Origin of the sequence: Georgenia sp. Z1491 (assembly GCF_049856175.1) — a bacterium.
GTDB lineage: Bacteria > Actinomycetota > Actinomycetes > Actinomycetales > Actinomycetaceae > JB111.
Map to the genome: position 1 here is coordinate 177,600 of NZ_JBNDNA010000003.1, position 56,446 is coordinate 234,045.

Genomic DNA, 56,446 nt, shown 5'->3' on the forward strand with positions numbered 1-56,446 from the left:
GGCGCCACCCGCATCGTCCACGACGGTCTCGCCGACCTGACGAGCCTGGTCGAGCCGGACGAGCGGCACGCGACCACGGAGGTCCCGCCCTACACCGAGGCCGACTACGTGGGCGACCTGGAGAAGGTGACCGCCGGGCGCAACGACCCCGAGCTGAGCCGGGTGCTGGCCGCCGAGTCGCGCGAGGTCCTCCAGTGGCTCAAGGACTCCCACGGCGCGCGCTACCGCCTGATGTACGAGCGTCAGGCCTACGAGCGCGACGGCGGCGGCTACCTCTTCTGGGGCGGCCTCCACGTGGGCAACGTCGGCGGCGGGGTCGGACTGATCCGCGACCACCAGGCCGCCGCGGAGCGCGCGGGTATCGACGTCCGGTACGGCCACCGCGTGACCGAGCTCGTCAGCGGCGACGGTGCCGTTCGGGGCGTGGTCGCCGAGACCGCCGACGGCGGGCGCGTCGAGATCACCGCCGAGTCCGTCGTCATCGCGTCCGGCGGCTTCGAGGCGAACCCGGAGATGCGCGAGAAGCACCTCGGGCAGGGATGGGGCGGCGCGAAGCTGCGCGGCACCCCGCACAACACGGGCACCATGCTCGAGCGCGCCCTGGACCTCGGCGCAGGCACGAACGGTGACTGGGGCTCGTGCCACGCGGTCGCGTGGGACGCATGGGCCGAGGACAACGAGTCCAACCGCGAGCTCACCAACCGGCTCACCCGCGGCGGATACCCGCTGGGCATCGTCGTCAACATCGAGGGGCGCCGGTTCGTCGACGAGGGCGCGGACTTCCGCAACTACACCTACGCCAAGTACGGCGCGGAGATCCTCCGCCAGCCCGGCGCGATCGCCTTCCAGGTCTTCGACTCGACCCAGCGCCCGCTCCTGCGCACCGAGGAGTACGACATGCCGGGCGTCGGCGTCGTCGTCGCGGACACGCTCGAGGAGCTGGGCGAGGGGATGGGGGTCGACGTCGACGCGTTCGCCGCGACGGTGCGCGAGTTCAACGCGAGCATCGACCGCTCGATCCCGGCGGACCCGACCGTCAAGGACGGACGGCGGGCCGCGGTCGAGCCCCCGAAGAGCAACTGGGCGCTGCCGATCGAGGAGGGCCCGTTCTACGCCTTCCCGGTCACGTGCGGCATCACCTTCACGTTCGGCGGGCTCGCCACCGACACCCACGGCCGGGTGCTCGACGGTGCCGGCGAGCACATCGCAGGCCTGTACGCGTGCGGAGAGGCGCTCGGCGGTCTGTTCGCCGGGAACTACCCGGGCGGGTCGGGCCTGGCCGCGGGGGCGGTCTTCGGCCGTCGGGCAGGCACCCTGGCCTGAGCACGGTGGGCGAAGCGGACCAGGAGGTGCCGGTGGGCGAGCCGGGTGCGCGGTACGCACCGGGCGAGCTGGAGCGCGTGGCCGCCGGGATCCTCCGTGCGCTCGGCGTCCCCGGGGTCGACGCCGACCTCGTCGCGGACTCCCTCGTCCAGGCCGAGGTGTGGGGGCACAGCTCGCACGGGCTGCTGCGCCTGCCCTGGTACGTGGCCAGGCTGCGCAGCGGTGCCGTGCGTGCCGACGCCGCAGAGACCGTCCTGGTCGACACCGGGCCGCTGGTGCTCCTCGACGCCGCCGACGGCATCGGTCAGGTGATGGTCGAGCGGGCCCAACGGCTCGCGGTGGACCGGGCGCGCCGGTTCGGCATCGCCGGCGTCGGTGTGCGGCGTTCCAACCACTTCGGCACGGCCATGTACTTCACGCGCCGGGCAGCCGAGCGGGGCTGCGTGACCATCCTGTCGACCAACTCCTCGCCGGCCATGGCGCCGTGGGGCGGGAAGGAGAAGCGCGTCGGGTCGAACCCCTGGTCCGTCGCGGCGCCCTGGCGCGACGGCGTGATCTCGCTCGACGTCTCGAACACCGCCGTTGCGCGCGGCAAGCTCTACCTCGCGAAGCAGCGGGGGCACGACATCCCCCCGGACTGGGCGATCGCGGCCGACGGCTCGCCCACCACCGACCCGGGCGAGGGGATCGCGGGGACGATCCTGCCGATGGCCGGGCACAAGGGCTACGCCATCAGCTTCATGATGGATCTGCTCTCGGGCGCCCTGACCGGCAGCTCGGTGGGTACGTCCGTCGTCGGTCCCTACGTCCCCGACGGCGCCGGCGGAGTGGGGCACCTCGTCCTCGCGATCGACGTCGCGGCCATGGGGCCGGTGGAGGACTACGACGCCCGCGTGCAGCAGATGGTCGACGAGGTGCGCTCATCGCCGCTCGCGGCCGGGCACGCGCGGATCCACTACCCCGGCGAGATCGAGGACCTCGCGGCCGAGGCCGTGCGGGAGGCCGGCGGGCTCACCCTGCCGGCGCGGACCGTCGAGGAGCTGACCGGCCTCGCCGCGGAGCTCGGGGTGGCGGCCCCGAGGGCGACGGACGCGCCCGGCGCGGACTGACGCGGGATCCGTCCGGCGCGGAGGCCCGAGGAGTGTCGGCGGTGGGGTGGCGCCCGACGTGCCCGGGAGGCACGGGCACGTCCGGCCGCGAAGGACGGTCCGGGATCAGGCGAGTCGCTGCGTGTCCCGGTCGTCGCCGTCGCCCTCCTCGCCCTCCTCGGCGAGGGTCTCGAGCGATGCGAGCCCGCGCATGACGATGCTCCGGGACAGGGCGCGCGCCGTCGGCACGTCGTCCTCCTCGTAGGCGAGGATCAGCCGGCCGTGGTCGAAGTGCGACCGGCCGAGCCGGTCCGCGGTGAGGCCCCGTCGCCGCAGGATCATGGCGCGCAGCGCGATGACGTCGTGGAGCTCCTTGAGGAGCGCGTTGTCCGCGCCGTCCAGCTCGGTCTCACGGAACGCGACGTTGAGCCAGAGCGTCGTGGTCAGATCGCCCCGCTCGGCCGCCTCAGCCATGCGCGCGTGGATGCGGTGCATGGTCTCGACGTGCTCGGGCCGGGCGCGGTCGACGAAGTGCTGCGCGGCCGAGCCGTAGAGCAGCGCGCGCATCTCGTAGATCTCGCGGATCTCCTCGATGCTGCTGGTGCGGACCGTCGGCCGACGCCGAGGCGGGACCACGACGAGCCCGCTGCGCTCGAGCGCTCCGAGCGCGTCGCGCACCGGTGAGCGGCTCGTGCCGAACCGTTCGGCGATTCCGACGGAGTTCAGGTCCGTCGACGGCGGCAGGTCGCCCTCGATGATCTGGCGGGCGATGGTGACGGCGATGTCCTGCGCGGACGGGGAGGCCGAGACCTGCAGGCTGCGCGACAGGATGAAGGTCGAGAGCTGGGCGAGCGTGAGCTCGGTGCCGCCGAGCCGCACGACGAGGTCGTCGTCGGCCGCTCCCGTCCTCCCTGACATGCGCCCAGCATAGCGCAGTCATCACAGTCGCTGCCCCAAACTGTCGACAGAAGATGCCGAGGGTGTTGACAGACTGCCGGCCGATCCGTAACTTCCTTGCCACCCACCCGGCTAAGTGTCGACACAATGGCGTGACGTTGTCGCGGACCGTCGCCATGGGACCGGGTCCACCCCGTTCGACGACGAAAGAGGGAACGTGCGCGAGCACCTGGTCCACATCGACGGCGAGAGGCGTCCGTCCGCGAGCGGACGGACGCTCGAGGCCACCGACCCCTACACCGGAGAGGTCCTGGGGACGATCCCCGACTGCGACGCCGCCGACGTCGCCGACGCGATCGCCGCGGCCCGTGCCGCCTTCGACGGCGGTTGGCGCACGACGCCGGGCATCGAGCGGGCGCGGCTCCTGCACGTCCTGGCGGACGCGATCGACGCGCACGCCGAGGAGATCGGTGCGATCGAGACCCGGGACAACGGCAAGCTGCTCACCGAGACCGTCGGCCAGGCGCGTTTCGCCGCCCGGAACTACCGATTCTTCGCCGGCTACGCCGACAAGCTCTACGGCCGGACGATCCCGCTCGACCGCCCCGGGATGCTCGACTACACGCTCCGCGAGCCCGTCGGCGTGGCCGCCCTCATCACGGCCTGGAACTCGCCGATGCAGCTTCTCGCCAACAAGCTGGCTCCCGCGCTCGCCGCCGGGTGCACGGTGGTCGTCAAGCCCTCGGAGCACGCGAGCCTGTCGACCCTCCGGCTCGCCGAGCTCGTCGATGAGGTCGGCTTCCCGCCCGGGGTCGTCAACGTCGTCACCGGCGCGGCCGAGTGCGGACGGGCCCTGTCGGGCTCGACCGCGGTCGACACGGTGAGCTTCACCGGCTCGGTCGGCACCGGTGCCGCCATCGCGCAGACCTGCGCGGCCAACCACGTGCCCGTCACGCTCGAGCTCGGCGGCAAGTCGCCGAACATCGTCTTCGAGGACGCGGACGTCGACCGGGCGCTCGCGGGCGCGCTCGCCGGGATCTTCTCGGCCGGTGGGCAGACCTGCATCGCCGGCTCCCGGATCCTCGTCCAGGACTCCGTCCACGACGAGCTCGTCGAGCGCCTTGCCCGGCGCGCGTCCCGGATCCGCCTCGGCGACCCGCGCGACCCGGGCACCCAGATGGGCCCGGTCGCGAACGAGCCGCAGCGCGACCGCATCCTCGGCGCGATCGAGGCGGGCCGATCCTCGGGGGCCCGCGACCTCTCGGCCGAGCAGCCTGCCGCGGACCTGCCGGACAAGGGCCTGTTCGTCCGGCCCACGGTCTTCGCCGACGTCGACAACAGCTCGCCCCTCGCCAGGGAGGAGATCTTCGGGCCCGTCGCGTCGGTCATCCGGTTCCGGGACGAGGCCGAGGCGATCGCGCTGGCCAACGACTCCGAGTTCGGGCTCGCCTCGGGTATCTGGACCACCGACCTCTCCCGGGCGCACCGGGTCGCCGCGCGGCTCGTCGCGGGAACGGTCTGGGTCAACACCTACCGCGCGAGCGCCGCGCAGGCGCCGTTCGGCGGCGTGCGCCGCTCCGGCCACGGCCGCGAACGGGGCGAGGAGGCCCTCGACGAGTACCTGCGCGTGAAGAACGTCATGGTCGACCTGTCCGCCGACTACCACGACAGCTTCGAGGAGACGGGAGCGGGCGATGAGTGATCCGCGGATCGGGGTCGTCGGCCTCGGGAACATGGGCCTGGAGATCGCAACCCGCCTCGCAGGGAGCTGCGACGTCGTCGGGTACGACACGGACCCCGCGGCGCGGGACCGGGCCGCCGCCGCCGGCGTAGTCCCGGTGGACGACCTCTCGGGCCTCGCGGGCTGCGGGAGCGTCGTCCTCTCCCTGCCGCGGCCCGAGGTCACCCTCGAGGTGCTCGACCGGCTGGCCGGACACCTCGCCGATGGCGCCACGATCATCGAGACGTCGACGGTCAACGCCACCGACATGCACGCGGTCGGCCGGCTCTGTGCCTCGGCAGGACTGCGCTGCATCGACGCGGCCGTGCTCTCGGGAGTCGGCGCCATGCGATCCGGCGACTCCACGCTGCTCGTCGGCGGGGAACCCGAGGACGTCGACCGCGTCCGCCCCGTCCTCGAGGCTTTCAGCGGACGGATCCTCACGTTCGGCGAGCTCGGAGCAGGCATGGCGGCGAAGGTCGTCAACAACGCGGTCGCGCACGCGGTGATGGTCGTGCTCGTCGAGGCCGTCGCCCTGGCACGGTCGGCAGGTATCGCGCTCCAGGACATCGCCGACCTGCTCGCCGATAGCGAGGGCGGCGTGCTGCGGCCCCTGACCCACCGCATCCAGGAGCGAGTGGCCCGCGGCGAGTACGAGCCCGGCATGCCCACCGACGCCGCGCGGAAGGACTCGGTGCTCGCCCTGCAGTACGCCCACAGCCAGGGCGTGCCGCTGTTCGCGATCCAGGGTGCGCACTCGGTCTACGAGATCGCAGTCGCCGAGGGCCTGGGGCGGCTCGACTACGCCGCCGTCGCCACCCTCTGGGACCGCTGGCAGAGCGAGGACACCACGGCGGCGACCGCCGCTCCCGGTACGACGAAGGAGTAAGTCCGATGGACGTACGGATGACCGACCTCCAGCTGCACTACGGCGACTTCCACGCCGTCAAGGACGTCACGCTGTCCGTCGACGACGGCAGCGCGCTGGTCCTCCTGGGCCCGTCGGGGTGCGGGAAGACCTCGACCATGCGGACGATCGCCGGCCTGGAGACCCCGAGCGGCGGACGCATCACCATCGGTGGGCAGCCGATGTTCGACGCCTCGACGAGGACCAACGTCGCTCCGAACAAGCGCAACGTCGGCATGGTCTTCCAGTCCTACGCGGTCTGGCCGCACAGGACCGTGCGCGAGAACGTCGAGTTCCCCCTCCGGGTCCGCAGGACGGAGACCGCCGCGCGGAGGAGGAGGGGCGACGAGATCCTCGCCCTGACCGGACTGACCGAGTACGCGGACCGAGGCGCCAGCCGACTCTCTGGCGGGCAGATGCAGCGCGTGGCACTCGCTCGCAGCCTGGCCATGAACCCGTCGGTGCTGCTGCTCGACGAGCCCCTGTCCAACCTCGACGCACTCCTTCGCGAGAACCTGCGCAACGAGCTCCGACGCATCCAGCAGGAGGCGGGCATCACGTCGGTGTACGTCACGCACGACCAGGCCGAGGCGCTCGCCCTGGCCGACCGGATCGCCATGATGCGCGCCGGCCGGGTCGTCCAGACAGGTACGCCGGCGGAGCTCTTCGAGAACCCCGTCGACAAGGACGCTGCGCGATTCATGGGGTTCGAGAACATCCTCGAGATCGCCACCGGCGAGACCCCGGTCCGACTGGCCGGACGCTACGTCGTGCCGCACTCCGACCAGGTGGCCGACGCGGTGACCGACCACGAGACCGACGGCGAGGGCACGCCCGCGCAGGGCCGCGAGTACCTCTGCGTCCGGGCGGAGAACGTGACGCTCACGGCCGCTGACGACGGCGGGACCGGTGACACGGAGGCCGAGATCTCGGTCGTCACCTACCAGGGCCGCAGCGTCGAGTACGACTGCGTGATCGACGGCGATACCACGATCCGCGTGAAGGTCGGCGGGAGCGCCGCGAGGTTCTCGCGGGGTGACCGCGTGCGCCTGGCCGTCGATGTCGAGGCGGCCCGGATCCTCGGTGGTGGTGACGGTGCTTAGGCGGGCCGCGCGCCGGCAGTCGAGCGGCATGAGGATCGCGTTCGGCGTCACGGTCGCCGTCGTCGTCGTGCTGGTCGGAATCCCGATCCTGTTCGTCGTGTTCGCGGCTCTCTCGGACGTCATGCCGCGGCCGGGCAACATCTCGATGGGCAACCTCAGCATCGAGACGATCCGCCAGATCGTCAACGGGCAGACGTTGGACGCCGCGACGAACTCGCTGCTGCTCGCGTTCGGCGCCTCGCTGGTCGCGCTCGTGACCGGCACCGTCCTCGCGGTCCTGCTCGCCAGGACGAACATCCCCGGCCGGCGTTTCCTGCGCGTGGCCGGCATCGCCCCGATGTTCATCCCGGCATTCGTCGCGGCGCTGTCCTGGTCGATCCTCGCCAGCCCCCAGTCGGGCCTCATCAACGTCCTCCTGCGCGACCTCGGCATCGACCTGACGATCGACGCCTACTCGATGGGCGGGCTCGTCTTCGTCCTCGGCGTCTACTACGCGCCCTACGTCTTCCTCTTCGTCTCCAGCGCGCTCGCCCTGATGAACCCCGACCTGGAGGAGGCGGCTCTCGTCCACGGCGACTCGATGTTCGGCACCCTCAGGCGCGTCACGCTCAGCCTCATGACGCCGGCGATCGTCGGGTCGACGTTCCTGGTGTTCATCCTCGCGCTGGAGAACTTCCCCGTCGCCCAGTTCCTCGCGACGCCCGGTCGGATCGACACCCTGCCCACCTTCATCTACCGGTACATGAGCGAGTCCCCGCCGCGCGGCAACGAGGCGGCCGCGATCGCCGTCGTTCTCATCGTCATCGTGCTGGGCCTGACCTGGCTCCAACGGGTGATCGTCGGCGGCCGTGACTACACCACCGTCGCCGGCAAGGGCATGCGCGCCAGGGTCCTCGACCTCGGCCCGTTGCGGTGGGTCGCCGCCGTCGCCGTGGCGCTCTACTTCTTCGTCACCGTGGTCCTGCCCGTCGGGGCGCTCGTGGTCGTCTCGGCCTACTCCTCGCCGTACATAGCCTCGGTGACGAACATGCTCGACCGCGGCAGCTTCACCGGCGAGCGGCTGCTGGCGCCGCTCAGCGACTCCATGGTTCTCGACGCGATGGGCAACTCCGCGATCGTCTCCGTGGTCACCGCGGTGGCAGCGACGGCTCTCGCGTTCATCGTGGCCTACCTGGTGTACCGCACCCACCTCAGGGGGCGCGGGGTGCTCGAGGGCCTGTCCATGGCCCCGGTGGCGATCCCGGCGATCGTCATGGGCATGGGTCTGCTCTGGACGTGGCTCATCCTCCCGATCCCGATCTACGGGACGCTCGCGATCCTCGTCGTCGCCTTCGTGGCCGTCCAGCTCCCACAGGCGTTCCGCGGGATGTCGAGCTCCATGCTCCAGGTCAACAAGGAGCTCGAGGAGTCGGCGATGGTCCACGGGGCGAGCCGGTTCCGGTCGATCGTCACGGTGACCGCGCCCCTCATGCGCTCGGGCATCGGCTCGACCTTCGTCCTCATGCTCATGCTCTCCATGCGTGAGATGACCGTCCCGCTCTTCCTCTACAACACCAACACCCGGCTGCTGTCGATCGTCATCTTCGACCAGTACGAGAACGGCGCGATGCAGAACGCCGCTGCCCTGGGGGTCTGGTACGTGCTCATCATCGGTGCGCTCGCGGTGATCGCCGGTCGCCTCGGTGTCAAGAGCATCGCCTGACCCCGCCACACGTCCACGCACGACCCATGCACCACAGGAGGATCAGATGAAGAAGTCTCAGCGTCGAGGCACCCTCGCAGCGGCAACCGTCGTCGCACTCACGCTCGCCGCGTGCGGCGGGGGAGACGGAGGGGAGTCGGAGGCGGACGTCAACGAGGACGGCGACCTCGTGGTCGAGGGCCAGGTCATCGCCACGGCGGACCAGCTCGAGGAGGCGTCCGGTGAGAACGGGCTCGTCCTGTACACCGGCTCGGGCGAGACCGGCGAGCGCCAGCTACTCGAGCAGTTCACCGAGGACACGGGCCTGCCGGCCGACCTCGTCCGGCTCGTGCCCAACCGGCTGACCGAGCGCGTGCTGTCCGAGCACGCCTCCGGCCAGCTGGGCAGCGACGTCATCCGGATCGACGGCTGGGACCTCGTCGAGCAGCTCGTCGACGCCGAGGTCTTCGTCCCGCACACCCCGCCGGAGTCGATCGAGCTCCCCGAGGAGGCGATCCACGAGGACGGTGCCTACTTCATGTCCTACAACCGCCCGTACGTGTTCGCCTACAACAACCAGGTCGCGGAGAGCGAGCCGACGTCGTGGGCCGACCTCTCACCGGAGAGCTTCGACCCCGGGCAGATCGGGGTCACCCAGGTCAACGTCGCCGGCTCGACGCACCTGCTCCAGCGCTTCCATCTCGACGTCATGGGAGAGGAGTGGCTCGGCGGGCTCGCTGCGACCGAGCCACGGATCTTCGACTCCGCCTCCCCGCTCACCGACTCCCTGGCCCGCGGCGAGATCCACGCCGGCGCCGTGCCGCTGACGGTGGGGCAGGTCGCCTACAACGACGGGGCACCCATCACGCTCGTCGTGCCGGAGGAGGGGTTCCCCGTCAACGAGTACATCGTCGGCCTGTCCGACGGTGGCTCGAGCCCGGTGACCGCGGAGATCTTCCTCAACTGGACCCTCTCGACGGCTGGGCAGTCCGCAGCCACGGAGATCGGTGACTACCCGATCAACCCGGAGGTCGGTGCGCCCACGATCGGTGACAGTGAGATGCCGCCGCTCGACGACGAGGGTGTCTATCGCGTGACGATGGACGAGTACCTCGAGAACGTCGATGCCGACACCGAGATCTGGCTCTCGCTCTTCGAGTACACGAGCTGACCTCGGCTTCGCTCCGACGGTCCTCGGGCCCCGGCCGGCGCCGGGGCCCGAGGTGTGCCGTCGGTGGGGTGGCGCCAGCCGTGCCCGGGAGGCGCGGCGAGGAACCTGCGCGCTCCCACCGTCGGTGCACGCTCCGCGACGGCGGGGCGCACCCGCCCGGCCCCGGCGCGCGGGCGAATGACACCGGTGTCGTTCTGCCCCTACCATGGCGGCCGAGAAGTATCCCCGGCCGTCGACCGGCCGGGGCGACGAGGGACGGACGAGGAGCGTGACATGTCGGCAGCGACGCCCGAGGCGGGCGCGGCGCGGACCGGGGCGACCGGTGCGGCGGACGGCCTCACCGACGTCGAGGCGGGCGTGCTGGACGTCGAGCGGCGCTGGTGGCGCTACTCCGGTGTCAAGGAGACGGCCATCCGGGAACGCCTCGGCATGAGCGGCACCCGGTACTACCAGATCCTCAACCAGCTCCTGGACTCCGAGGCAGCGCTCGCCCAGGACCCCATGCTCGTCAAGCGGCTGCGCCGCCTGCGGTCCGAGCGGCACCGCGAGCGCAGCGTCCGTCGCCTCCAGCTCCCCTGAGGCCGGGCCCGTGTCCCCTGAGCGAGGGTCCGAGCACGGGCCGCGACGCCGGGTAGCGTGACCCGCGTGAGCGCTCCCGACCAGTACCCCGAGGACGAGTTCGACGAGGCCGCGCGCAGCCGCGCGGCCCACGGCTCGCACCGCGAGCGCGCGCGTCGCGCCTCGCTGCTCCCGCTCATCGCGGTCCTGGCCGCCCTCGTGGTGGTCGTCTGGGTGGCGGCGCTGCTGGTCGGCGGCGGCGGGGACGACGACGAGACCGCCACCGAGGGCCCCACGCCCACCGACGGTCCGGTGGAGTCGCCCACCGGCGAGGAGACGCCGTCCGGCGAGGCCGGGGAAGAGAGCCCGACCGACGGCTCGGCCGACGAGGAGTCGCCGAGCGAGGACGTCCCCGCCGGCGACGTCGACCTGGCGACCGACGTCGAGGTGCTCAACGGCGCACGGGTCGCCGGCATCGCGGGCCGCACGGCGGAGACGCTGGGCGCGGCCGGGTTCACGACCGTGACCACGGGCAACATCGGCGAGGGACCGCCAGAGGTGTCGACCGTGTACTACGCGGACCCCACGCTGGCGGCGACGGCGCAGGAGGTCGCCGACGCGCTGGGCATCGACGCCGTCGAGGAGGACGCGGAGCAGGCCGCGACGTCGTCGGTCGTCGTGGTGCTGCGCCCGGACTTCCAGGAGTAGCGCCCGCCTCCCCGGCGATCCGGCCCGGCCGGACGTCGGCGCACGCCGCGAATTGGCTGGCGGCGGGCGGGCGCCTGCCCCAGGATGGGGCGATCCGGTGCCGAGAGCCGGACCGGCGAGGTACGAAGGAGGCGCCATGTCGGACCAGGACTCCCAGCCGACCACCGAGGACGTCAAGGCGAAGATGCGCGAGGCCCTCGAGCGGAAGAAGGCCAGGGGCGGTGCCTCGCACGGCGACGGCGGGCACGGCGAGGGCAAGGCGCACGACGTCGCCGCACCCGACCTCAAGCGGACCTTCCGCCGCAAGTCGGGCTGACAGCCGGGCCGGACCCCGGCCCGCACCCACGCGCACCGCGTGCCCGCCCACGCCGGTGCATCATCGGACGGTCGGGGGTCGTCAGTCGGACGACGGCGACCCCTGGCCGGACGGGATCTGAGCGGGCAGCTGCCCGGACTCCTCGAGGGCGAGGACCGTGAGCACGACGTTGGCCGCGGACCACGCGAGCGGTGCGACCGCCGCCGGCGAGCCGTCCGCGAGCACCTTCTCGGGGATGGCCCCGGACTCCGTGCGGTGGGACTCGATCCAGGCGAGGCGGCGCACGGCATCGTCGGGCCGGCCGTTCTCCGCGGCCACCCACGCGTACAGCGAGGTCTGCGGCGTCCAGGAGATGCCGTCCCGCCGCCAGCTGCTCCCGGGCGCCAGCCCACCCGCGGGCCGGGACATCTCCCCGGACGACACGAGCCAGGCCGTCTCGGCGCCGGTCGGGCCGGCGTCGGTGAACGGCGGCAGGAGGAAGGCCGTGGAGGCGTCGCGGCCCGACACGCCCCGGACGGCCGCCGTGGGGTCCCAGGACGCGTACCGCGTCCAGCCGTGCACCCCGAAGGTGGCCTCGAGGGCCGCGCGGACCTCCTCCGAGCGCTCCCGGGCCAGGTCGGCGAGCTCGTCCTCGCCGAGCGCCTCGAGCAGGGCGGGCGCGGCGGCGAGGCCCGCCCACTGGGGCGCGACCGCACCGAGCGGCAACCGGTCCTCGGGGATCTCCCAGTAGTCCGACGTGGGCGCCGGCAGGCGGCTCGGCGTGTCCGTGGCCTGGAGCACGGCGTCCACCGATCGCACGACGACGGGGGCGAGATCGGCGAGCACGGCGTCGCAGTCCTCGGCGGGCCCGCGCGGCGGCGCGCCGGTGTCCGCGGCCGGTGCGGGGTCGACGGCCGGGTGGCCCGCCTGCTCGCGGCAGGCGGCGACCGTCTCGCCCGCACCCCACAGGATCCAGCCCGGGCCGTCGCCCTGGGGTGGCCGGTCGTCCGGCGTCCCGGACAGGTCGGGCAGGTGCCGGGGGGCGAGCAGGCCGTCCTCCGAACGGGCCTCGCCGACGGCGACGAGGGCGTCCGCCGCGTCGCGGACATGGCCGGTGCGGGCGAGCGCGACCGCGACGAACGCGGTGTCGCGCGGCCAGACGTACTGCCACCGGGGGTGCCACGCGGCGAGCACCGCGCGCGGGTCCGTGTCCGCGACGGGTCCCGACGTGCCCCGACCCCCCTGGAGGGCGTGCAGGTCGAGCAGGGCACCCGCGGTCATCTCCTCCCACTGCGTGCCGGCGCCCGGCACGACGCCGCTCGCGAGCCAGGCCCGCTCACGGCTCGCCTGCAGGCGGGCGGCGGGCAGGTCCGTGGCGCGCGTCGGCACGACGACCCGCGACCCGGCGAGGTAGTCGGCGTCCCGACCGGCGGGCAGCGAGCGGACGAGCCCGTCGGCCCCGGTCCCGAGCCCGTCCTGGTAGAGCGCGATGTGGGTCGAGGTCCCACCCCGCTGTCCCTGGACGACGTTGGCGCCGGTGACCAGGGCCAGCGAGGCGAAGGTGACAAGGAGCGCGACCGTGAGGCGCAACCTGCTCGGACGGCCGATGCCGGCGCGCCGCCGGCTCGACGCGGACGGGCGTTCGGCGGACACCGGGGCACCCTACGTGCGGGCGGCCCGTGGCCGCTGCCGGCCCGCCCCGGTCTCCTTGCACTCGACCACCGAGAGTGCCAGACTCGGGTTAGCACTCTCGACCCGAGAGTGACAATCCACCGGCCTCGGTGAGGCCGCCCGCCGACGCGGGACATGAACGCGTCGTGCGGCGGTCGTCCGTCGCGGGCACCTCGGCCGGAACGCCACCACACCGTGGAGGAACACACCAGCATGGCCAAGAGCATCGCTTTCGACGAGGAGGCCCGGCGCGGCATGGAGCGCGGGCTCAACGTCCTCGCCGACACCGTCAAGGTCACCCTCGGCCCCAAGGGCCGCAACGTCGTCCTCGAGAAGAAGTGGGGCGCCCCCACGATCACGAACGACGGCGTCTCGATCGCCAAGGAGATCGAGCTCGAGGAGCCGTACGAGAAGATCGGCGCCGAGCTCGTCAAGGAGGTCGCCAAGAAGACCGATGACGTCGCGGGTGACGGCACCACCACCGCCACCGTCCTGGCCCAGGCGCTCGTGCGCGAGGGCCTGCGCAACGTCGCCGCCGGCGCCAACCCGATCGCGCTGCGCCGCGGCATCGAGCAGGCCGTCGAGGTCGTCGTCGAGCGCCTGTTCGCCGACGCCAAGGAGATCGAGACCAAGGAGCAGATCGCCGCGACCGCCGCGATCTCGGCCGGCGACCCGGCCATCGGCGAGCTCATCGCCGAGGCCCTGGACAAGGTCGGCAAGGAGGGTGTCGTCACGGTCGAGGAGTCGAACACCTTCGGCCTCGAGCTCGAGCTCACCGAGGGCATGCGCTTCGACAAGGGCTTCCTCTCGCCGTACTTCGTCACCGACGCGGACCGCCAGGAGGTCGTCCTGGAGGACGCCTACGTGCTCCTCGTCGAGTCGAAGGTCTCCAACGTCAAGGACCTGCTCCCGCTGCTGGAGAAGGTCATCCAGTCGGGCAAGCCGCTGGCGATCATCGCCGAGGACGTCGAGGGCGAGGCGCTCACCACGCTCGTGCTCAACAAGATCCGCGGCACCTTCAAGTCCGCCGCCGTCAAGGCCCCGGGCTTCGGCGACCGCCGCAAGGCGATGCTGCAGGACATGGCCATCCTCACGGGCGGCCAGGTCATCTCCGAGACCGTCGGCCTCACGCTGGAGAACGCGGACCTCGACGTCCTCGGCCGCGCCCGCAAGGTCGTCATGACCAAGGACGAGACCACGATCGTCGAGGGCGCCGGCGAGGCGGACCTCATCGAGGGGCGCGTCCAGCAGATCCGTGGCGAGATCGACAACTCGGACTCGGACTACGACCGCGAGAAGCTCCAGGAGCGCCTCGCCAAGCTCGCCGGCGGCGTGGCCGTCATCAAGGCGGGAGCGGCCACCGAGGTCGAGCTCAAGGAGCGCAAGCACCGCATCGAGGACGCCGTCCGCAACGCGAAGGCCGCCGTCGAGGAGGGCATCGTCGCCGGTGGTGGCGTCGCGCTCATCCAGGCCGCCGTGGCGGCGTTCGAGAACCTCTCGCTCGAGGGCGACGAGGCGACCGGTGCGGCGATCGTCCGCACCGCTGTCGACGCCCCGCTCAAGCAGATCGCGATCAACGCCGGCCTCGAGGGCGGCGTCGTGGCGGAGAAGGTCCGCTCGCTGCCCGCCGGTCACGGCCTCAACGCCGCGACCGGTGCGTACGAGGACCTCCTCGCCGCGGGCGTCAACGACCCGGTGAAGGTCACGCGCTCGGCGCTGCAGAACGCCGCGTCGATCGCCGGTCTGTTCCTCACCACCGAGGCGATCGTCGCCGACAAGCCGGAGAAGGTGGCCCCGGCCGCCGGCGGCGGCGACGACATGGGTGGCATGGGCGGCTTCTGATCCGCTGACGTCCACCCCCGGACCACGACGGCGGGCCGTCTCCCACGCGGGAGGCGGCCCGCCGTCGTCGGTCCGTGGTGGTGGGCCGGCGGTCCGGCGACCTGGCGGCCCGGCGGTCCAGGGGTCAGGTGGCCCCCGGGAGCGCCTGCGCGGGCAGGACCTGCGCCGTGCTCGAGCAGAGCACGGTGATCGGCTCGGGCCGGTCCGTGATGGAGCCCAGCGTCTCGACGTCGAGCAGGACGAGCGGGAAGGAGCCCGAGCCGTCGTGGCTCGGCGCCGTGCCCAGGTCCCGGCCGCGTCCCGACGTCGTCGCTCCGCCGTGAGCCGCCGTGCCGTGCTCGATGCACACGCCCCACGACGACGGCGTGCGCGCGCCGTCGGCGAGCTCGAGAGGGAGCGGGGCGAACGCCCGGCTGACGTAGGTCTCGCCCGGCGCGAGCACGATGCCGCGCGCATTGAGGGGGATGACGGTCGCCGGCGCGGACCGGCTCGTCAGCCACGCCACGCCGCCGTCGACCTCGACGGCCGATTGGATCGAGGCCGGGTCGGCGGCCAGCTCCTCCGCGCCCGGGGCGGTGGCCCCGATGCCGCGCACGAGCAGCCGGTCCGTGTCGCCGGTGTTCGTCACCTCGTAGATCGCCTCGAGGGTGGTCTGCGCCGGGTCGGCGGCCGCACCCGTCGTGTCGAGCCGGACCGTCATGCTCAGGCCCTCCGCGGAGGTCGTGCGGGCGACCGCGTCGCCGTCGTCGGAGTCCGGGCGCTCCACGGGCACCTCGTCGCCCGGCGCCCCCGTCGGGCCGGCCGGCGCGTCGTCGGCGCAGGCGCCGAGCAGGAGCGCGAGCAGGCCCGCGGTGACGGCGGCGACGGGGCGGAGGCGCGGGTGCATGGCGCAAGGATGCCAACGATCCGTGGCCCGTGGACCGGTTCCGGGAGTCCCTGCGAGCGCGGGCCCGCGCCGGAACGCGCGCACCTGCTCGGACGTCCGTGCCGGTCTCAGCCCGCGGCGTCGCCCGCGAGTGCCGTCCGGGCGCGATCGGCCACGGCGACGACGGCCGTGGCGAGTCGCGCGGTGAGCTCGGGCGTGGCGCGCACGCTCGGCATCGACATGGTGAGGGCGACGTGCTGACCGGCGACCCGGCCGATCGAGGCGCCGATCGCCGTCACACCGGACTCGGACTCGTTCTCGTTGAGGCCGTAGCGCCGGTGGCGGATCCGGGCGACCTCCTGCTCGAGGTCCGCCACCCGTACCCGCGACCGCGGTCCGGCCCCGCCGTCAGGGCCGAGGAGGGCGCGGACGTCCTCGATATCCAGCTCGGCGAGCATCGCCTTGCCGCCCGACGTGGTCCAGGCCGGCATCGTCATCCCGGTGCGGGAGGTCACGCGCAGCCCCTGCGCTGACTCGACGCCGTCGACGAACGTCACCTCCGCGCCGCTGCGCACCAGCACGTGACAGGTCTCCCCGCACGTCTCGAGCAGCTGGTCGAGGAACGGCCGCACCACCTCGGCCACCGTGCCGCCGCGGCGGCTGATGCCGGGGGCGAGCAGCGCCGGTCCGGCGTCGTAGCGGCGGTCGGCGAGCTGGACCACGTAGTCGCGCGCGGCGAGCGTGGCGAGCAGCCGGTGGGTGGTCGACGGGGCGACCCCGATCCCCCGGGCGAGCTCGACCACGCCGAGCGGACCGTTCGTGCCCAGGGTGCCGAGCAGCCTGAGGGCACGGTCGACCGACTCGACGACGGCCGGCGCAGCCGACGCGTTGTTCCGTTCCATGGAATCACCCTAGACGGGTCTTGCGACTAATGGAATACGCGGTCTATGGTCCCCGTAGGCTGACGTTCGTCGGCGCAGATGTAGCGCGCACCCGTGCGTGCGACACGGCTTCAACGAGGAGGCGCGCATGAGCGACCACCGCAGTTCCGAGAACCCGCCCCGCACACGGGTCGTCGTCGTCGGGGGCGGGATCGGCGGCATGGCCACGGCACTCATGCTCGGCCGCGCCGGGGTGAGCGTGACGGTGCTCGAGCAGGCCCCGGAGTTCGGGGAGGTCGGCGCCGGGATCCAGCTCGCCCCCAACATCACGCGCATGCTCGACGAGGTCGGCGTGCTCGAGCACATCCTGCCCCTCGCCGTCGTGCCGAACCGGCTCGTCTTCCGCAACGCGGTCTCCGGCGCCGAGCTCACGCACCTCGACCTCGCCGACGCCCGCGCCCGGTACGGCGGGCCCTACATCGTCCTGCACCGCAGCGACCTGCACTTCGCGCTGGTGGACGCGGCACGTGCGCTCGACACCGTCGCCCTGCACACGAGCGCCGCGGTCGACCACGTCGAGCACGACGAGCACGGTGCGACGGCGGTGACGACCGACGGGCGCCGGTTCACCGGCGACGTGCTCGTGGGCGCCGACGGCGTGCGCTCTGTGGTGCGCGGTCTGCTCAGCGACGACGAGCCCGTCCCGTCGGGCTACGTCGCCTACCGCGGCGCCGTGCCCCTCGACGACGCCCCCGCGCACCTCGCGCTCGACGACGTCAACGTCTGGCTGGGCCCGGGGTGCCACCTCGTGCAGTACCCCGTGCGTGCCGGCGAGCTCTACAACCAGGTCGCGGTCTTCCGCAGCCAGGAGTACCTCGACGGCAAGGAGGACTGGGGGACGCCCGAGGAGCTCGACGCGACCTATGCCGACCTCGCGGAGCCCGTGAGCGGCGCGATCCCCTCGCTCGGCCGGGTCAACCGGTGGCCGATGTCGGACCGCGAGCCGTTACGACGGTGGACGACCGGACGCGTGACCCTCCTGGGCGACGCCGCCCACGCGATGCTGCAGTACCTCGCGCAGGGAGCCGGGCAGTCGCTCCTCGACGGCGCCTCGCTCACGCGTCACCTCGCCGCGATCGAGGGGGAGTGGACGGGCGACGCCGTGGCCGCCGCGCTCGCCGCCTACGAGTCCGACCGGGTCGCCGCTGCGGGGGCGACCCAGACGGTCGGCCGAGTGTGGGGCGACATCTGGCACGTCGAGGACCCGGTCGCCGTGCTCCTGCGCGACCACGCCTTCAGCAACCGCGAGATCACCGACTACTCGCTCGTCGACTGGCTGTACGGCCCCGTCGTCGGCGAGGACGACGTGCCGCCGCCGCCCCTGCCCGCCGCCTACCCGGACAGCGACACCGCGCCGACGGGCGCCTGAGAGACCGACCAGCGAAGGAGACCTGTCATGACCATCGAGCAGCAGGACCACGCCTCGACCGAGAACGCCATGGCCCCGGAGGACACGCCGGAGCTGCGTCAGCTGTACGCGGACTTCGAGAAGGAGAACCTCATCCCGCTGTGGACGCAGCTGGACGAGCTCATGCCGATGCACCCGGCCCCGAAGGCCGTGCCGCACGTGTGGCGGTGGAGCAACCTGCTCCCGCTCGCGCAGCGCTCGGGCGACCTCGTGCCCGTGGGGCGCGGCGGCGAGCGGCGCGCGATCGCCCTGTCCAACCCCGGCCTGCCGGGCAACGCCTACATCTCGCCGACCCTGTGGGCGGCGATCCAGTACCTCGGCCCCAAGGAGACGGCGCCCGAGCACCGGCACTCCCAGAACGCGTTCCGGTTCGTCGTCGAGGGCGAGGGGGTGTGGACCGTCGTCAACGGTGATCCCGTGCGCATGTCGCGCGGGGACTTCCTGCTCACCCCGGGCTGGAACTTCCACGGGCACCACAACGAGACCGACCAGCCGATGGCCTGGATCGACGGACTGGACATCCCGTTCTCGCACTACACCGACGTCGGCTTCTTCGAGTTCGGCTCCGAGCGGGTCACGGACTACGCGACGCCGAACTTCTCGCGCGGCGAGCGCCTGTGGACCCACCCGGGCCTGCGCCCGCTGTCGGGCCTGCAGGACACCGTGTCCTCCCCGATCGGCGCCTACCGCTGGGAGCACACCGACCGGGCGCTCACCGAGCAGCTCCTGCTGGAGTCCGAGGGGCAGCCGGCCACGGTCGAGCAGGGCCACGCGGCGATCCGCTACGTCAACCCGACCACCGGCGGCGACGTCATGCCGACCATCCGCGCCGAGTTCCACCGCCTCCGCGCGGGCGCGGTCACCCAGGGCCGCCGAGAGGTCGGCTCGACGGTGTTCCAGGTGTTCGAGGGCACCGGCCAGGTCGTGCTCGACGGCACGGAGCACTCCCTGGCCACGGGGGACATGTTCGTCGTCCCGTCCTGGGTGGAGTGGTCGCTGCAGGCGGAGTCGCGGTTCGACCTCTTCCGGTTCTCGGACGCGCCGATCATGGAGCGCCTGCACTTCGCCCGCACCAAGCTCGAGGGGGGTGCCCGATGAGGCTCGCCACGCTGCGCCGCGGGGGCGGGACGTTCGTCGCCCGGGTCGAGGGCGACGTCGGCATCGAGGTTCCCGGCTACGGGGACGTCGCCCACCTCCTGCGCGGGGGCGGGCTCGCCGAGGCCGCCACCGCCGACGGGGAGCGCCACGACCTCACCGGCGCCGACCTCGCCGCGGTCGTCACCACGCCGGGCAAGGTCGTGTGCGTCGGGCTGAACTACCGCAACCACATCCTCGAGATGGGTCGCGACCTCCCGGAGTACCCGACCCTGTTCACGAAGTACGCCGACGCGCTGATCGGCCCCTACGACGACATCGTCCTGCCGACCGAGTCGCCGGCGGTGGACTGGGAGGGCGAGCTCGCCGTCGTCGTCGGCACGCCCGTGCGGCGGGTCGACGAGGAGGAGGCGGCCGCGGCCATCGCCGGCTACACGGTGGCCAACGACATCACGATGCGCGACTGGCAGTACCGCACCACCCAGTGGTTCCAGGGCAAGGCCTGGGAGGCCTCGACGCCGGTGGGCCCGCACCTCGTCACGCCCGACGAGCTCACCGCGGGAGCCGAGCTGGTCACCCGCCTCGACGGCCGCGAGATGCAGCGCACCCCGGTCGACGACCTCGTGTTCGGCCCCGCCGCGCTGATCTCCTACATCTCGACGATCTTCACGCTGAACCCGGGCGACCTCGTCCTCACCGGCACCCCCGGCGGCGTCGGCCACGCCCGCAAGCCCGGTGTGTACATCGAGGCCGGCCAGCGGGTCACCGTGACGATCGACGGCGTCGGCGAGGTCGCCAACCAGGCGGTGCGTGCATGACCACCCCCTACGACGAGGCCGCCCTCCAGGAGCTCAGGGAGCGCCAGGGCTCCGGCGCCCGCTACGACGCCGAGGAGGCCCCGAAGCAGGAGCTGGGCTGGGCCAGGTCCGGCACCGCGTACTTCCTGCGCAAGCTGCGCGAGCTGACCGACGACGAGCTGGACGGCCCGAGCCTGCTCGGCTGGACCCGGCGCGAGCTGATCGCGCACGTGGGCTACAACGCGCGCGCCCTCACCCGGTTGACGGAGTGGGCCCGCACCGGCGTCGAGACGCCGATGTACGCCCCGGGGCAGCGCGACGCCGAGATCGAGCTCGGCGCCACCCTGCCGCCGGTCGCGCTGCGCCACCTCATCGACCACTCCGCCGTGCACCTGAACGTGGAGTGGCGCGACCTCACGGACGAGCAGTGGGACCACGAGGTCGTCACCGCCCAGGGCCGGACGGTCCCGGTGCGGGAGACCGCCTGGATGCGTACGCGCGAGGTCTGGATCCACGCCGTCGATCTCGACAACCACGGGTCCTACCGCGACTTCCCGCCGGAGCTGCTCGACCGCCTCTCCGGGGACGTCCTCGCGGTGTGGGATCGCAAGGGGACCACCCCCGACGTCGTGCTGGACCCGACCGACCGGCCCGGGCAGACCGTGGTCGGCGCGGGCGGCCGCCGGGTCGCCGGCGCCCAGGCCGACCTCGTGCGGTGGGTGACCGGACGCGGCGCGCTGCGCCTGGACGCCGAGGGCGACCAGGTCCCGGAGCTGCCCCCGTGGCTGTAGTGCACACGGCGCGTTCGTATGATGTGACGAGCCTCGGCGAAGTCGCCGGGCACAGGCCCCAGCGAGAGGAGTCCGCCCATGTCGATCGTCGTGGGATACGTACCGACCCCGGAGGGGCGCTCCGCCCTGCGACGTGCGGCTGCCGAGGCGAAGCTGCGTCAGTCCAAGCTCATCGTCGTCAACTCCCAGCACGGCGGGCGAACGTGGGACCCGGAGGAGTCCGTCCGGTTCGAGGACGACCTCGCCCGGGTGCGCACGGAGCTCGAGGCGGAGGGTGTGGACCACGAGCTGCGCACGCTCATCAGGGGACAGGACCCGGCCGACGACCTCGTCGAGGTCGCGAGCCAGGAGAACGCCGACTTCATCGTCATCGGCCTGCGCCGACGTTCGCAGGTGGGCAAGCTCCTGCTCGGGTCCAACGCCCAGCAGATCCTCATGAAGGCCGACGTCCCCGTGCTCGCGGTCAAGGGCGCGCCCACGGACTGACGCCCCCGGGCGGCCGGCGCGAGGGGGCGTACGACGGCATCCGGTCGGCGGGCGGGCGTGCGTGCCCGAACCGCTACAGTCGGCCGGGCCGATCACGCTCGGCAGTTCCACGAACGAAGGAGTTCATTCGCATGCGTGCCATCCCCTCGCGGAACGCCGGGGCCCTGACCGGCCCCGTGCGGCCCGTACGTCCCCCCGGTGGAAGGGGTGATCGATCATGACGGTCGTCGTCCCCGCCTCCGTGAAGCCGGCCCGACGACGCAAGGCGCGCGCGGCGCGCGAGAAGCGGATGCTCGGTGTTGCCGGGATCCTGCTGGTCATCGCCCTGGCCGAGCTCCTCCCGCGCACCGGGGTGGTCAACCCCCGGTTCCTGCCGCCGTTCTCGGAGTGGATCTCCTCGTTGGCCGAGCGCGTCCAGGGCGGCGAGTTCTGGTTCGCGCTGGGCGACACCCTGGTGACCTGGTTCCTCGGGCTGGCGATCGCGATGGTCGCGGGCACGGTGCTGGGGATGGTCATCGGCTCGATGCAGATCGTCAAGGACCTCACGCAGTCCACGATCGAGTTCCTCCGGCCGATCCCGTCCGTGGCGCTGATCCCGCTGGTCGTGCTCACGCTCGGCACGGACCGGCCCTCGACGCTGCTCCTGGTGGTCTACGCGTCGTTCTGGCAGGTGCTCCTGCAGGTGATGTACGGGGCCCAGGACGTCGACCCGGTCGCCCGTGACACGGCGCGGTCGTACAGGTTCCGGTGGTGGGTCCAGGCCTACCAGGTCGTGTGGCCCACCGCGCTGCCCTACGTCGTCACCGGATTCCGGCTGGCCGCGTCCGTGGCGCTGATCCTCACGATCACCGGTGAGCTGATCATCGGCACGCCGGGCCTGGGCAAGCTCATCTCGGTCGCGCAGCAGTCCGGGGCGGTGGCGTCGATGTACGGGCTGATCCTGGTCACCGGGCTCCTCGGGGTCTGCGTCAACCTGCTGGCCCGGGCGGTCGAGAAGCGGCTGCTCTTCTGGCACACCTCGGTCCGACGGGAGGCGAACGGCTGATGACCACGACACCTGACGTGAGCACCGGCGCCCCGATGGGGGCCTCGGCACCGACCCCGCCGGCCAGGCGGCGGAAGAAGAAGGGTCGGCCGCTGTGGCTGAAGATCGTCATCGCGCTCGCGCTGCCGATCGCTCTCATCGCCGCCTGGTGGTTCCTCTCCGCGGGCTCCACGAACCCGTTCTTCCCGTCCCTGGAACGCATCATCAGCGAGTTCCGGCCGACGTGGCTCGACGAGCGCGGCACCGGTCGGCGCATCTTCACCGACGTGATCCCCTCGGTCGAGCGACTGCTCATCGGCTACGGGTTCGCCGTCGTCGTGGGCATCCTGCTGGGCATGATGATCGGGTCCTCGCCGAGGCTGCGGGCGTTCCTCGAGCCCACGCTGGAGTTCTTCCGGGCTATCCCGCCGCCGGTGCTGGTCCCGGTCCTCATGCTGTTCCTGGGCATCCGGGACCCGATGAAGATCTTCGTCATCGCGATGGGCTGCATGTGGCCGATCCTGCTCAACACCATCGAGGGCGTGCGCGGCGTGGACGAGCTGCTGCGTGACACCTCCCGCGTCTACCGGCTGCGGCCGCAGACGCGGATCGCCACGCTGCTCCTGCGCGGTGCGAGCCCGCAGATCATGGCCGGGGCACGGCAGGCGCTGTCGATCGGGATCATCCTCATGGTGATCTCGGAGATGTTCGCCGCGAACAACGGCCTCGGCTTCACCATCGTGCAGTTCCAGCGGAGCTTCGCGATCCCCCAGATGTGGACCGGCATCATCCTGCTCGGAGTCGTCGGCGTCATCCTGTCCCTGATCTTCCGTGTCGTCGAGCACTTCGTGCTGTCCTGGTACACCGGCCTGCGCCGGGCCCAGCGAGGAGGTAACTGATGTCCACCCACCGCGCCGAACGCGGCACCGAGATCCTCACGGTGACCAACCTCAACAAGGTCTACGGCTCCGGCCCCGACGCCAACGAGGCGATCCGTGACATCTCCTTCTCGCTCAAGGCCGGCGAGATGGTCTGCATCGTCGGCCCGTCGGGCGCCGGCAAGACCACGCTCCTGCGGTCGATCGCAGGACTCCTGCCGCCCACCAGCGGGAACCTGGTCATGGAGGGCGACACGATCAACGCCCCGCCCAAGGGCATGGCGGTCGTCTTCCAGGAGTACGCGCGCTCGCTGTTCCCGTGGCTGACGGTCTACAAGAACGTCGAGCTGCCGCTCAAGGAGCGGGGGATGCCCAAGGCGGAGCGCAAGGAGAAGGTCACCGCGGCCCTGGAGGCGGTCGGCCTGTCCGACGTGCCCCACTCCTACCCGTGGCAGCTCTCCGGCGGCATGCAGCAGCGCGTCGCCATCGCGCGCGCCGTGGCCTACGAGCCGCACGTGCTGCTGATGGACGAGCCGTTCGCGGCCGTGGACGCGCAGACCCGCGCCGACCTGGAGGACCTGGTCCGCGAGCTGTGGAGCAGGCTGGGCATGTCGCTGCTGTTCGTCACGCACGACATCGACGAGTCGATCTACCTCGGCCAGCGTGTCCTGGTGCTCTCCCACCGGCCCACGATCATCCTCGAGGACGTCGTGGTCGACCTGCCCGACGAGCGTTCCCAGCTGGTCACCCGCAACGACCCGCGCTTCGCCGAGCTGCGCACGCACGTGCACACGCTCGTCCAGAAGGCCAAGAACGGGTACCGGGGCGAGGGGCAGGAGTACATCTACGCCGAGGGCCGCACCGCGGACCAGCAGGCCGCTGCCGACGCCGAGGCGCACGGGCACGGCACGACAGGGGGTCGTGGGGGCGCCCCGGCGAGCGTCCTCCCCGACGGTCCGGGCGCCACAGGGTTCTGACGGTATGGAACCCGCCACCGTGAACGTCGCCGGGTGAAGCCCCGGGACCGCTCCAGCCGCAGGCCCGCCCCCTCCGGGGCGGGCCTCGGTCTGTTCGTCGCCGCGGTCCTCGTCATCGGGCTCAACCAGCGCCCGGCGATCACGTCGATCCCGCCGGTCCAGGACCGGGTGGCGGCCGACCTCGGCATGGGACCTGCGCTCACCGGCGCCCTGACGTCCGTCCCGCTGGTGTGCTTCGCCCTTGTCGGGCTCGTCGTCCCGGCCCTCGTCCGCCGGTTCGGCACCGACCGGACGATGCTCGGCGGGCTGGTACTTCTCGCGGTCGCGGCTGCCGTCCGACCGTGGAGCGGCGTCGTGCTGCTGTTCGCCGGCACCGTCGCGGTCGGAGCCGCGATCACCGTGGCCAACGTGCTGCAGCCGGTGGTGGTCCGTCGCGACGCGTCCGCCCGGGTCGGCACGCTCATGCCGCTCTCGACCGCCTCGCTGTCGCTGGGCGCGGCACTCTCCTCGCTCGTGGCCGTCGACGCCGAGCAGCTGCTCGGGTGGCGGACCACGCTGGCCGTGGTGGCGGTGCCGGCGCTGCTGGCCACGGTGCTGTGGCTGCTGCGCATGCGTGCCGCACGGGCGGACCGCGGGGGAGGCGCGGACAGCGCGGGGGCAGCGCTCGACGTGCTGCCGCGTGCGGTGCCGGCGGCCGGCGCCCGGCGGCGAACGCCCTGGGCCGAGGGCTCCGCCTGGTGGCTCGCGGCGTACTTCGGGGCCCAGTCCGCGCTCTTCTACGTGGCGGCCGCGTGGCTGCCCGCGATCCTCGCCGACCGGGCGGGGGCCACCCGGGCCGAGGGCGGGGTCGCGCTCAGCATCTTCTTCCTGGTCGGGATCGTCGGGTCGCTCACCAGCCCGCTGATCGCCCGGGCGCTCGGGAGCTACCGGCGGGTCTCGCCCCTCCCGGGGGCGATGTGGATCCTCGCCTCGCTGGGGCTGCTGCTCGCGCCCCAGCTCTGGCCGCTGTGGGTGGTGATCGCCGGAACCGGCCAGGGGGTCGGCATCAGCACCGCGCTCACCCTCGTCGCGGTACGGCCGGTCGACGCCGACCACGGCCGGAGCGTGTCCGCCATGGTCCAGTCCGTCGCCTACGCGCTCGCTGCCCTCGGCCCGATCGCCCTGGGCGCGATCTTCGGACTCTCCGGCGACTGGCTCCCCGGCAGCCTGGTCATCCTCGGGATCGCCGTCGCCCTCGTGGCCATGGGCCTGCCGGCGGCCGCGCCGCACCCGTTGGGTCTGCCCCGCGGGCACCGGACGGACGACTCGGGTACCTAGGAGCGGCTACCTAGGTGCCGGGTCGCCGGCCGAGCCGGTCCAGCTCGGCGGCGACGTTGTGCCTGGCGCGCTCCTCCCACCGCGCACGTCCTTCCGGGGTCGCGAAGATCGTCCCGCGTCCGGTCAGCGCGGTGAGGACCGCCGACCGGCCGGAGGCGAACGCCTCGTCGGGGACGTGCGCGTACTCGGCGCGCACGTCGCGCGCGTACCGCTCGTAGCGCACGGGTGACGACGCGAGGATCGCCAGGTCCGCGTCGCCGAGCAGGGCGGCGTCGCGGTCGGTCCCGTCGTGCTCCGCCGTCGTGAGGACGAGGCGGGCGACCTCGTCGGCGAGGTCGCCCGAGCCGGTCGGGTCGATCGCGGGCGAGGCGAGCGCGGCCCGGGCGAGCTCGGCGGACGCGCGCTCGTCGTCGGGGGTGCGGCCCTCGTGCACGGCGTCGTGGAACCACGCGGCCAGCTCGACGGCCACGGTGATCTCGGCCCCGTCCGCGGCGAGCTCGTCGAGGTCGAGGAGGACGGCCTCCAGGTGCCGGAGGTCGTGATAGCGGCGGTGCGGCTCCTGCCAGCGCTCGAGGAGGTCGCTGCCGAGATCCCGCCACGCCGCGTCGGTGCCGGCGGCCGTCGATGAACCGTCGGTGGGCGCGGCGTCCTCGTCCTCGGTGGCCGACCGCCGCGCCAGGGCCGAGCCGAGCCGAGCCCACCGCGTGGCGAGCTCCTCGGCGCGCCGGGCGTGCCGCTCGTCCTCCCGGCGCACCCGGCGGACCCGCAGTCCGGACCGAGCGAGCCTCGTGACCAGTGTGCGACGGTCGACGTGCTTCGCCCCGGCGGCCACGAGCCGATCCAGCGCGCTCGCCGGCACGTCGTAGTGGTCGAGGTCGAAGGAGCGCGGCGGAAGGCCCTGGTTGCGTGCGAACTCGTGCAGCTCCTCGAGCGAGGTGTCCGAGACGAGGTGCGCCCAGGTCATCCCATGGGCGGGCCACAACGGGTCGTCCACGAGCAGCGCCATGGCCCGATGCTAGGTGCCCACGCCCGTCGGGCGGACTGGTGGGCCCGGCCGCCGGCCGGGCCCTGGCGCTGCGGCCGTGCTCTGCCGCGTCGGTCAGGGCGCGCGGGCCCTGACGCGCCGCGTCACACGGCGAACATGCCGTGAGCCGCCGACTCCGCCTCGTCGTATCCCCGGGCCGCCGAGTCGAGCGCGAGCGAGATCTGGTCGAGATTGGCCTCGACCTGCGACTGCACGGTGCGCCACTGGTCGGCGCACGTGCCGAACGCGACGGACGCCCCGCCGGTCCACGTGCTCTGCAGCGCCACCAGGTGCGCCATCATCGCCGCGACCTCTCCGCGCACCGAGCTCGCCGTCGTCCGTACCTGCGCGGCCGCCGTGGCGACCTCGCCGCTGTCGACCTGGAACCGTGCCATGACTACCCCCGTCCCGGCCCCGCCCGCTGCGGGACCACGCGGGCGACGCTACGAGCGCCGCGCGACGGCCGTGCCGGTCGGGCCGCGACCTGTGGGCAACGAGGGGCCGGACAGGCCTGTGGGGACGGCGCCGGGTCAGCGCCTGCGACGACCGGGGGCATCGTCGGGGCCGCGTTCCATCCCCGAGCGCGCGGCGAGGTCGTTCTCGTCCTCGTCCTCGTGCACACGGCGCGGGCCGGTCCCCGGCCCGGGACCGCCGCGGGTCCGGGGCCGGGCGAGGATCTCGTCCGGCCCCATCTCGAGGGTCGACGTCGGCGTCGGTCCGGTCGCATGCACCGGACCGGGCGGGGGCGTCGGTCCGGTCGCGTGCGCCGGGTCGGGTCCGGGCGCCGGCCCTGGCGTGGGCACCAGCTCGGGTCCGGACGCGGGACCGGCAGCGACCACGGGCGCAGAGCCCGGCGGGGGGACCGGAGCGTGATGGAACGTGCCCGGACGGTGCCGGACCGGGGGCACCGGCCCGGGGCCGCCTGCGGCGGCCTCCGCCGTGGACAGGTCTCCCTCGGGGCCCGAGCCGCCGAGTCCGTCGAGCTCGGCGCGCAGGATCGCGCGCTCGGAGGAGAGGTTCTCCCGTGCCGCGTCCTCCCAGTCGGCCGCCAGCGGGCTGCCGAAGATGCGGCGCCGGTCGAGCAGGGTCTCGACGATCGCCAGGCGTGCCTGGAGGTAGTGCCGGGCGGGGATGTGCGCGTACTCGGCCCGCACCGTCTGCCGGTAGGCCTTGTACTCCTGCGGCCGTTTCGCCAGCACCGCCAGGTGGGCGTCGGCCAGGGCGAGCTGGTCGATGTCCCGCCGGTCGACCTCGTGCCCGCGCAGGTGAGCCACGAGCTCGGCGACCCGGTCCGCCAGGTCGCGCGGCACGCCGAGGCGCACCAGCTCGGTCCGGGCCACCTCGGCGGACGCGACCTCGTCCTCGCCGGCCGCCCGTCGGTACGCGTGCTCCTCCGCGACCGAGAACACCACCCCGTGGTACCAGGCGGCGAGCCGCACGACGTCGGGGTGGTGCGTCTCCTCGGCGAGCTCGTCGACCATCTTGAGCACGAACGTGAGGTGGCGCAGGCCGTGGTGGTGTCGTCCGGGGGCCGCCCACCGCTGAAGCAGGTCCCGGGCGTGGGCCTCGAGGTCGGCGGGCCCGGCGGTCGCTCCCACGGCGGTGGCGCTGCGCACGAACGCGGCCGGGAGCCACTGGGGAGCGTCGGTGACGCCCATGGGTGCAGCCTTCTCTCCGGTCGGGTACCTCGTGCACGGACGGTGCGGTCCGCGCGGACGATGCTAGTCACGCCCGCACCCGGTGCGGGCCCGCGTTCGCTCCAGGTCGTGCGGACGGCGCGTCGGGCTGCCGCCTCGCGACGTCCGGGCGGCGCCGGGCGACGAGAGCCACCCGACGTCCCCTCGGCCCGACGGCACCGCCGGCGGCCAGTAGAGTGCCAGCGTGACTGAACCGTTGGACGGGGCCCACGTCCTCATCACCGGCGCGACCGGATTCGTCGGCCAGGCCGTGCTCGAGAGACTCCTCTCGGGGTACCCGACCACGCGTATGACGCTGCTCGTGCGCGCGCGCGGAGAGATCAGCGGGGCCGAGCGCATCCGCCGGCTCACCCGCAAGCCGGTGTTCGCCTCCTGGCGGGAGAGCGTGGGGGCCGAGGGCGTGGAGCAGGCGCTCGCCGAGCGGGTCGCCGTCGTCGAGGGTGACCTCGGCAGCGTCCCGGACCTGCCGGGCGACCTCGACGTCGTCGTGCACTCCGCCTCGACCGTCTCGTTCGACCTGCCGATCGACGAGGCGTTCGCCTCGAACGTCGCCGGCCCGGTCGCGCTCTACGACGCGATCGCCGCATCGGGCTCCGACCCGCACGTCGTGCACGTCTCCACCTCCTACGTCGCCGGCCTGCGCAAGGGGGTCTCGGAGGAGACGTCCCTCGAGCACGACGTCGACTGGCGGGCCGAGCTGGACGCCTCCCGCGTGGCCCGCACGCGCGCCGACCACGCCTCGCGCGACGCCGACCGGCTCGCCGAGGTCCTCAAGCGGGCGACCAGGGAGCACGGACGGGCCGGCGCGCAGGCGGTCTCGGCCGCCGCCGAGGAGGCGCGCGAGGACTCCGTGCGTGACGAGCTCGTCGCCGCGGGCCGGAACCGCGCCCTGACGCTCGGATGGCCGGACGTCTACACGTTCACCAAGGCGCTCGGGGAGCGGGTGGCCGAGACCCGGTGGGGCGCGGAGCACCGCCTGTCCGTCGTGCGCCCCACCATCATCGAGTCCGCCTTCCGGCACCCCTACCCGGGCTGGATCGACGGCTTCAAGGTCGCCGACCCGCTCATCGCCGCCTACGGGCGCGGGCTGCTGCCGGAGTTCCCGGCGCTCGCCGACACCGTCCTCGACGTCATCCCGGTGGACTTCGTCGTCGGGGCCATCCTCGCGGCGGCTGCGGCGCCCCCGGAGCGGGGCGCGCCCGCGTACTACCAGGTGGGCTCCGGCCTGACGAACCCCCTGCGGTTCGGCCGCCTGTACAGCCTGGTGCGCGAGTACTTCCAGGACCACCCGCTCTCCGACGCCGAGGGTGAGCAGGTCACGGTCCCCACCTGGTCGTTCCCGCACGGACGGGCCGTCGAGCGCGGCCTCGGCCGCCGCGAGCGCCTCGTCCAGCTCGCCGACCGCGCGGTCTCCGCGCTGCCCGGCTCCCCGCGGTCGCGCAGCTGGTCCTCGACCCTGTACAAGGCCGGCCGCGACCTGCGCACGTTGCGCAAGTTCACCGAGCTCTACCAGCCCTACACGCAGACCGAGGTGATCTTCGACGACCGCCGCACGCGCGAGCTGCACCACTCGCTGCCCGAGGAGCGGCGGGCCGAGCACGGGTTCGACGTCGCCGCGATCGACTGGCAGGTGTACCTCCAGGAGGTGCACATCCCGAACGTGCCCGGCCTCATGCGCGAGCGCCGCGCGGCGTCGCAGGGCGTGCGCCCGACCGCCGGTGCGGACCTCGCCCGGCGTGAGGACGTCGTCGCCGTGTTCGACCTGCAGCGGACGATCGCCCGCTCGACGCCGGTCGAGCACCTCCTGTGGGCCGAGCTCACCGCGAAGTCCCCGGGCTCCTGGCCCCGCTCGGTCCTCGAGGTGGTCTCGAAGGCCCCGGGCTTCCTCACCGCCGACCGGCACGACCGCGGCGAGTTCATCCGCTCGGTGATGCGCCGCTACGAGGGCGTGCCCGACGCGCGGATGCGGGCGCTCGTCCAGGAGCGACTCGCCCCGTCGCTGCGCGCCAACCTGCACTCCGAGGCGCTCGCCCGCATCGCCGAGCACCGCGCCGCGGGCCACCGCACCGTGCTGGTCACCGGCGAGATCGACGTGTTCGTCGAGCCCCTGCACGACCTGTTCGACCACATCGTCGCCGGTCGCATGGAGGTCGACGACGACGGACGCTGGACCGGGCACCTCGAGGTCTCTCCGCTCGTGGGCGAGACACGGGCCGCCTGGCTCCACCGCACGGCGCGCGAGCACGGCTGGGACCTGTCGGGCTCCTTCGCGTACGGCGACGCCTACGCCGACCGCCCGTGGCTCGAGGTCGTGGGCAACCCCACCGCGGTCAACCCCGACGCCGCGCTGTACGCGTTCGCGCGGGCCCGGCGCTGGCCGGTGGTCAGCTGGACCGGCACCGCCGAGTCCCGGCTCGCGCCGGTGTGGCGCGCCGTGCGGGGGACGCGGTCGTGACGGCCCGGCTCCGCGGGCGCGCGCTCGTCACCGGCGGAACGTCCGGCATCGGGCTCGCCTTCGCCCGCCGGCTCGCGCTGCGCGGCCTGGACCTCGTCCTCGTCGCCCGCGACGAGGGCCGCCTCGGGACCATCGCGGCGGAGCTCGGGGCGCTCGGCGTCGACGTCGAGACGATGGTCGCCGACCTGTCCACCCGCGAGGGCTCCGACGCCGTGTGCGGCCGCCTCGCCGACGAGGACCGACCGGTCGAGGTCTACGTCGCCAACGCCGGCCACGGCCTGTACACGCCGCTCGCGGCCGAGGACACGGCACCGCACCACGCCGCGATCGACCTCATGGTCCGGGCCGTCCTGGACACCGGTGCCGCCGCCGCACGCGCCATGACCGCGCGTGGCCACGGCGTGATCATCCCCATCGGCTCGATCTCCGGCATGATCGCCACCGGCCACTACTCCGCCATCAAGGCGTGGACCAACAGCTGGGCCGAGTCGCTGGCCACCGAGCTCGAGGGCACCGGCGTCACCGTCACGTGCGTGCTGCCCGGGTGGGTGCGCACCGAGTTCCACCAGCGGGCCGGGATGTCGACGGGGAAGATCCCGGACGCCCTGTGGCTCGACCCCGACCAGGTCGTCGTCGAGTCGCTCGACGCCGCCGAGCAGGGCGACTACCGCGTGGTGCCGTCGCTGCGCTACAAGGTCATCGCCTTCGCGGCGGAGCGCGGGCCCAAGGCCGCCGTGCGGGCGGTCTCCCGCATCATCCAGGGAGGCAGACGATGAGCGCAGCACCGATGCACCGCGCGGACGACGGGGACGCCGCCGCGCCGGCGCCGACCACCCGCCAGCACGCCCACCAGGCGGCGCTCGCCGCGCGCAAGGCCGCGAGCCGGCTCGTCGACGCCGCCGGCGAGAGCCTGCTGCAGTACACCTCGGGCTTCTGGCGCGCCGGCCGGGTCGTCGCCCAGAAGGGGCCGCTCAACGCGCTCCTGCACACGGTGACGCGCATCGACGTCGTCGGCCGCGAGAACCTGCAGGGCGTGCGGGGGCCGTTCGTCGTCGCCCCGAACCACAGCTCCCACCTCGACGCCGCCGTCATCCACGCGACCATGCCCTGGCAGCACGCGGGCCGGGTCGCCACCGCCGCCGCCGGCGACACGTTCTACACCAGGCGGCTCACCCGGGTCCTCACGGCACTGTTCTTCAACACCTACCCGGTGGACCGTTCCGGCAACCGCCGCAAGGCCGGCCTGTCCGCACGCCTCGTCGACGCCGGCGTCCCGCTGCTCATCTTCCCCGAGGGCACCCGGTCGCGGACCGGCGAGATGGCCCGGTTCAAGCCGGGCGTCGCCGCGCTGTGCGTCACGCGCCGCATCCCTTGCATACCGGTGGCGCTCATCGGCTTCCACGAGGCGATGCCCGTGGGGCAGTCCTTCGTCTCCCGCGGCCGGCCGCACCTCAAGGTCGTGATCGGCCGGCCGCTGCGTCCGCGCCGTGGCGAGCGCATCCGGGAGTTCAACGAGCGCATCCAGGCGCAGGTGGCCGCCATGTACCGGGCGCGGACCCCGGACGTCGTCGTCGCCCGCGGGACCGGAACCGTCGGCCGCAGGAACGGCCAGGAGGAGGCATCATGACCGAGGTCCAGCACCAGAAGTGGTGGGGATGGGGAGTCGAGGGTGTGACGTTCACCCACGACAACAAGCCGAACTTCGCCCCCTTCGTGCTGGACAAGGTCGGCCTCGACCTCTCCCTGGGCGGCACGCCGCCGCCCCGCTTCGAGGACCTCGAGGTGCCCGCCCCGCGCCTGCCGGACGCCCTCGCGGACGAGCTGCGCGCCGCCGTCGGGGAGACCCACGTCGTCACCGGCGACATGGAGCGGGTCGTCCACACCTATGGCAAGGGCATCTCGGACCTCGTCCGGGTCCGCGCGGGCGACCTCCCGCGGGTGCCCGACGTCGTCGTGTACCCCGGCGACGAGGACGAGGTGCGCGCCGTCGTCGACCTCGCTGACGCGGCCGACGCGGTGATCATCCCGTTCGGCGGCGGGTCCAACATCTCGGGCTCGCTCACGCCCGAGCCGGGCGAGACCCGGCCGGTCGTCTCGCTCGACATGGGGCGGATGAACAAGGTCCTCGAGATCGACGAGACCTCCGGCCTGGCCCGCGTCCAGGCCGGCGTCCTCGGCCCGGACCTGGAGGAGCAGCTCGGGGCCCGGGGCTGGACGTCCGGGCACCAGCCCGACTCGTTCCGCCACTCCACGCTCGGCGGGTGGGTCGCCACCCGCAGCTCCGGCATGCAGTCCGACCGGTACGGCGACATCGCCGACATCACCCGCGGGCTGCGCTCGGTGCTCCCGGGCCGGGTCGTCTCGCTGCGACCGCTGCCGTCGACGTCGACCGGCCCGTCGGTGCGCGAGATGATCATCGGCTCCGAGGGGCGGCTCGGCGTCATCACCGAGGTGTGGATCCACGTCCACCGGCTCCCCGAGAAGCGCCTGGTCGTCGCCTACCTGTACCAGAGCTGGGGCTCGGCGCTGGAGGCCATGCGCGAGATCTCGACCTCGGACGTGCACCCCTCGATCACCCGCGTCTCCGACCCGGCCGAGACCCAGTTCTCGCTGTCCACGCAGAAGGCGCAGACCGGGATCAAGGGCAAGATCTCCACCGGCATCTTCGACCTGCTGGCCAGGCGCGGCTGGGACCTCGACCAGGTCTGCCTCAGCTACGTCGGGTACGAGGGCTCCCCGAAGCACGTCGCCTACCAGCGCAGGGCCGTCGGGAGGATCGTCGGCCGGCACGGGGGCATCCCGCTCGGGACGGGCCCGGGGGCGCTGTATGACCAGAAGAAGTTCGACACCCCCTACATCCGCGACTTCCTCCTCGACATGGGGGCGCTCGCCGACGTCTCCGAGACCGCGGCGCCCTGGGCCAGGCTGCGCGGCATCTACGAGCGCACCGTCACCGCCGCGCGCGCGACCTACGACGCCCTCGGCGTGCGCGGATACATCATGTGCCACCTCTCGCACAGCTACCACTCGGGTGCGTGCCTGTACTTCACGTTCGCCTTCCCGGCCGACGACGCCGACGGCGCCGCGCCCCCGCTCGAGCAGTACTGGCAGCTGAAGTCCGCGATCCAGCAGTCGTTCATCGACGGCGGCGGCACCCTGTCCCACCACCACGGTGTGGGAACGGACCACGCGCCCTGGATGGAGGCCGACATCTCCGAGGCGGGCGTCGAGCTCATGGTGGGCCTGCTCGGGTCGGCCGACCCGCACCGCCGGCTCAACCCGGGCACGCTGCTCCCCGCGCACCGCGAGTGGTGACGGACGCCCCGGGCCGTGCGGGCCCGGGGCGGTCGCACGGAGCTAGACCGCGACGGGGGCCTGCTCGTCGCCGGTGAGCATCCCGCCCGACGGGCCCGCGACGGGCAGCGTGAGCTCGACCGTCGTACCTCCGCCGGGCGTCGGGAGCACCCGGGCGCTCCCACCGTGCGCACCAGCCACCGAGGCGACGATCGCCAGCCCCAGCCCGGAGCCCCCGCCGGCGGACCGGGCACGGGACCGGTCGATCCGGTAGAAGCGCGTGAACACGCGACCGGCCTCCTCCGCGGGGATGCCGGGCCCGTGGTCCTGCACGCGCAGCACGATCTCGTCCTGCTCCGGGGCGTGCTCGGGCAACGCGGCGGTCGGCACCGACGACGCCGAACGGCCGGCGAGCAGCCCGAGCAGCCGACGGTCGGGCACCCGGACGGCCGGCCGGTCGCCGCCGCGCCGGAGAGCCTGGCGCGGCACGGTGGGCTCGGGCTCCTCCGCGCGGGACGCCGCGCGTGCGTCGGTTCCACGGGGCGGTGCGTCGTCATCGGCCGAGGGGGCGTCGCCGGAGGGCCGGCCGGCCGCGGCCGGGTCGGCCGTCGGGGGGCCTGCTGCGTGTGGGCCGCCGGTGCCCGCGTCGGAGGAGCGTGCCCGTGCGGCGTCGTCGGTGGTCGTCCGTGCGGCGTCGCCACGACCGTCAGGCAGCGGACCGAGCTGACCGGTGGCGGCCCAGACGCCGGTCGGGGCCCCGCCGTCCGGTGAGTGTGCGCCGACCGGCGCGGCCCCGCCCGGCAGCGGGCCACCGGCCGGTGCGGGACTGCCGACCGGCGAGCCCACCGGGCCGCCGACCTCGCCGCCGATCGGGCCGCCGGACGGTGATCCTGAGGCCGGGGGAGCGGCCGACGCACCCGCGGGAGGAGCCGCCGACCCACCTACCGGGGGAGCGGCCGACGCACCGGCCGGGGGAGCGGCGGGATCGGCCCGTCGCAGCCCGACGAGGATCTCGACGTCGGTGCCCTCCGGCGTGTGCCGCACCGCGTTGCCGACGAGGTTGGCGAAGACCTGGCGCAGCTGGTCGGCGTCGGCCCGTGCGACCGTCGGTCCGGAGGCTCCCGGGAGCGGCAGGAGCGTGGCCCTGCGGGTCGGGTCGAGCGCACGCAGGTCGCGCACGGCGTCGCGGGCGAGGTCCGTGACGTCGACGTCGGACAGCGTGAGGCGCCGGTCCTCGTCGATCCGGGCGAGCGTGAGCAGATCCTCGACGAGGGTGCCCATGCGCCGCGCCTCCGCCTCGATCCGACCCATCGCCGCCGGCACCTCGCTCTCCGGCACGCCGCCCATCCGGTGGAGCTCGGCGTAGCCCCGGACCGTGGCAAGGGGGGTGCGCAGCTCGTGGGAGGCGTCGGCGACGAACCGGCGCATGCGTCGCTCGGACGCGGAGCGGGCCGCGAACGCCCGCTCGATCTGGGCGAGCATCGAGTTCAGGGACGAGGACAGGCTGCCGATCTCGGTGCCCGGCGCCCCGGGGGCCACGCGGCGTGTGAGGTCGCCCGCCGCGATCGCTCCCGCCGTCCGCTCGATGGCGCGCAGGTCGCGCAGCTCGTGCCGGATGAGCAGGTACCCGCCGGTCGCGCCCAGCACCACCAGCGAGACGGAGATGAGGACGACGTACTTGCCCGTCTGCTGCACGGTGGCGGACAGCTCGTCCATCGGGGTGGAGATCGTCAGCACCCCGACCTGGTCGCCGGCGGTGTTGACGAGCGGCAGGGCGAGCGCCCGCCAGGTGACGGCCGGATCGGTGCCGCGCAGCGACGTGGGGTGGGTCGTGGGCTCGTCGGGCAGGACGGGCAGACCCACCACCGACGACGTGCGGGGGTGGGCGACCGTCTGCGTGCTCTCGCCCTCGAGGGCGATGCTGACGACGTACCGGGTGGGGACCACCTGGTCGCCGCCCGAGCGGAGGTCCTCGAGATCCTGCTGGGCGATCGTGTCCACCGTGTCGTGCAGGTTGTCGTCGAGCTGGTCGACGAGCTGGCTGCGCAGCACCGCGATCACGGTGGCGCCGGCGAGGCCGAGCCCGAGCCCGAGCAGGAGGACCGTGGCCACGACGAGCCGTGCCGACAGGGACAGGCCCTCCCTGGGCGTGGGCGTGCCCCGGCGCCGTCCGAGCGCGTGCATCAGCCGGCCGGGCGGCGCAGCACGTAGCCGAAGTTGCGCCGGGTGTGGATGAGCGGCACGAGATCCTCGGCCGCCTCACCCTCGAGCCCGAGGAACTCGGCCGAGTCGATCTTCCGCCGCAGGTAGGAGATGTAGGACTCGACGATCGTCGCCTCCCCGTGCCAGTCGTACTCCCAGACGTGGTCGAGGATCTGCGCCTTGGACACCACCCGCTCGGCGTTGACGAGGAGGTAGCGCAGCAGCTTGAACTCGGTGGGCGCGAGGTTGACGAGCACCCCGGCCCGGCGGACCTCGTAGGCGTCCTGGTCGATCTCGAGGTCCGCGTAGCGCAGCATCGGGTCCTGCTCGGGGCCCGTGATGCCGACCCGGCGCAGGACCGTGCGGATCCGCGCGACGACCTCCTCGAGACTGAACGGCTTGGTGATGTAGTCGTCCCCGCCGACGGTCAGCCCGTGCACCTTGTCGGAGAGGTCGTCGCGAGCGGTGAGGAACAGCACGGGGAGGGACTCGTCGTGGGCGCGTAGCCGGCGCAGCACGGTGAACCCGTCCATGTCGGGGAGCATGACGTCGAGGACCACGAGGTCGGGCCGGTTCTCGCCCGCCCTGCGCAGCGCCTCGTTGCCGTCGGCAGCGGGAGTGACCTCGAAGCCGGCGAACCTCAGGGACGCCGTGAGGAGCTCGCGGATGTTCGGCTCGTCGTCGACGACGAGCAGGTGGGCCTCCGTCGGAGCGGGACCGGAGCCGGGCAGGGTGGGCATGCCACCCATGATCCCCCCTGAGCCTGGACGGCACCTGGGAACCCCGGCCCGCGGTGACGGGAGGAACTGCTGCGGTGCCTAGAGGAACTGGCTCGCGTCGAACGAGACGAGGGGGATGACACGGACCCGGGGCAGCGCCGTCGTGAAGGCCCGGACGTCGTCCTCGAGGTCGAAGATCTCCAGTCCGCGGCCCGTCAGCGCGGTGAGCTCGTGGTTGAGGAACTCGCGGAAGGCCAGCACACCGACCCGGTGCCCGGCGTCGAGCAGGTCCGCCATCTGCGGGAGGAAGTCGCCGTCGTGGGAGACGAGCAGCACGTTGCCGTGCCCCTGGGCGAGGATCGCCTCGAGCATCCGCTGCACGCCGATGTCGACGACCTTCTCGGTGGTCGTTCCCGACAGCGGGATCGGCCGGTAGTCCATGGCGAGCAGCGCCTGGATGAACGAGGTCGGGAGGTTGCCCGACGTCGCGTTGAGGAAGAACAGGCCCTTGGTCTCGGCGCCCCACGCGTCCGTGGCGTGGGTGAGCACGCGGTCCCAGCGCGGCCGCTCCTCCGGGCTCGGCCGGTGGCCGAGGATGCTCACCCCCAGTGTGGCGTCGATGTTCTCGCCGTCGATGACGAGGTACGTGGTGGGGGCGTCGCTCATGAGGACAGGTTAGGCGGCCGGCGCGGTGCCCGGTCGCCCGGCCCTGCCCGGCCCTTCCTGACTCCCGACGACGGCGAGGTCGTGCGTGAGGTGGCGAGGTCGTGCCTGCGAAGCACGACCTCGCCGCTCCAGGCACGACCTCGACGGTGGGTGACCCGGTGGGCGAGCGGGGGAGCGTCAGTGCACGAGCACGGAGCGGTCCTCGTCCCGTCGGCCGTGGTCGTCGCCACCCCGGCGGTCACCGGCGTCCGACGCCGGATCCGGGGCCGAGCCGTCCGCGGAGTCCGCCCCGCCCCGGTCCTCGTCGTCGCGGAAGAGGTCCTCCGCATCGGCGGCGTCGTACTGCGCGCGGTCGAGGATGCCCTCGCGGTGCGCGACGACGGTCGGGACGAGGGCCTGCCCGGCGACGTTGACGGCCGTGCGACCCATGTCGAGGATCGGGTCGACGGCGAGCAGCAGGCCGACGCCCTCGAGCGGCAGGCCCACCGTGGACAGGGTGAGCGTGAGCATGACCGTCGCGCCGGTCATGCCGGCCGTGGCGGCCGAACCGACGACCGAGACGAACACGATGAGCAGGTAGTCGGTGATCCCGAGCGAGAGACCGAAGAACTGGGCGACGAAGATCGCCGAGATCGCCGGGTAGATCGCTGCGCAACCGTCCATCTTCGTCGTCGCGCCCAGCGGGACGGCGAACGAGGAGTACGCGCGAGGGACACCGAGGTTGCGCTCGGTCACGCGCTGGGTGAGCGGCAGGGTACCGATCGACGAGCGGGAGACGAACGCCAGCTGGATCGCCGGCCAGGCCCCGCGGAAGTAGCGCGAGACCGACAGGCCGTGGGACTTCAGCACGACCGGGTAGACGACGAGCAGGACGAGCGCCAGCCCGATGTAGATCGCGAGCACGAAGGTGCCGAGCGAGGCGATCGAGCTCCAGCCGTACGTGGCGATCGCGTTGCCGATGAGGCCGACCGTGCCGATCGGGGCGAGGCGGATGACCCACCAGAGCACCTTCTGGACGACCGCGAGCACGGAGGCGGACACCGACAGGAACGGGTCGGCCTTCTCGCCGACCTTGAGCGCGGCGATCCCGACGACGAGCGCGACGACGATGATCTGCAGGACGTTGAAGCCCGGCGACGCGCTCACGCCCTCGACCGCGCCGTCGGCGGCCGTCTGGACGCCGGCGTTGATCTCGAGGCCGAGGAAGTTCGCCGGGACGATGCCCTCGAGGAAGCCGAGCCAGCTGCCCTGGCGGCCGGGGGCCTCCGCCTGCGAGGCGTCGACGCCGGCGTTGCTGCCGGGCTGGAGCGCGAGGCCGAGGCCGATGGCGATGAGCACCGAGACCAGGGCGGTGATCGCGAACCAGACGAGGGTCTGGGCGGCGAGCCGGGCGGCGTTGGCGATGCCGCGCAGGTTGGCGATCGACGTGATGATCGCGAGGAAGACCAGCGGCGGGACGATCGCGCGCAGCAGCCCGATGAAGACCGAGCCGATCGTGTCGAGCGTCGTCGTCAGCGCGTTGGGCTCCTCCTCGGCGCCCGTGCCGATCTCGAGGGCGATCCAGCCGAGCAGGACGCCGGCGACGAGGCCGATGAGGATCTGGGTGCCGAACGACGGCAGCCTGAGCCGGCGGCCGGGCGTGGTGGTGGAGGTGGTGGACACGGATGTGCCTTTCGTGGGGAGGTCAGGCGCGACGTCGCGCGGGCGCACGCCGCCGGGGCGCTGCGCTCGAGGTGAGGGGTGCCGGGGCAGGCCCGGGCCCAGGGGCCGGTCCGCGAGTGGCCGCGGACCGGCGGGTCGGCGCCGTCGTACGGCGCGGTGCGGTCAGCGGCGGGTCAGGCGACCGGCCGGGAGGGCACGGGCCGACACGAGCAGGTCGAGCGTCGCACGAGGTCGACGTCGAGCCGCGACGTGAGGTGCCAGAGGTTGCCCAACGCTGCTCCCGGATCGGGTCCGCGGCGCGGACCGAGAAAGTTGACGTTTCAATAGGAGCACACATCCGGGCACGTGGGAACCACCCGGCGTGGCGTCTCACATGATGGACGACTTGTGCGGTCCCGCGCTGCGCGGGGGCTCCGCCTCCGCATCGGGCTACGTGGTGGTCGGGTCCTCGCCACGCACATCGGGCTCGGTGGCACCAGGGTGTCCCGCGCCCCCGTCGCCGAGGTAGTAGGGGGAGAGCACCGAGGACCGCTCCTCGCGCAGCGCGGAGCAGCTCTCGGTCCGCACGATCCGGCCCCGATGCATGACGTGAGCGACCGACCCCACGCCGAGCGCGATCTCGACGAACTGCTCGACGAGCAGGATCCCCATGCCGGAGCCGGCGAGCTCGACGAGGGCGTCCACGAGCGTGCGCACTGCCTGCGGGGCCAGGCCGAGCGAGAGCTCGTCGACCATGAGGATCGTCGGGCGGGTCGCGAGGGCGCGCGCGACGACGAGCATCTGCTGCTCGCCGCCGGAGAGCAGGCCGGCCCGGACGTCGCGCCGGAGCGCGAGCCGGGGGAAGAGGTCGAACGCCCGATCGAGCGTGCGCCTCGAGCGGTCCGCGACGACCAGGTTCTGCGTCACCGTGAGCCGGGAGAACACGCTGCGGCCCTGCTCGACGTACGCGAGCCCGGCCGCCGCCCGGCGGTGGATCGGGAGCGCGTCGATCCGCCGGCCGCCGAGCGAGATCGTGCCGGAGGCCGAGGGGAGCACGCCGGCGATCCCGTCGAGCAGGGTGGACCGGCCGGCGCCGTTCGGGCCGAGCAGCACGGTGATCTCGCCGCGGGGGACGACGAGGTCGACGTCCCGGCAGATGGTGAGGTCGCCGCGGCGCACGGTGAGCGACTCCACCCTCAGCTCGTCGGTCATGTCGTCGTCCCCAGGTAGGCGGCGACCACCCGCGGGTCGTCCAGCACGTCGGCCACGGGGCCCGAGGCGATGAGGCGCCCGTCGTCGAGCGCGGTGGCGGTGCTCGCCGCCGCCCGCACGAACCCCATGTCGTGCTCGATGAGCAGCGTGGCGCAGCCGAGCTCGGCGGGGAGGCGTCGTACCCGCTCCGCGAGCGCGCGGCTCTCGGTCTCGCCGAGGCCGGCGGCGGGCTCGTCCAGGAGCAGCACGCGGGGGCCGGAGGCCAGGGCGCCGCCGATCTCGAGGATGCGGCGCGAGCCGGCGTCCATCAGCCGGATCGGCACCGCGGCGTCGGGGAGTCCGAGGAACTCCGCGACGGCGGAGACCCGGTCCGTGTCTCGCCCCCCGGCGGCGAGCCGCAGGTACTCGCCGACGGTGAGCCTGTCGATCGCGTGGCCGTGCTGGAACGTCCGTCGGATGCCGAGCCGGGCCCGGTCGCGGGCCGACGCGTCGTCGACCCGCTCGCCGTCGAGCCGGACCTCGCCCCGGTAGGCGGCCAGGAAGCCGGTGACCGCGTCGACGAGCGTGGACTTCCCCGCGCCGTTCGAGCCGATGAGCGCGTGCACGCCGGGGCCGGTCACCTCGAGGTCGACGTCGTCGAGGACCCGGGCGGTACCGAGGGTGACGGTGAGGCCCCGGACCGCGAGGCGGGGGAGGCCGTCGGAACCGGGGGTGCCGGCCGTGCGGGTCGTCGGGGCCGTGGCGTCGTCGGTCGGGTCCGCCACGTGTGCGGCACCGGTGGCGTCGGACGGCGCGCCACCACCGGGAGCAGGCGCGGGATCGTCTGCCGGCGGAAGGTCGCACGTGAGGCGCATGCCGCGCACGGCGCGGGCGCCGAGGCGGTCGTCCAGCTGCTCCATCAGGCCGCCGCCGCCCTTGCGCAGGATCTCGAAGGCGCCGAGCGCGAGGAGGGCGTCGGCGGTGTCGAGCGGGAGGCCCACGCGCCGCAGGAGCTCGGGGATGAACACCGAGAACACCCCCGCGAGCACCGCGCCGCCGAAGATCGACGCGCCGCAGAGCACCGCGGTCACCAGGTGGACCATCGAGGTCATCGGCGAGAAGACGGCCGTGGTCAGCAGCCCGTACTGCCCGGCGAGCAGCCCGCCCGCCAGGCCCGCGAGCAGGGCGGCCCACATGAAGGCGCTCGCCTTCGCAGCGCCGACCCGCACCCCGAGGGCCGCGGCCGCGCGCTCGCTCTCCCGGACCGCGGACCACCCGAGACCGTGGGCCGTGCGCCCCACCGCCGAGAGGGCCACCTGCGCGAGGACGAGCAGGGCCCAGCACAGGGCGTAGAACCAGATCGGGTCGTCGAAGGGTGCGGCGGGGAGCACGGGCGTGCCCGAGCCGACGCCGGGGAAGCTCCCCTGCCGCAGCACCAGGTCGAGCGCGGTGGCGAACCCGAGGGTGACGACCGCGAGCTCGACCCCGCGGATGCGGGTGGTGGCCAGCCCGACGACGAGCCCGACCGGCGCGGCGGTGAGGCCGCCGGTGAGCACGAGGAGCGGGAACGGGAGGCCGGGCCAGGACAGGGCGAGCCAGGACGTCACCCAGCCGCCGATCGCCGCGAACGACATCTGGCACAGCGTGAGGAGCCCCGCCTGGTTGGTGAGCACCCCGACGCTGCGCGCGACGAGCGCGGTGAGCGCAACGGTGCTCAGCAGGTAGACCCAGTACACGGGCAGGATCAGACCGAGCGTGATCAGCGTGAGGACGAAACCGATCACGGTGAGGGCCCGTGGTTCAGCGAGGCGCATCCCAGACCTCTCTCCTGCGCAGCCACACGAGCGCGACGGCGATGACGACGAACGGGATCGCGCCGCGGTACTCGGCGAGCGCGTCGATCCGGGCGCCGGCCCCCTCGACCGCCCCGACGGCGAGGCCGCCGGCGACGGCGACCCACACCCGGCTGAACGCGCCGAGCAGCGCCGCCGCCAGCGCGGGCACCACGAGGAACGACATCGACTCGAAGGTGGGGTTGCGGGTCGGGGCGACGAGCAGGAGCGCGAGGGTGGAGAGCACCCCGGTGGTGGCCCACACGATCACGGCGAGCCGGCGCGAGTTCACGCCGAGCAGCTGCACGGTCGTGGGGCGCTCGGACATGGCCTCGAGGCGCAGACCGATCTGCGAGTGGCGCAGCAGCAGGGACAGGGCCGCGGCGACGAGCACGGTGAGCGCCAGCGCGACCACCGTGGTGAGCGAGATCCGTACCCCGGCGACGTCGAACGTGCTGTCCGGGACGATGCTCGGCATCACGCGGGGCGAGTCGCCGAACATGCGGAAGCCCGCCGTGAGGAGCACGACGAGGAGCACGACGGTGACGACGGACCGCACCGTCTGGGACGGCTCGGCGAACCAGCGCGCCATCACCCAGCCGGCGAGACCGGCGACGACGCCGGAGACCGCGAGGCCGCCGAGCGCCGCGAGGGGGAGCGGCACCCCGGTGCCCAGGAGCCCGTAGCAGAGGTAGGCCCCGACGGCGCCGAGGGCCGCCTGACCGAAGTTCAGCACCCCGACCAGGCGATACAGCACCACCACGCAGACCGCGAGGATCGCGTAGGCGGAGCCGGACACGAGGCCCGAGACGACGCCGTCGAGCATCAGGTGGTCCGGACCGCCACGGTCTCCCGTGGCCGGGGCGCCGCTGTCACGGCAGGCGCACCCAGTCGCTGACGGTCTCCCACCCGTCCTCGGCGGCCTGGACCATCATGCTCGAGCGGTTGGGGTTGTGCGCGGTCGCGTCGCCGAACGTGAAGGGCATACCCATGAGCGGATGCTCCACCTCGTCGAGGTCGCGGAAGGCGGCCGTGACCGACTCGTTGGTGATGTCGCCGTCGATGCCCTCGAGCACCTCGACGAGGATCTCCGCGGCCACGTACCCGCCCATGGACAGGGACGTGAGGGGGACGTCGGCGTCGGTGAGCGTCGTACGCCAGTCCTCGAGCTCCGGGTCGTCGCTCGTGAACGGCAGGAACTCGGAGTTCGCGTAGAGGCCGAGCGTGCCCTGCTCCGCCAGTGCGTCGTGCACGTCCTCGCTGTAGGCCGAGGTCAGCGTCAGCCAGTCGATCTCGTCGAGCAGCCCCTGCTGGTCGACGGTGTTCATGAAGGCGACCGCGACGGGCTCGTTCGAGTTGAACACGACCGCCTCGCAGCCCGCGTCCCGCACGGCGAGGATCGCCGGCGTCGGGTCGTCGCCGAGCACCACCGAGGTGTCGATGTGGGGCGCCTCGGAGCCGGTCCCCTGCTCCCACCGGTCGATGAGCTCGAGGTAGGGCTCGGTCAGTCCGGCGCTCTCCTGGATGACCGGGCAGACGCTGTCGTGCCCGAGGTCCTCGGACGCGAAGTGGAGGAGCGCCTCGTAGCCGCGGATGGTGCCGTTGTTGACCGGCGCGATGTGGGACGACTCGAAGCACGAGGGCTCCACGCCGGTCCCCGAGAGGGCGACGACGTCGCGCTGCGCGTAGAACGCGGCGTTCGCGCTGCACTCGACGAGGCTCGCCGAGCCGGCGAAGGCCACGACCCCGCTCTCGTCGACGAGACGCCGCGCGGCCTGGCTCGCCTGGGCGGGGTCGGCGCCGTCGTCCTCCGAGACGAGCTCGATCATGCGTCCGTCGATGCCGCCCTCGGCGTTGACGCGCTCGAAGACGGCAGCGGCCGCTGCGGGCACCTCCGGGAACGGTGCGGGACCGGTGATCGAGCTGACCGCGCCGACCCGGATCGGGTCCGCCTCGTCGTCGCCGCCCGAGCAGCCGGCCAGCGTGAGCGTCACCGTCGCCGCGACCGTGAGGGCCTGGGTGAGTCGGGACGTGCGGGTCTTCATCGTGCGTCGATCTCCTCGTCGGTCGTCCGTGACTGCGACGGACGGGCCCGCCGCCGAGCGACCGCGCCGGACGGATGCGCACCCCGCGCGCCACTTACGGCGACAGTGTCACAAGAATGAGGACGGTCGACAACCGTTTCGACGATCGGGCGCTCCGGCGCCCTCGGATGCCGGAGCGCCCGTGACCATCGCGGTCACGGGCGCTCCGGGAGATCTCGGCCCGCGGTCGAGCGGGAGCAGGATCAGTAGGCCGTGCGGTCCTCGGCGTGCGGGTCCGCGGACGTCTGGCCCGGGACGTACTCGCCGGCGTCGTCGGACTCCGCCGTGATCGCCTGCGGCGACCGGCCGGCCTTGAGGGCGGCGAGGCGCGCGTCGATCTCCATGTCCTTGCTGTGGTCGGCCAGCTCGGCGAACTGGTCCTCCATCGAGCCGGCGGTGATCTCGGCCTGACCGGCGACGTACGCCTCCTCGCGGCGGACCTGGTCCTCGAAGCGGGAGATCTCGCTGGTCGGGTCGAGCACGTTGATCGAGGAGATCGCGCCCTGGACCTGCTTCTGCGCGGCCGCGGACTTCTGGCGCGCCACGAGCTGGTCGCGCTTGCCCTTGAGCTCGTCGAGCTTGCCGCGCATCTGGACCAGGCCGGCCTTGAGCTTCTCGACGACCTCGTTCTGCGAGTCGATCATCGGCTTCGCGGACTGGGCCTCGCCCTCGGCCGTGATCTGCTTGTTGAGCGCGATCTTGGCGAGGTTGTCGAACTTCGCCGCGCCCGCGGAGTCGCCGGAGGACCGCAGCTCCTCGGCCTTGTTCGACGCCGCCATGGCCTTCTGGCCCCAGTCGCGGGCGTCTCGCACGTCCTCGTCGTAGTCGCGCTCGGCGAGGCGCAGGTTGCCGATGGTCACGGCGACGGCGTCCTCGGCCTCCTTGATGGAGCTCGTGTAGTCGCGCACCATCTGGTCCAGCATCTTCTGCGGGTCCTCGGCGCGGTCCAGCAGCGCGTTGACGTTCGCGCGGGTGAGCTGGGCGATGCGCCCGAGGATGCTTTGCTTCTCAGCCATGTGAACTCCTCAGTTCCTGGTTCTCGCGGTTGTCGTCGTGCCACGCCGCGTGCGCGACGTCGTCTTTTCGGCCGGCCGGGTGCCCGGCTGGCCGTCCATGTGGTCCCGGCGGGTCGGCCACGCGCGGGTCAGAAGCGGCCGCCGAAGCTGCCGCCACCACCGCCGCCTCCGCCGAAGCCGCCACCGAAGCCTCCGCCGAAGCCGCCACCGCCCCAGCCGCCGTGGTGATCGTTGCCGCCGCCGAGCAGGCCGCCGATGATCCCGCCGATGACCAGCGAGCCGACGTCGACCCCGCCCCGCCGGGGGTGGTAGCCGCGGCCGTACGGGTTGTGCCCGCCGAGGCCGGAGCCCATCTGCAGCGACGCGAGGTCGCGCTCGACGTCCTGCTGCGCCTCGCGCAGCATCGACTGCGCGCGGGCGGCCGCCCGGACCGACTCGTCGGGCGCGGAGTCGAGCAGCGAGCGGGCGCGCGCGATCTCGTCCTCCGCGCCGTGCAGCTGGCTGCGGGCGTGCTGGCCGACGGCGCCGCGCCGGGTGCTGATCAGCTGGTCGACCGAGCGCCTCAGGTGCTCCGCGGCCTCGATCCGCCCCGCGGCGGTCGCACGGTTGCGGCGGACCACCTCGGCGCGCTCGCGCATCGGGGCGAGCACCTCGTCGATGGCGTTCTCGGCGGTCGAGAGCCGGTCGAGCGCCGCCAGCGGGTCGCCGCCCTGCCGGGCCGCCTCGCCCTGCGCGATCGCGGCGACCGCCTCCTCCCGGGCGGAGCGGACCCCGGGGTTGTCGGGGGCGAGACGGTCGGCGTCCTCGACGTCGGAGGAGATCGAGGACAGGGCCTTGGCGAGGTTCGCTGACGCGTGCTCGAGCTCCTTGCCGGCGCCGATCACGCGGTCGGCGAGCTCGGCGGCCTGGTGGACGGCCTCCTCGGCGACCCGGGCGTGCGTGACGGCCGCCCGGCGGTTGCGCGCGGCGGTCGCGAGCCCCTCGTCGACGCTGCGCAGCGCGGAGTCGATGAGCTGCTCGGCCTGCTCCGGGTCCTCCCTGACCGAGGCCAGGGCGCTCGCCGGGTACCGGTCGGTGAGCGCCCGCAGGTGGATGCGGGAGTTCTCGACGTCGGCCCTGACCTCCTCCGCACGCGTGCGGGTCTCCTCGAGGACCTGCTCGACCCGGGACTCGATGTTGCGCAGCCGTTCGAACTCCTCCTGCTGGGCGCTGAGCGTGGTGCGCACGAGGTCGGTGCGGTCGAGGATGCGCAGCAGCAGCCGACGCTCCTCGCTCTCGGTCTCCGGGTGCTCGTCGTCGAGGGTGCGCCGGGCCTGGAACGCCTGGTCGACGGCCTTCTGCGCGGCGGCGAGCGCCTCGGTGAACTCGTCGGTGCGGCGCAGGCCGAACTGGGCCTTGGCGAACTCGAGCTCCGCGGCGGACGAGCGCACGGCGTCGTCCGCGCCCACCAGCGCGGACCCGGCCTCGTTGCGCAGCTCGGGCAGGGGCAGGCGGGCCGGGTGGCCCTCGGGCAGGTTCTCGAGGGGGTCCTTGACGCCGCTCTTCCCGGTCTTCCGGCGCCAGGCGGCGAACCCGACCGCACCGACGGCCACGACGACGATGCCGCCGACGAGCACGGTCCCGATCCCGATCCCGCCCGTGGCGTCGCCGAGCCCCTCGCCCCAGGCGGTGCCGAGCTCGGACCACTGGCCGGCGTTGAAGTGGTCGGCGACGTCGCCGTCGACGACCTGCCGCGCGTCACCCTCGGAGACGGGAGCGTTCGGCCCGACGACGACCCCGTACGCGGACTCGTCGACGGCGACCGCGAGGAGGACCTCGTCGTCGCCCATGTTCGACATCTGCGCGGCCTCCTCCGCCCACCTCTGCGCCTCCAGCCCGCCGAAGTCGGACACGTAGGCGATGAACGGCTGGACGTCGTGCTCGGCCTCGATCTCCTGGTACAGCGCCTCGAGCTCGGCCTCCTCGCCGTCGCTGAGGACGTCCGCCTCGTCGAGCACGCCGTCGGGGAGGTTCGACGGGTCGGTCGCCCAGGCGGGGCTCGCGAGCAGCACGGGTCCGAGGGTGAGCGCGGCGACGCCGAGCGTGGCGGCGAGGGGACGGGGGCGACGAGAGGCAGGTCTCACCAGTCGATCTTGTCGTGCTGCGGCCGCCGTCGCAACGAGCGGACTCCCCGGTCCGCCGCGGGCGGACGGACCCGCGCCGTGACGCGTACCGCTCGGCGCGGCGAAAGGTCGGGAGCCACGGGTATCATCACCACGCCGGGCCGAGGCAGGCCCGACCCCCCGCACGCCGACGCGATCGGCCCCGAGCGACGAATGAGGTTCCGCGGTGCCCACCGGCAAGGTCAAGTTCTACGACCCCGACAAGGGGTTCGGCTTCATCGCCGGAGACGACGGCTCCGAGGTCTTCCTGCATGCCTCCGCCATGCCCGCCGGCGCCAGCCCGCGCGCGGGCGCGCGCGTCGACTACGGCGTGGCCGACGGACGGCGCGGCCCGCAGGCCCTGTCGGTGACGGTCCTCGAGGCGCCGCCGTCGGTCGCCAAGGCGCACCGCCGTCCGGCCGAGGACATGGCGACGATCGTCGAGGACCTCATCCGGACCCTCGACCGGGCCTCGAGCTCGCTCAACCGTGGCCGCTACCCGGACAACGGCGCGAAGCTCGCCGCGATGCTCCGCGCGGTGGCCGACCAGTTCGACGCCTGACGGCGCCGCTCCTGCTCGCCGCCGGACCGGGACCGCCCGGGCTCGCGGCGGCCCGCCCTCGGGCCGGGGGACTCGGCCCCGGCGCTCCGGGGTGACCGACCCCATGCCGGCCGGGCCCGGTCTGCCGGGCCGCGAACCGTGCGCGCACGGTACGACGCCTAGACTGTCGGGGTGTCTGCTGCCCGCGCGACCCGCGCCCCCGTGAAGGATCAGGTCCTCGCCGGAGCCGTCGAGGTCGCACGATCGGCGGCCGAGGACGTCGCCGTCGGCGGTCACGTGGGCGACCATCTGGGCTTCGAGCTGCTCGCCGACCGGGTGGGCACCCACTACTTCGCCTCCGCCGTCCCGGGCTACCTCGGTTGGCGCTGGTCCGTGACCGTCGCGCGCGTGCCGCGCGGTCGCACCCCGAGCGTGAGCGAGGTCGAGCTCGTGCCCGGCGAGGGCGCCCTGCTCGCCCCCGAGTGGGTGCCGTGGGCCGACCGGCTGCGCCCGGGGGACCTCGGGACGAACGACGTCCTGCCGTACGTGGCCGAGGACGACCGTCTCGTCCAGGGCTACGAGTTCACCGGTGACGAGGACGACGCCGACCGGCAGGCCGTCCACGAGCTGGGGCTGGGGCGGGCCAGGGTGCTGTCCCCGCGCGGCCGCGAGGAGGCCATGCAGCGCTGGTACGACGGCGCGTCCGGCCCGAACGCCGCCCCGGCGAAGAACGCCGCGGCGTCGTGCTCCTCGTGCGGGTTCTTCCTGCACCTCGCCGGCTCCGCCCGGACGATGTTCGGCGTCTGCGCGAACGAGTGGTCGCCCGACGACGGCCGGGTCGTCTCCCTCGACCACGGCTGCGGCGCCCACTCCGAGACCACCGAGCAGGCGCCCGCCGCGCTGTGGGACGCGACCCCGCCGGTGCGCGACGAGATGGACCTCATCGTCCTTCCGCCGCTCAACCCGCTCCCCGAGGAGTCGGCGGACGACGCCGAGCCGACGGGCGACGACGAGACGGATCCCGACGGCGGGCAGGCGGGGCCGGACCCCCGGTGACGGACTCCCAGGACTGGCAGGCCCAGGAGCAGGAGCGCCAGCGCCTCGCGCTGAAGAACGTCGCCGGCTGGGCCGGCGGCTTCATCCGGCACCGCTGGACCGCCACCGGGCACGAGATCCGCCTCGGCCTGCGCAACGTCGTCGACCGGGACGAGCCGGCGGTGGGCTCCGTACCCGTCGTCGTGTCGATGACCAGCTACGGCAAGCGCCTGCGCCGCACCGCCTACCTCGCCCTGGAGTCCATCGCCCGCGGCTCCGTGCGCCCCGCCCGACTCATCCTGTGGGTCGACGAGCCCGAGGTGCTCCAGGACCCGCCGCAGGCCCTGCGGCGCCTCGTGGCGCGCGGCGTCGAGCTCCTCCCGTGCGAGGACTACGGGCCGCACAAGAAGTACTACCCGTACGTCGCGAGCCGGGAGAGCCACGACCTCCCGCTCGTCACGGCCGACGACGACGTCATCTACCCCTACCGGTGGCTCGAGCAGATCTGGGGCGTCCACTCCCAGCACCCGGACGACGTCATCGCCATGCGCGCCCACCGCGTGCGTCTCCAGGGCCGCATCCTCACGCCGTACCTCACCTGGCACCCGGTGCGCTCCACCCAGGCCTCGCACCGCCACTTCGCCACGGGCGTCTCGGGGGTCCTGCACCCGCCGGCCATGCTGGCCGCGCTCAGGGCCTCGGGCACCGAGTTCACCGAGCGCTGCCCCAAGGCCGACGACATCTGGCTGCACTGGCACTCGCTGCGCACCGGTGTCCGAGTGCGGCAGGTTCACAACCGGCCCCGGGACTTCCGGGAGATCGAGCGGCCGTGGCAGACCGGGCTGTTCGAGTCCAACGGGTACGGCGGCGCCAACGACGCGCAGATCAACGAGCTGTACACGGCGGACGACATCGCCGTCATGGTCGACGACTTCCCGCGGTGAGCACGCCCGCGGCACCGGCCGCCGCGGACGGCCCGATGTTCCCGTTCCGCCCGATCGTCCTCGGCGCGATGGTGCCCACCTTCCTCCTCGAGGTGGGCGTGGGCGCCGCACTGCCGATCGTCGTCACGCGCGCCACCGACCTCGGCGCCTCGCTCGGCGTCGCGAGCCTGCTGGCCGCGCTCGTGCCGGTCGGGCAGATCCTCGCCGACCTGCCCGCCGGCGGGCTCACCGCCCGCGTCGGCGACCGGTGGGCGATGGTCGTCGCCGGGCTCGTCGCCGTCGTCGGGTTCGTCCTGGGGGTGGCCGCCGGGTCGGTGGTCGTCCTCGGCGCGGCGGCCCTCCTCCTCGGCGGGGCGCAGTCCGTGTTCGCGATCGCCCGCCACGCGTACCTCACGTCCACGACGGCGCCGCAGCGCCGGGCACGCGTCCTGTCCACCATCGCCGGGGTCTTCCGGGCCGGCCTGTTCGTCGGCCCGTTCGTCGGGGCCGCCGTGCTGCTGGCCGCCTCGACCCGCTGGGCGTTCGCGGTCGGTGCCGTGACGTCGCTGCTCGCCGTCGTCGTCGTCCTCGCCGCCGGCGGGAGCGCCGCCGACCGCCCGAGCCCGGCACCGCACGGCGCCGGACGGCAGTCGATGCGCGCGGTCGTCGGCCGGCACCGGGCGGTGCTGGTCCGCCTCGGCGCGGTCGCGGTGACCATCGCGGCGGTGCGCGGGGCACGGCAGACGGTCCTGCCGATCTGGGCGGAGCACATCGGCCTCGACGGCGCGACCACGTCGGTGATCTTCGGCGTCGCCGCCGGCATGGACATGCTGCTGTTCTACCCGTGCGGGCAGGTGATGGACCGCTTCGGGCGCCTGTGGGTCGGCGTGCCCGGCATGGCGATCATGGGGCTCGCGCTCGCGGCGATCCCGCTGACGGGCACGGCGGGCCAGCTCGGCGCGGCCGGTCTGGTGCTCGGCATCGGCAACGGGATCACATCGGGGATCCTCATGACCATCGGGTCCGACGCCGCGCCCGCCGACGGCCAGGCCCAGTTCCTCGCGGCGTGGCGGCTCCAGGGCGACCTCGGCGCGGCCGCCAGCCCGCTCGTGCTCGCCGCCGGCCCGGCGCTCGGCTCGCTCGCGGTCGCCGTGTGGGTCACCTCCGCCGTGGCCGCCGTGTCGATCGGTGTGCAGCGGCGGTGGCTGCCGCGCTACTCCGTGCACGCGAACCGGTCGACCCGGCGCGCGGCGGGCCTGCGCCCGGACGGCTCGCTGCCGACCCGCCTCGACGAGTGAGCGGGATTCTGCCGGACGAGTGAGCGGGATTCTGTCCGGCGAGTTCTGCCGGAGAGAGCTCTGCAGGACGAGTGAGCGGGAATCTGTCTCGACGTAGAGACAGATTCCCGCTCACTCGTCGAGGGCGGTGGGGGAGGTCAGCGCTCGACGAGGTTGCGCATCCCGCCGAGGTCACCGGCCAGCAGCGCGCCCAGATTGTGCTCGATGAGCTCCTTGCCGCCGTGCGCGCGGTACCCGGCCACGTGCGGCGTGTAGACGAGGTTCGGCGCGGTCCACAGCCGGGAGTCCGCGGGCAGGGGCTCCTCGGCGCTGACGTCGAGCCCGGCGCCGGCGAGCCTGCCGGCCTCGAGGGCATCGACGAGGGCGTCCTCGTCGAGCGTCGAGCCGCGGCCCACGTTGACGACGATCGCCCGGTCGGGCAGCTGGTCGATCCGACGCGCGTCGAGCGCGCGGTCCGTCGCGTCGGTCGAGGGCAGGATCATCACCAGGACGTCGGTCTCGGTCAGCGCCTCGTCCAGCCCGTCCTCGTCGACCACCGGGAACCCGGCGCGCACGCCCGCCGTGCGCGCCACGCCGCGCACCCGCGCCCCCAGCGCCGCGAGGATGCCGGCGAGGTGCTGACCGATCGACCCGAAGCCCCAGACGAGGACGCGCGCGTCGATGAGGGAGGCGACCCGCTCGGGCGGCTGGATCGCGCGCGGGCGCCTCAGCTCGTCCGCCCAGCGCGACTCCCGCTGGGCCGCGAGCAGCTGCGGCATCCGCCGGACCAGCGTGAGCGCGAGGGTGACGGCGTGCTCGGAGACGGTGGCGTCGTGCAGCCCGCGCCCGGAGGTGAGCGCGACGTCGTCGGGCAGCCCCGCGGCCTCGAACATGTCGGTGCCGGCCGCGAGCGACTGCACCCAGCGCAGCCGCGGCAGGTCGGCGGCGACCGAGGCGAGCAGCGTCGGCGTCCCCCAGGCGACGACCGCCTCGGCGTCCCGGTCCTCGGCCGGGACCTCGCGGCCCTCCCGCAGGGGGACCACGGTGACCCCGTCCGGGACCTTCAGGTCGAGGTCGGAACGGTTCGTGACCAGCATCTTCACGTCGACATCCTCCGTCGGGCTACGGGTGGCCGGGCACCGGACGGCGCCACTCCAGGCACCTACTGTGGGCATGGGCTATGGGGAACGGCCCGCGGCGTCCATAATGACCGACTGTGACCCCCGACGCAGACGCGACCGCCCCGGAGCCCACCTCCGGCCGCGCAGACCCAGTACCGGCGGACAACCTGCTCGAGCGCCTCTTCAGGATCCGGGAGCGCGGCTCGACCCCCTGGCGCGAGGTCCGCGGTGGCCTCGTCACCTTCTTCGCGATGTGCTACATCATCGTGCTCAACCCGATCATCCTGTCGACGCCGGACTCCACCGGCCAGTACCTCGGCGGCGGGACCGAGGGCGCGAACTTCGCCGCGATCGCGGCGGGCACCGCCCTGGTGGCCGGCGTGATGTCGATCCTCATGGGGTCGGTCGCGAACTTCCCGCTCGCCGTCGCCGCCGGGCTGGGCATCAACGCGCTGCTCGCCTACACGATCGTCGGCATGGAGGGCATGACCTGGGGCGATGCGATGGGCCTCATCGTCCTCGAGGGCATCGTCATCCTCATCCTCGTGCTCACCGGGCTGCGCGAGGCGATCTTCCGCGCCGTCCCGCCCTCGCTCAAGACCGGCATCTCGGTGGGTATCGGCCTGTTCATCGCGCTCATCGGCGTGGTCAACGCGGGCATCGTCCGACCCGGCGCCGGGACGCCCCTGGAGTTCGGCATCGGCGGCTCGATCGCCTCCTGGCCGTTGGTGGTCTTCGTCCTCGGGCTCGTCCTCATCCTCGTCCTCATGGCCCGCAAGGTGCGCGGCGCGCTCCTCATCGGCATCGTGGTCGCCACCGCGGTGGCAGCGATCGTCGAGGCGATCTCGAGCCAGGGCACGCAGACGCCCGACGGCGCCAACCCCGGCGGCTGGGGACTGACGGTCCCGTCGATCGAGGGCAGCATCGTCCAGGTCCCCGACTTCGCCACGCTCGGCGAGTTCTCCCTGTTCGGCGCCTTCGAGAAGATCGGCATCGTCGCCGTCCTCGTCCTCATCTTCTCGATCATGCTCGCCGACTTCTTCGACACGATGGGCACGATGGTCGCCGTCGCGGCCGAGGGCGACCTGCTCGACGAGCAGGGCAACCCGCCCGCCACGCGCCGGATCCTCGTCATCGACTCGATCGCCGCCGCGGCCGGCGGCGCGGGCGGCGTCTCCTCGAACACCTCGTTCGTCGAGTCCGCGGCGGGCGTCGGCGACGGTGCCCGCACCGGCCTGGCCTCGGTCGTCACGGGTGTGTGCTTCCTGCTGGCCACGTTCCTGTCGCCGCTCGCCGAGGCGGTCCCGTACGAAGCGGCCACCCCGGCGCTCGTCGTCGTCGGCTTCCTCATGATGCAGCAGGTCGTCGAGATCCCCTGGAAGAACCTGTCGCTCGCGATCCCGGCGTTCCTCACGATCATCTTCATGCCGTTCTCCTACTCGATCGCGGTCGGCATCGGCGTCGGCGTCGTCGCGTACGCGATCCTCATGACGACCACGGGGCAGGCGCGGAAGGTGCACCCGCTCATGTGGGGCGTCGTCGTCGCGTTCGCGATCTACTTCGCGCTCGAGCCATTCCAGGACCTGTTGGCCATGCTCGGTCTGATGGATAGATGACGGCAGCGTCCACGGGCCCGAGGCGCGGGTTCCTCGGCTCGACGTTCCACTCGCTGGGCTACTTCAACTACCGGCTGTGGTTCTTCGGGTCGATGGTCGCCAACACGGGCACGTGGGCGCAGCGCGTCGCGCAGGGCTGGCTCGTCCTCACCGAGCTGACCGACGACTCCGGCATCGCCATGGGCATCGTCACCGGGCTCCAGTTCCTCCCGGCGCTGCTGCTCAGCCCGATCGCGGGGGTGAACGCCGACCGGGTCGACCGGCGCCGCATGCTCATGGTCACGCAGGGCTCGATGGGCATCCTCGCGCTCTGTCTCGGCGCTCTCGTCCTCACCGGGGCGGTCGAGCTGTGGATGGTGTACGGGTTCGCGTTCGCGCTCGGCTGTGCCTCGGCGTTCGACGGCCCCGTGCGGCAGACGTTCGTCTCGGACATGGTCCAGCCGGCGGACCTGCCGAACGCGGTGGGCCTGAACTCGACGTCGTTCAACCTCGCCCGCATGGCCGGCCCCGCCCTCGCGGGACTCGCGATCGCGTGGGTCGGGACCGGCTGGGTGTTCATCGCGAACGGCGTGCTCTTCGGCGCGACCATCCTCGCGCTGACGTTCATGCGGGTCGACGAGCTCGTGCCGCGCGTGGTGGTGCCGCGGGCGCGCGGCCAGTTCCGCGAGGGCCTGGCCTACGTCCGGCACCGATCCGACCTCGTCATCGTGCTCGTCACCGTCGGCGTCGTGTCCAGCCTCGGCATGAACCAGGCGGTCACCCAGGGGGTGATGGCCCGGCAGATCTTCGGCCGGGGCCCCGAGGAGTTCGGCGTCCTCGGCTCGATCATGGCCGTGGGGTCCCTGCTGGGGGCCCTCATGGCCACGAGGCGCCGCAACCCCCGGGTGCGGACGGTCATCCTCGCCGCGTTCGCGTTCGGCGTCGCCTCGTTCCTCTCCGCGCTCGCGCCCACCTTCTGGTGGTTCGCCGCCTCGCTCGTGCCGGTCGGGTTCACGGTGCTGACGATGCTCACCTCGGCCAACGCCACGGTGCAGACGTCGACCGACCCCGCCTACCGGGGGCGCGTGATGAGCCTGTACATGATGGTGCTGCTCGGCACGGGGCCGTTCGGGGCGCCGCTCGTGGGATGGATCGCGGAGGTGCTCGGTGCCCGCGAGTCGATCCTCGTGGGCGCCGTGCCCTCGATCCTCGTGGCTGCGATCGCCGCGCTGTGGGTCCGGCGCGCGTGGGACGTGCGGGTGGGCTACGACCGTGCGGCGCCCCGCCATCTCACCTACGAGGGGCCGCGCGAGCGCGCGGCCCGGGCCGCCGAGGAGGGACGCGAGTCCAGCTAGCCCCCTGGTCACCGAGAGTGCGGTCGGTGGTCACCGAGAGTGCGGTCGGGGCCTTCCCGACCGCACTCTGGGCGGGCCCGAACCGCACTCTCGACGGGTTCGAACCGCACTCTCGGCGGGTTCGAACCGCACTCCGGGTGGGTCCGAACCGCACTCTCGGCGGGGAGAACCGGCGGGCTGCTCAGGCGAGGGCCTCGACCACGTGGTCGACGCAGGCCGTCAGCGCCTCGACGTCGGCGAGCGGCACCGCCGGGAAGAGCCCGAACCGCAGCTGGTTCCGACCGAGCTTCCGGTACGGCTCCACGTCGACCACGCCGTGCTCGCGCAGCACGCGCGCGACCTCGCCCGCGTCCACGCCCGCCAGGTCGATCGTCGCGACGACGGGGGAGCGGTAGGGCTCCTCGACGAACGGGGCCGCCCACTCCCGCTGCGCCGCCCACCCGTACACGTGCGTCGCGTTCTCGGCCGAGCGTCCGGCCGACCAGGCGAGGCCGCCGCGCTCGTTCAGCCACTCGATCTGCTCGGCGAGCAGGACGAGCGTGGCCACGGCGGGGGTGTTGACCGTCTGGTCCTTCCGGGAGCTCGCCAGGGCCGCTCCCAGGTCGAGGAAGGCGGGCACCCAGCGGTCTGCGGTCAGCTCCTCGATGCGATCGACCGCGGCGGGGGACAAGGTGGAGACCCACAGCCCGCCGTCGGCGCCGAACACCTTCTGCGGCGCGAAGTAGTAGGCGTCGGTCGCCGCGAGGTCCACCTCGACCGCGCCGGCCGCCGAGGTGGCGTCCACGAGGGTGAGCGCGTCCGGGCCGCCGATCCGCTCGACGGGTGACAGCGCGCCCGTGGAGGTCTCGTTGTGCGGGTACGCGTGGACGTCGGCGCCCTCGACGGCGGACAGGCGGGCGACCGAGCCGGGCTCCGCCTCCACCCGCAGGCTCGGCGCGAGGAACGGAGCCCGGTCGGTGACCGTGGCGAACTTGGCCGAGAACTCGCCGTGCACGGCGTGCTGGGCCCGCTCGCGCACCAGGCAGAAGGCGGCGGCGTCCCAGAACGCCGTGGAGCCGCCGTTGCCGAGGGCGACCTCGTAGCCGTCGGGCAGG

The 56,446-nt window shown here is 73.3% G+C and carries 49 protein-coding genes (2 of these 49 only partly in view); 30 read left to right on the forward strand and 19 right to left on the reverse strand.

Going from position 1 to position 56,446, the window contains the following annotated elements; translation table 11 throughout:
- Together tcuA and ACPYO4_RS04805 are read left to right on the forward strand one after the other, a co-directional pair.
- Nucleotides 1–1,323, forward strand: partial view of an FAD-dependent tricarballylate dehydrogenase TcuA gene (tcuA, locus tag ACPYO4_RS04800; RefSeq protein WP_425708076.1) — the 3' portion only. The gene continues 165 nt to the left of window position 1, outside the view; the window shows 1,323 of its 1,488 coding nt (coding positions 166–1,488); the start codon falls outside the window, past its left edge; the stop codon is at nt 1,321–1,323.
- Between the two features lie 5 nt (nt 1,324–1,328).
- On the forward strand, nt 1,329–2,432 hold the full coding sequence (locus ACPYO4_RS04805) for an Ldh family oxidoreductase (RefSeq protein ID WP_425708077.1): 1,104 nt from the start codon (nt 1,329–1,331) through the stop codon (nt 2,430–2,432).
- A gap of 105 nt (nt 2,433–2,537) precedes the next feature.
- Here ACPYO4_RS04805 and ACPYO4_RS04810 read toward each other — a convergent pair whose 3' ends face one another.
- Nucleotides 2,538–3,329: a GntR family transcriptional regulator gene (locus ACPYO4_RS04810; protein ID WP_425708078.1), complete on the reverse strand. Its 792-nt coding sequence runs from the start codon at nt 3,327–3,329 to the stop codon at nt 2,538–2,540.
- Nucleotides 3,330–3,525: 196 nt separating this feature from the next.
- Between ACPYO4_RS04810 and ACPYO4_RS04815 the strand changes: the two genes are divergently transcribed.
- The 8 genes from ACPYO4_RS04815 to ACPYO4_RS04850 all read left to right on the forward strand — a co-directional run bounded on the left by ACPYO4_RS04815 (nt 3,526) and on the right by ACPYO4_RS04850 (nt 11,472).
- The gene (locus ACPYO4_RS04815) at nt 3,526–5,010 is read left to right on the forward strand and encodes an aldehyde dehydrogenase (RefSeq protein ID WP_425708079.1); all 1,485 of its coding nucleotides are present in this window, start codon (nt 3,526–3,528) and stop codon (nt 5,008–5,010) included.
- Nucleotides 5,003–5,917 (forward strand): NAD(P)-dependent oxidoreductase, encoded by a 915-nt coding sequence (locus ACPYO4_RS04820; protein WP_425708080.1) that lies wholly within the window; start codon nt 5,003–5,005, stop codon nt 5,915–5,917. Before ACPYO4_RS04815 ends, ACPYO4_RS04820 begins: the two co-directional genes overlap by 8 nt.
- 5 nt (nt 5,918–5,922) lie before the next feature.
- Nucleotides 5,923–7,038: an ABC transporter ATP-binding protein gene (locus tag ACPYO4_RS04825; RefSeq protein ID WP_425708081.1), complete on the forward strand. Its 1,116-nt coding sequence runs from the start codon at nt 5,923–5,925 to the stop codon at nt 7,036–7,038.
- A 28-nt stretch (nt 7,039–7,066) separates the two neighbouring features.
- Nucleotides 7,067–8,740: an ABC transporter permease gene (locus ACPYO4_RS04830; RefSeq protein ID WP_425708082.1), complete on the forward strand. Its 1,674-nt coding sequence runs from the start codon at nt 7,067–7,069 to the stop codon at nt 8,738–8,740.
- Nucleotides 8,741–8,786: 46 nt separating this feature from the next.
- A complete protein-coding gene (locus ACPYO4_RS04835) occupies nt 8,787–9,890 on the forward strand; it encodes an extracellular solute-binding protein (RefSeq protein WP_425708083.1) in 1,104 nt (367 codons plus the stop codon).
- A gap of 273 nt (nt 9,891–10,163) precedes the next feature.
- The gene (locus tag ACPYO4_RS04840; RefSeq protein ID WP_425708084.1) at nt 10,164–10,469 is read left to right on the forward strand and encodes a DUF3263 domain-containing protein; all 306 of its coding nucleotides are present in this window, start codon (nt 10,164–10,166) and stop codon (nt 10,467–10,469) included.
- 66 nt (nt 10,470–10,535) lie between these two features.
- Nucleotides 10,536–11,156, forward strand: a complete 621-nt coding sequence (locus ACPYO4_RS04845; protein ID WP_425708085.1) for a LytR C-terminal domain-containing protein — start codon at nt 10,536–10,538, stop codon at nt 11,154–11,156.
- A 136-nt stretch (nt 11,157–11,292) separates the two neighbouring features.
- On the forward strand, nt 11,293–11,472 hold the full coding sequence (locus tag ACPYO4_RS04850) for a DUF5302 domain-containing protein (protein ID WP_425708086.1): 180 nt from the start codon (nt 11,293–11,295) through the stop codon (nt 11,470–11,472).
- Nucleotides 11,473–11,553: 81 nt separating this feature from the next.
- Here the strand turns inward: ACPYO4_RS04850 and ACPYO4_RS04855 are convergent, their stop codons facing one another.
- The gene (locus tag ACPYO4_RS04855) at nt 11,554–13,104 is read right to left on the reverse strand and encodes a glycoside hydrolase family 15 (protein WP_425708087.1); all 1,551 of its coding nucleotides are present in this window, start codon (nt 13,102–13,104) and stop codon (nt 11,554–11,556) included.
- 231 nt (nt 13,105–13,335) lie between these two features.
- On the opposite strand from ACPYO4_RS04855, the gene groL reads away from it, so the two are divergent.
- Complete coding sequence (groL, locus tag ACPYO4_RS04860) at nt 13,336–14,964, forward strand: chaperonin GroEL (RefSeq protein WP_425708088.1); 1,629 nt, start codon at nt 13,336–13,338, stop codon at nt 14,962–14,964.
- Between the two features lie 124 nt (nt 14,965–15,088).
- On the opposite strand, the gene ACPYO4_RS04865 is transcribed toward groL, so the two are convergent.
- On the reverse strand, nt 15,089–15,850 hold the full coding sequence (locus ACPYO4_RS04865) for a hypothetical protein (RefSeq protein WP_425708089.1): 762 nt from the start codon (nt 15,848–15,850) through the stop codon (nt 15,089–15,091).
- Nucleotides 15,851–15,957: 107 nt separating this feature from the next.
- The gene (locus tag ACPYO4_RS04870) at nt 15,958–16,731 is read right to left on the reverse strand and encodes an IclR family transcriptional regulator (RefSeq protein ID WP_425708090.1); all 774 of its coding nucleotides are present in this window, start codon (nt 16,729–16,731) and stop codon (nt 15,958–15,960) included.
- Nucleotides 16,732–16,858: 127 nt separating this feature from the next.
- Between ACPYO4_RS04870 and ACPYO4_RS04875 the strand changes: the two genes are divergently transcribed.
- From ACPYO4_RS04875 to ACPYO4_RS04915, 9 genes are all read left to right on the forward strand, one after another.
- Nucleotides 16,859–18,139: an FAD-dependent monooxygenase gene (locus tag ACPYO4_RS04875; RefSeq protein ID WP_425708091.1), complete on the forward strand. Its 1,281-nt coding sequence runs from the start codon at nt 16,859–16,861 to the stop codon at nt 18,137–18,139.
- 27 nt (nt 18,140–18,166) lie between these two features.
- Nucleotides 18,167–19,276, forward strand: coding sequence for a cupin domain-containing protein (locus ACPYO4_RS04880; RefSeq protein ID WP_425708092.1), 1,110 nt, complete (start codon nt 18,167–18,169; stop codon nt 19,274–19,276).
- Nucleotides 19,273–20,091: a fumarylacetoacetate hydrolase family protein gene (locus ACPYO4_RS04885; protein WP_425708093.1), complete on the forward strand. Its 819-nt coding sequence runs from the start codon at nt 19,273–19,275 to the stop codon at nt 20,089–20,091. Before ACPYO4_RS04880 ends, ACPYO4_RS04885 begins: the two co-directional genes overlap by 4 nt.
- The gene (locus ACPYO4_RS04890; protein WP_425708094.1) at nt 20,088–20,861 is read left to right on the forward strand and encodes a maleylpyruvate isomerase family mycothiol-dependent enzyme; all 774 of its coding nucleotides are present in this window, start codon (nt 20,088–20,090) and stop codon (nt 20,859–20,861) included. The genes ACPYO4_RS04885 and ACPYO4_RS04890 overlap by 4 nt, the downstream gene beginning before the upstream one ends.
- Nucleotides 20,862–20,939: 78 nt before the next feature.
- Complete coding sequence (locus tag ACPYO4_RS04895; protein ID WP_425708095.1) at nt 20,940–21,347, forward strand: universal stress protein; 408 nt, start codon at nt 20,940–20,942, stop codon at nt 21,345–21,347.
- A 217-nt stretch (nt 21,348–21,564) separates the two neighbouring features.
- On the forward strand, nt 21,565–22,392 hold the full coding sequence (locus ACPYO4_RS04900) for an ABC transporter permease (protein WP_425708096.1): 828 nt from the start codon (nt 21,565–21,567) through the stop codon (nt 22,390–22,392).
- Complete coding sequence (locus ACPYO4_RS04905; RefSeq protein ID WP_425708097.1) at nt 22,392–23,270, forward strand: ABC transporter permease; 879 nt, start codon at nt 22,392–22,394, stop codon at nt 23,268–23,270. Before ACPYO4_RS04900 ends, ACPYO4_RS04905 begins: the two co-directional genes overlap by 1 nt.
- Nucleotides 23,270–24,226 carry an ABC transporter ATP-binding protein gene (locus tag ACPYO4_RS04910; protein WP_425708098.1) on the forward strand — a complete coding sequence of 319 codons (957 nt, stop codon included), beginning with the start codon at nt 23,270–23,272 and terminating at the stop codon, nt 24,224–24,226. Before ACPYO4_RS04905 ends, ACPYO4_RS04910 begins: the two co-directional genes overlap by 1 nt.
- A 33-nt stretch (nt 24,227–24,259) precedes the next feature.
- Nucleotides 24,260–25,543: an MFS transporter gene (locus ACPYO4_RS04915; RefSeq protein WP_425708099.1), complete on the forward strand. Its 1,284-nt coding sequence runs from the start codon at nt 24,260–24,262 to the stop codon at nt 25,541–25,543.
- 10 nt (nt 25,544–25,553) lie between these two features.
- On the opposite strand, the gene ACPYO4_RS04920 is transcribed toward ACPYO4_RS04915, so the two are convergent.
- The 3 genes from ACPYO4_RS04920 to ACPYO4_RS04930 form a co-directional block, all read right to left on the reverse strand.
- A complete protein-coding gene (locus ACPYO4_RS04920) occupies nt 25,554–26,549 on the reverse strand; it encodes a DUF4031 domain-containing protein (RefSeq protein WP_425708100.1) in 996 nt (331 codons plus the stop codon).
- A gap of 122 nt (nt 26,550–26,671) precedes the next feature.
- Nucleotides 26,672–26,962, reverse strand: a complete 291-nt coding sequence (locus ACPYO4_RS04925; protein WP_425708101.1) for a WXG100 family type VII secretion target — start codon at nt 26,960–26,962, stop codon at nt 26,672–26,674.
- Nucleotides 26,963–27,097: 135 nt separating this feature from the next.
- Entirely contained in the window at nt 27,098–28,225 is a 1,128-nt protein-coding gene (locus tag ACPYO4_RS04930; RefSeq protein WP_425708102.1) for an HD domain-containing protein, read from the reverse strand.
- Between the two features lie 223 nt (nt 28,226–28,448).
- Between ACPYO4_RS04930 and ACPYO4_RS04935 the strand changes: the two genes are divergently transcribed.
- Genes ACPYO4_RS04935 through ACPYO4_RS04950 form a run of 4 tightly spaced genes read left to right on the forward strand, consistent with a single transcriptional unit; the run spans nt 28,449 to nt 34,034 of the window.
- The gene (locus ACPYO4_RS04935) at nt 28,449–30,719 is read left to right on the forward strand and encodes an HAD-IB family phosphatase (RefSeq protein WP_425708103.1); all 2,271 of its coding nucleotides are present in this window, start codon (nt 28,449–28,451) and stop codon (nt 30,717–30,719) included.
- Nucleotides 30,716–31,495, forward strand: coding sequence for an SDR family NAD(P)-dependent oxidoreductase (locus ACPYO4_RS04940; RefSeq protein WP_425708104.1), 780 nt, complete (start codon nt 30,716–30,718; stop codon nt 31,493–31,495). The genes ACPYO4_RS04935 and ACPYO4_RS04940 overlap by 4 nt, the downstream gene beginning before the upstream one ends.
- Entirely contained in the window at nt 31,492–32,346 is an 855-nt protein-coding gene (locus tag ACPYO4_RS04945) for a lysophospholipid acyltransferase family protein (RefSeq protein WP_425708105.1), read from the forward strand. Before ACPYO4_RS04940 ends, ACPYO4_RS04945 begins: the two co-directional genes overlap by 4 nt.
- On the forward strand, nt 32,343–34,034 hold the full coding sequence (locus ACPYO4_RS04950) for an FAD-binding oxidoreductase (protein WP_425708106.1): 1,692 nt from the start codon (nt 32,343–32,345) through the stop codon (nt 34,032–34,034). The genes ACPYO4_RS04945 and ACPYO4_RS04950 overlap by 4 nt, the downstream gene beginning before the upstream one ends.
- A 42-nt stretch (nt 34,035–34,076) precedes the next feature.
- On the opposite strand, the gene ACPYO4_RS04955 is transcribed toward ACPYO4_RS04950, so the two are convergent.
- The 10 genes from ACPYO4_RS04955 to ACPYO4_RS05000 all read right to left on the reverse strand — a co-directional run bounded on the left by ACPYO4_RS04955 (nt 34,077) and on the right by ACPYO4_RS05000 (nt 47,487).
- Nucleotides 34,077–36,197 (reverse strand): ATP-binding protein, encoded by a 2,121-nt coding sequence (locus ACPYO4_RS04955; protein WP_425708107.1) that lies wholly within the window; start codon nt 36,195–36,197, stop codon nt 34,077–34,079.
- Nucleotides 36,197–36,955, reverse strand: coding sequence for a response regulator transcription factor (locus ACPYO4_RS04960; protein ID WP_425708108.1), 759 nt, complete (start codon nt 36,953–36,955; stop codon nt 36,197–36,199). Before ACPYO4_RS04960 ends, ACPYO4_RS04955 begins: the two co-directional genes overlap by 1 nt.
- 78 nt (nt 36,956–37,033) lie before the next feature.
- On the reverse strand, nt 37,034–37,600 hold the full coding sequence (locus ACPYO4_RS04965) for an NYN domain-containing protein (RefSeq protein ID WP_425708109.1): 567 nt from the start codon (nt 37,598–37,600) through the stop codon (nt 37,034–37,036).
- A gap of 177 nt (nt 37,601–37,777) precedes the next feature.
- A complete protein-coding gene (locus ACPYO4_RS04970) occupies nt 37,778–39,262 on the reverse strand; it encodes a dicarboxylate/amino acid:cation symporter (RefSeq protein ID WP_425708110.1) in 1,485 nt (494 codons plus the stop codon).
- Between the two features lie 429 nt (nt 39,263–39,691).
- The gene (locus ACPYO4_RS04975) at nt 39,692–40,453 is read right to left on the reverse strand and encodes an ABC transporter ATP-binding protein (protein ID WP_425708111.1); all 762 of its coding nucleotides are present in this window, start codon (nt 40,451–40,453) and stop codon (nt 39,692–39,694) included.
- Entirely contained in the window at nt 40,450–42,246 is a 1,797-nt protein-coding gene (locus tag ACPYO4_RS04980; RefSeq protein WP_425708112.1) for an ATP-binding cassette domain-containing protein, read from the reverse strand. Before ACPYO4_RS04980 ends, ACPYO4_RS04975 begins: the two co-directional genes overlap by 4 nt.
- Nucleotides 42,233–43,090, reverse strand: a complete 858-nt coding sequence (locus ACPYO4_RS04985; protein ID WP_425708113.1) for a branched-chain amino acid ABC transporter permease — start codon at nt 43,088–43,090, stop codon at nt 42,233–42,235. Before ACPYO4_RS04985 ends, ACPYO4_RS04980 begins: the two co-directional genes overlap by 14 nt.
- Nucleotides 43,091–43,136: 46 nt before the next feature.
- Complete coding sequence (locus ACPYO4_RS04990) at nt 43,137–44,309, reverse strand: ABC transporter substrate-binding protein (protein WP_425708114.1); 1,173 nt, start codon at nt 44,307–44,309, stop codon at nt 43,137–43,139.
- 242 nt (nt 44,310–44,551) lie between these two features.
- The gene (locus ACPYO4_RS04995) at nt 44,552–45,364 is read right to left on the reverse strand and encodes a PspA/IM30 family protein (RefSeq protein WP_425708115.1); all 813 of its coding nucleotides are present in this window, start codon (nt 45,362–45,364) and stop codon (nt 44,552–44,554) included.
- 128 nt (nt 45,365–45,492) lie between these two features.
- A complete protein-coding gene (locus ACPYO4_RS05000) occupies nt 45,493–47,487 on the reverse strand; it encodes a TPM domain-containing protein (RefSeq protein WP_425708116.1) in 1,995 nt (664 codons plus the stop codon).
- Between the two features lie 205 nt (nt 47,488–47,692).
- Here ACPYO4_RS05000 and ACPYO4_RS05005 point away from each other — a divergent pair, with 205 nt between their 5' ends.
- From ACPYO4_RS05005 to ACPYO4_RS05020, 4 genes are all read left to right on the forward strand, one after another.
- Nucleotides 47,693–48,067: a cold-shock protein gene (locus ACPYO4_RS05005; protein WP_425708117.1), complete on the forward strand. Its 375-nt coding sequence runs from the start codon at nt 47,693–47,695 to the stop codon at nt 48,065–48,067.
- A gap of 171 nt (nt 48,068–48,238) precedes the next feature.
- Nucleotides 48,239–49,102 (forward strand): DUF3027 domain-containing protein, encoded by an 864-nt coding sequence (locus tag ACPYO4_RS05010; protein ID WP_425708118.1) that lies wholly within the window; start codon nt 48,239–48,241, stop codon nt 49,100–49,102.
- Nucleotides 49,099–50,025, forward strand: a complete 927-nt coding sequence (locus tag ACPYO4_RS05015) for a hypothetical protein (protein ID WP_425708119.1) — start codon at nt 49,099–49,101, stop codon at nt 50,023–50,025. The genes ACPYO4_RS05010 and ACPYO4_RS05015 overlap by 4 nt, the downstream gene beginning before the upstream one ends.
- Entirely contained in the window at nt 50,022–51,302 is a 1,281-nt protein-coding gene (locus ACPYO4_RS05020; RefSeq protein ID WP_425708120.1) for an MFS transporter, read from the forward strand. Before ACPYO4_RS05015 ends, ACPYO4_RS05020 begins: the two co-directional genes overlap by 4 nt.
- Before the next feature lie 137 nt (nt 51,303–51,439).
- On the opposite strand, the gene ACPYO4_RS05025 is transcribed toward ACPYO4_RS05020, so the two are convergent.
- The gene (locus tag ACPYO4_RS05025) at nt 51,440–52,378 is read right to left on the reverse strand and encodes an NAD(P)-dependent oxidoreductase (protein WP_425708141.1); all 939 of its coding nucleotides are present in this window, start codon (nt 52,376–52,378) and stop codon (nt 51,440–51,442) included.
- A 119-nt stretch (nt 52,379–52,497) separates the two neighbouring features.
- Here ACPYO4_RS05025 and ACPYO4_RS05030 point away from each other — a divergent pair, with 119 nt between their 5' ends.
- Both ACPYO4_RS05030 and ACPYO4_RS05035 read left to right on the forward strand, forming a co-directional pair.
- Nucleotides 52,498–54,018, forward strand: a complete 1,521-nt coding sequence (locus tag ACPYO4_RS05030; protein WP_425708121.1) for an NCS2 family permease — start codon at nt 52,498–52,500, stop codon at nt 54,016–54,018.
- On the forward strand, nt 54,015–55,352 hold the full coding sequence (locus tag ACPYO4_RS05035; RefSeq protein WP_425708122.1) for an MFS transporter: 1,338 nt from the start codon (nt 54,015–54,017) through the stop codon (nt 55,350–55,352). The genes ACPYO4_RS05030 and ACPYO4_RS05035 overlap by 4 nt, the downstream gene beginning before the upstream one ends.
- Nucleotides 55,353–55,533: 181 nt before the next feature.
- On the opposite strand, the gene serC is transcribed toward ACPYO4_RS05035, so the two are convergent.
- Nucleotides 55,534–56,446, reverse strand: partial view of a phosphoserine transaminase gene (gene serC / locus ACPYO4_RS05040; protein ID WP_425708142.1) — the 3' portion only. Its footprint extends 185 nt past the window's final position; only the last 913 of its 1,098 coding nucleotides appear in the window; its start codon lies beyond the right edge, outside the window; the stop codon is at nt 55,534–55,536.

What these genes read in the sequence shown, in the direction of transcription:
- ACPYO4_RS04810 (WP_425708078.1), bottom strand. Translation starts at nt 3,329, where the DNA reads ATGTCAGGGAGGACGGGAGCGGCCGACGACGACCTCGTCGTGCGGCTC.
- ACPYO4_RS04820 (WP_425708080.1), top strand. Translation starts at nt 5,003, where the DNA reads ATGAGTGATCCGCGGATCGGGGTCGTCGGCCTCGGGAACATGGGCCTG.
- ACPYO4_RS04825 (WP_425708081.1), top strand. Translation starts at nt 5,923, where the DNA reads ATGGACGTACGGATGACCGACCTCCAGCTGCACTACGGCGACTTCCAC.
- ACPYO4_RS04830 (WP_425708082.1), top strand. Translation starts at nt 7,067, where the DNA reads ATGAGGATCGCGTTCGGCGTCACGGTCGCCGTCGTCGTCGTGCTGGTC.
- ACPYO4_RS04835 (WP_425708083.1), top strand. Translation starts at nt 8,787, where the DNA reads ATGAAGAAGTCTCAGCGTCGAGGCACCCTCGCAGCGGCAACCGTCGTC.
- ACPYO4_RS04840 (WP_425708084.1), top strand. Translation starts at nt 10,164, where the DNA reads ATGTCGGCAGCGACGCCCGAGGCGGGCGCGGCGCGGACCGGGGCGACC.
- ACPYO4_RS04850 (WP_425708086.1), top strand. Translation starts at nt 11,293, where the DNA reads ATGTCGGACCAGGACTCCCAGCCGACCACCGAGGACGTCAAGGCGAAG.
- groL (WP_425708088.1), top strand. Translation starts at nt 13,336, where the DNA reads ATGGCCAAGAGCATCGCTTTCGACGAGGAGGCCCGGCGCGGCATGGAG.
- ACPYO4_RS04865 (WP_425708089.1), bottom strand. Translation starts at nt 15,850, where the DNA reads ATGCACCCGCGCCTCCGCCCCGTCGCCGCCGTCACCGCGGGCCTGCTC.
- ACPYO4_RS04870 (WP_425708090.1), bottom strand. Translation starts at nt 16,731, where the DNA reads ATGGAACGGAACAACGCGTCGGCTGCGCCGGCCGTCGTCGAGTCGGTC.
- ACPYO4_RS04875 (WP_425708091.1), top strand. Translation starts at nt 16,859, where the DNA reads ATGAGCGACCACCGCAGTTCCGAGAACCCGCCCCGCACACGGGTCGTC.
- ACPYO4_RS04880 (WP_425708092.1), top strand. Translation starts at nt 18,167, where the DNA reads ATGACCATCGAGCAGCAGGACCACGCCTCGACCGAGAACGCCATGGCC.
- ACPYO4_RS04885 (WP_425708093.1), top strand. Translation starts at nt 19,273, where the DNA reads ATGAGGCTCGCCACGCTGCGCCGCGGGGGCGGGACGTTCGTCGCCCGG.
- ACPYO4_RS04890 (WP_425708094.1), top strand. Translation starts at nt 20,088, where the DNA reads ATGACCACCCCCTACGACGAGGCCGCCCTCCAGGAGCTCAGGGAGCGC.
- ACPYO4_RS04895 (WP_425708095.1), top strand. Translation starts at nt 20,940, where the DNA reads ATGTCGATCGTCGTGGGATACGTACCGACCCCGGAGGGGCGCTCCGCC.
- ACPYO4_RS04900 (WP_425708096.1), top strand. Translation starts at nt 21,565, where the DNA reads ATGACGGTCGTCGTCCCCGCCTCCGTGAAGCCGGCCCGACGACGCAAG.
- ACPYO4_RS04905 (WP_425708097.1), top strand. Translation starts at nt 22,392, where the DNA reads ATGACCACGACACCTGACGTGAGCACCGGCGCCCCGATGGGGGCCTCG.
- ACPYO4_RS04910 (WP_425708098.1), top strand. Translation starts at nt 23,270, where the DNA reads ATGTCCACCCACCGCGCCGAACGCGGCACCGAGATCCTCACGGTGACC.
- ACPYO4_RS04920 (WP_425708100.1), bottom strand. Translation starts at nt 26,549, where the DNA reads ATGGCGCTGCTCGTGGACGACCCGTTGTGGCCCGCCCATGGGATGACC.
- ACPYO4_RS04925 (WP_425708101.1), bottom strand. Translation starts at nt 26,962, where the DNA reads ATGGCACGGTTCCAGGTCGACAGCGGCGAGGTCGCCACGGCGGCCGCG.
- ACPYO4_RS04930 (WP_425708102.1), bottom strand. Translation starts at nt 28,225, where the DNA reads ATGGGCGTCACCGACGCTCCCCAGTGGCTCCCGGCCGCGTTCGTGCGC.
- ACPYO4_RS04945 (WP_425708105.1), top strand. Translation starts at nt 31,492, where the DNA reads ATGAGCGCAGCACCGATGCACCGCGCGGACGACGGGGACGCCGCCGCG.
- ACPYO4_RS04950 (WP_425708106.1), top strand. Translation starts at nt 32,343, where the DNA reads ATGACCGAGGTCCAGCACCAGAAGTGGTGGGGATGGGGAGTCGAGGGT.
- ACPYO4_RS04955 (WP_425708107.1), bottom strand. Translation starts at nt 36,197, where the DNA reads ATGCACGCGCTCGGACGGCGCCGGGGCACGCCCACGCCCAGGGAGGGC.
- ACPYO4_RS04960 (WP_425708108.1), bottom strand. Translation starts at nt 36,955, where the DNA reads ATGCCCACCCTGCCCGGCTCCGGTCCCGCTCCGACGGAGGCCCACCTG.
- ACPYO4_RS04965 (WP_425708109.1), bottom strand. Translation starts at nt 37,600, where the DNA reads ATGAGCGACGCCCCCACCACGTACCTCGTCATCGACGGCGAGAACATC.
- ACPYO4_RS04975 (WP_425708111.1), bottom strand. Translation starts at nt 40,453, where the DNA reads ATGACCGACGAGCTGAGGGTGGAGTCGCTCACCGTGCGCCGCGGCGAC.
- ACPYO4_RS04980 (WP_425708112.1), bottom strand. Translation starts at nt 42,246, where the DNA reads ATGCGCCTCGCTGAACCACGGGCCCTCACCGTGATCGGTTTCGTCCTC.
- ACPYO4_RS04985 (WP_425708113.1), bottom strand. Translation starts at nt 43,090, where the DNA reads ATGCTCGACGGCGTCGTCTCGGGCCTCGTGTCCGGCTCCGCCTACGCG.
- ACPYO4_RS04990 (WP_425708114.1), bottom strand. Translation starts at nt 44,309, where the DNA reads ATGAAGACCCGCACGTCCCGACTCACCCAGGCCCTCACGGTCGCGGCG.
- ACPYO4_RS04995 (WP_425708115.1), bottom strand. Translation starts at nt 45,364, where the DNA reads ATGGCTGAGAAGCAAAGCATCCTCGGGCGCATCGCCCAGCTCACCCGC.
- ACPYO4_RS05025 (WP_425708141.1), bottom strand. Translation starts at nt 52,378, where the DNA reads ATGCTGGTCACGAACCGTTCCGACCTCGACCTGAAGGTCCCGGACGGG.
- ACPYO4_RS05035 (WP_425708122.1), top strand. Translation starts at nt 54,015, where the DNA reads ATGACGGCAGCGTCCACGGGCCCGAGGCGCGGGTTCCTCGGCTCGACG.